Annotated in this window: 48 protein-coding genes, 1 tRNA gene and 1 other RNA gene (2 of these 50 only partly in view); 16 read left to right on the top strand and 34 right to left on the bottom strand. The window is 73.9% G+C overall.

Going from position 1 to position 57498, the window contains the following annotated elements:
- Together ABD340_RS12765 and ABD340_RS12760 are read right to left on the bottom strand one after the other, a co-directional pair.
- On the bottom strand, positions 1–703 hold the 5' end (the start) of the coding sequence (locus ABD340_RS12765) for an AfsR/SARP family transcriptional regulator (protein ID WP_344589066.1). 2600 nt of this gene lie to the left of the window's left edge; only the first 703 of its 3303 coding nucleotides appear in the window; it begins with the start codon at positions 701–703; the stop codon falls past the left edge of the window.
- 123 nt (positions 704–826) lie between these two features.
- Positions 827–2131: an NAD(P)/FAD-dependent oxidoreductase gene (locus ABD340_RS12760; RefSeq protein ID WP_425547362.1), complete on the bottom strand. Its 1305-nt coding sequence runs from the start codon at positions 2129–2131 to the stop codon at positions 827–829.
- Positions 2132–2854: 723 nt separating this feature from the next.
- On the opposite strand from ABD340_RS12760, the gene ABD340_RS12755 reads away from it, so the two are divergent.
- The 3 genes from ABD340_RS12755 to ABD340_RS12745 all read left to right on the top strand — a co-directional run bounded on the left by ABD340_RS12755 (position 2855) and on the right by ABD340_RS12745 (position 6877).
- The gene (locus ABD340_RS12755; protein ID WP_344589064.1) at positions 2855–3439 is read left to right on the top strand and encodes a YbhB/YbcL family Raf kinase inhibitor-like protein; all 585 of its coding nucleotides are present in this window, start codon (positions 2855–2857) and stop codon (positions 3437–3439) included.
- A 297-nt stretch (positions 3440–3736) separates the two neighbouring features.
- A complete protein-coding gene (locus ABD340_RS12750; protein WP_344589063.1) occupies positions 3737–5926 on the top strand; it encodes a hypothetical protein in 2190 nt (729 codons plus the stop codon).
- Positions 5927–6211: 285 nt separating this feature from the next.
- Positions 6212–6877: a carbonic anhydrase gene (locus ABD340_RS12745; RefSeq protein WP_344589062.1), complete on the top strand. Its 666-nt coding sequence runs from the start codon at positions 6212–6214 to the stop codon at positions 6875–6877.
- A 40-nt stretch (positions 6878–6917) separates the two neighbouring features.
- Here ABD340_RS12745 and ABD340_RS12740 read toward each other — a convergent pair whose 3' ends face one another.
- Positions 6918–7142 (bottom strand): hypothetical protein, encoded by a 225-nt coding sequence (locus ABD340_RS12740; protein WP_344589061.1) that lies wholly within the window; start codon positions 7140–7142, stop codon positions 6918–6920.
- A 199-nt stretch (positions 7143–7341) separates the two neighbouring features.
- Here ABD340_RS12740 and ABD340_RS12735 point away from each other — a divergent pair, with 199 nt between their 5' ends.
- Entirely contained in the window at positions 7342–7893 is a 552-nt protein-coding gene (locus tag ABD340_RS12735; RefSeq protein ID WP_344589060.1) for an N-acetylmuramoyl-L-alanine amidase, read from the top strand.
- On the opposite strand, the gene ABD340_RS12730 is transcribed toward ABD340_RS12735, so the two are convergent.
- The 5 genes from ABD340_RS12730 to ABD340_RS12710 form a co-directional block, all read right to left on the bottom strand.
- Positions 7851–8831, bottom strand: a complete 981-nt coding sequence (locus ABD340_RS12730) for an NAD-dependent epimerase/dehydratase family protein (protein ID WP_344589059.1) — start codon at positions 8829–8831, stop codon at positions 7851–7853. The genes ABD340_RS12735 and ABD340_RS12730 overlap by 43 nt on opposite strands.
- 116 nt (positions 8832–8947) lie before the next feature.
- Positions 8948–9329: RNase P RNA component class A (rnpB, locus tag ABD340_RS12725), an RNA gene on the bottom strand.
- A gap of 25 nt (positions 9330–9354) precedes the next feature.
- Positions 9355–10440 (bottom strand): bifunctional RNase H/acid phosphatase, encoded by a 1086-nt coding sequence (locus ABD340_RS12720; RefSeq protein ID WP_344589057.1) that lies wholly within the window; start codon positions 10438–10440, stop codon positions 9355–9357.
- Positions 10437–11180, bottom strand: a complete 744-nt coding sequence (locus tag ABD340_RS12715) for a zinc ribbon domain-containing protein (protein ID WP_344589056.1) — start codon at positions 11178–11180, stop codon at positions 10437–10439. Before ABD340_RS12715 ends, ABD340_RS12720 begins: the two co-directional genes overlap by 4 nt.
- Positions 11177–12112, bottom strand: a complete 936-nt coding sequence (locus ABD340_RS12710; protein ID WP_344589055.1) for a Nif3-like dinuclear metal center hexameric protein — start codon at positions 12110–12112, stop codon at positions 11177–11179. Before ABD340_RS12710 ends, ABD340_RS12715 begins: the two co-directional genes overlap by 4 nt.
- 203 nt (positions 12113–12315) lie before the next feature.
- On the opposite strand from ABD340_RS12710, the gene ABD340_RS12705 reads away from it, so the two are divergent.
- Both ABD340_RS12705 and ABD340_RS12700 read left to right on the top strand, forming a co-directional pair.
- Entirely contained in the window at positions 12316–12684 is a 369-nt protein-coding gene (locus ABD340_RS12705; RefSeq protein WP_344589054.1) for a DUF6191 domain-containing protein, read from the top strand.
- A 66-nt stretch (positions 12685–12750) separates the two neighbouring features.
- The gene (locus tag ABD340_RS12700; protein ID WP_344589052.1) at positions 12751–13149 is read left to right on the top strand and encodes a hypothetical protein; all 399 of its coding nucleotides are present in this window, start codon (positions 12751–12753) and stop codon (positions 13147–13149) included.
- Positions 13150–13170: 21 nt separating this feature from the next.
- Here the strand turns inward: ABD340_RS12700 and ABD340_RS12695 are convergent, their stop codons facing one another.
- From ABD340_RS12695 to ABD340_RS12655, 9 genes are all read right to left on the bottom strand, one after another.
- Positions 13171–14097 carry a hypothetical protein gene (locus ABD340_RS12695; protein WP_344589051.1) on the bottom strand — a complete coding sequence of 309 codons (927 nt, stop codon included), beginning with the start codon at positions 14095–14097 and terminating at the stop codon, positions 13171–13173.
- Entirely contained in the window at positions 14094–16019 is a 1926-nt protein-coding gene (locus ABD340_RS12690) for a class I SAM-dependent methyltransferase (RefSeq protein WP_344589049.1), read from the bottom strand. Before ABD340_RS12690 ends, ABD340_RS12695 begins: the two co-directional genes overlap by 4 nt.
- Positions 16016–17269, bottom strand: coding sequence for a glycosyltransferase (locus ABD340_RS12685; protein ID WP_344589047.1), 1254 nt, complete (start codon positions 17267–17269; stop codon positions 16016–16018). Before ABD340_RS12685 ends, ABD340_RS12690 begins: the two co-directional genes overlap by 4 nt.
- Complete coding sequence (locus ABD340_RS12680; protein WP_344589045.1) at positions 17266–18114, bottom strand: alpha/beta fold hydrolase; 849 nt, start codon at positions 18112–18114, stop codon at positions 17266–17268. The genes ABD340_RS12685 and ABD340_RS12680 overlap by 4 nt, the downstream gene beginning before the upstream one ends.
- On the bottom strand, positions 18102–18809 hold the full coding sequence (locus ABD340_RS12675; RefSeq protein WP_344589043.1) for an alpha/beta fold hydrolase: 708 nt from the start codon (positions 18807–18809) through the stop codon (positions 18102–18104). The genes ABD340_RS12680 and ABD340_RS12675 overlap by 13 nt, the downstream gene beginning before the upstream one ends.
- Positions 18810–18813: 4 nt before the next feature.
- Positions 18814–19125, bottom strand: a complete 312-nt coding sequence (locus tag ABD340_RS12670; protein WP_344589041.1) for an acyl carrier protein — start codon at positions 19123–19125, stop codon at positions 18814–18816.
- The gene (locus ABD340_RS12665; protein WP_344589039.1) at positions 19122–23675 is read right to left on the bottom strand and encodes a beta-ketoacyl synthase N-terminal-like domain-containing protein; all 4554 of its coding nucleotides are present in this window, start codon (positions 23673–23675) and stop codon (positions 19122–19124) included. The genes ABD340_RS12670 and ABD340_RS12665 overlap by 4 nt, the downstream gene beginning before the upstream one ends.
- Before the next feature lie 34 nt (positions 23676–23709).
- Positions 23710–31041, bottom strand: coding sequence for an SDR family NAD(P)-dependent oxidoreductase (locus tag ABD340_RS12660; protein ID WP_344589037.1), 7332 nt, complete (start codon positions 31039–31041; stop codon positions 23710–23712).
- Positions 31042–31281: 240 nt separating this feature from the next.
- On the bottom strand, positions 31282–32337 hold the full coding sequence (locus ABD340_RS12655) for an alpha/beta hydrolase (RefSeq protein ID WP_344589035.1): 1056 nt from the start codon (positions 32335–32337) through the stop codon (positions 31282–31284).
- A 271-nt stretch (positions 32338–32608) separates the two neighbouring features.
- Here ABD340_RS12655 and ABD340_RS12650 point away from each other — a divergent pair, with 271 nt between their 5' ends.
- The gene (locus tag ABD340_RS12650; protein WP_344589033.1) at positions 32609–34387 is read left to right on the top strand and encodes a RelA/SpoT family protein; all 1779 of its coding nucleotides are present in this window, start codon (positions 32609–32611) and stop codon (positions 34385–34387) included.
- Positions 34388–34422: 35 nt separating this feature from the next.
- Positions 34423–34878, top strand: coding sequence for a universal stress protein (locus tag ABD340_RS12645; RefSeq protein WP_344589031.1), 456 nt, complete (start codon positions 34423–34425; stop codon positions 34876–34878).
- Between the two features lie 3 nt (positions 34879–34881).
- On the opposite strand, the gene ABD340_RS12640 is transcribed toward ABD340_RS12645, so the two are convergent.
- Complete coding sequence (locus ABD340_RS12640) at positions 34882–35514, bottom strand: hypothetical protein (RefSeq protein ID WP_344589029.1); 633 nt, start codon at positions 35512–35514, stop codon at positions 34882–34884.
- A gap of 64 nt (positions 35515–35578) precedes the next feature.
- Positions 35579–35842 (bottom strand): hypothetical protein, encoded by a 264-nt coding sequence (locus ABD340_RS12635; RefSeq protein ID WP_344589028.1) that lies wholly within the window; start codon positions 35840–35842, stop codon positions 35579–35581.
- Positions 35843–36032: 190 nt separating this feature from the next.
- Between ABD340_RS12635 and ABD340_RS12630 the strand changes: the two genes are divergently transcribed.
- Both ABD340_RS12630 and ABD340_RS12625 read left to right on the top strand, forming a co-directional pair.
- Positions 36033–36404, top strand: a complete 372-nt coding sequence (locus tag ABD340_RS12630; RefSeq protein WP_344589027.1) for a DUF2203 domain-containing protein — start codon at positions 36033–36035, stop codon at positions 36402–36404.
- Positions 36405–36644: 240 nt separating this feature from the next.
- Complete coding sequence (locus ABD340_RS12625; RefSeq protein WP_425547339.1) at positions 36645–38264, top strand: ABC-F family ATP-binding cassette domain-containing protein; 1620 nt, start codon at positions 36645–36647, stop codon at positions 38262–38264.
- Positions 38265–38340: 76 nt separating this feature from the next.
- Here ABD340_RS12625 and glnII read toward each other — a convergent pair whose 3' ends face one another.
- Together glnII and ABD340_RS12615 are read right to left on the bottom strand one after the other, a co-directional pair.
- Complete coding sequence (gene glnII, locus ABD340_RS12620; RefSeq protein ID WP_344589026.1) at positions 38341–39354, bottom strand: glutamine synthetase; 1014 nt, start codon at positions 39352–39354, stop codon at positions 38341–38343.
- Between the two features lie 127 nt (positions 39355–39481).
- The gene (locus ABD340_RS12615) at positions 39482–41209 is read right to left on the bottom strand and encodes an ABC transporter ATP-binding protein (protein ID WP_344589025.1); all 1728 of its coding nucleotides are present in this window, start codon (positions 41207–41209) and stop codon (positions 39482–39484) included.
- Between the two features lie 130 nt (positions 41210–41339).
- On the opposite strand from ABD340_RS12615, the gene ABD340_RS12610 reads away from it, so the two are divergent.
- A complete protein-coding gene (locus ABD340_RS12610; RefSeq protein WP_344589024.1) occupies positions 41340–41942 on the top strand; it encodes a hypothetical protein in 603 nt (200 codons plus the stop codon).
- Between the two features lie 83 nt (positions 41943–42025).
- Here ABD340_RS12610 and ABD340_RS12605 read toward each other — a convergent pair.
- The 3 genes from ABD340_RS12605 to ABD340_RS12595 form a co-directional block, all read right to left on the bottom strand.
- Positions 42026–42097 (bottom strand) — tRNA-Val (locus tag ABD340_RS12605).
- Between the two features lie 231 nt (positions 42098–42328).
- Positions 42329–43240 carry a proteasome assembly chaperone family protein gene (locus tag ABD340_RS12600; protein WP_344589023.1) on the bottom strand — a complete coding sequence of 304 codons (912 nt, stop codon included), beginning with the start codon at positions 43238–43240 and terminating at the stop codon, positions 42329–42331.
- A 76-nt stretch (positions 43241–43316) separates the two neighbouring features.
- Positions 43317–43490, bottom strand: a complete 174-nt coding sequence (locus ABD340_RS12595) for a hypothetical protein (RefSeq protein ID WP_344589022.1) — start codon at positions 43488–43490, stop codon at positions 43317–43319.
- An 84-nt stretch (positions 43491–43574) separates the two neighbouring features.
- Here ABD340_RS12595 and ABD340_RS12590 point away from each other — a divergent pair, with 84 nt between their 5' ends.
- On the top strand, positions 43575–44747 hold the full coding sequence (locus ABD340_RS12590) for a saccharopine dehydrogenase family protein (RefSeq protein ID WP_344589021.1): 1173 nt from the start codon (positions 43575–43577) through the stop codon (positions 44745–44747).
- 21 nt (positions 44748–44768) lie between these two features.
- Here the strand turns inward: ABD340_RS12590 and ABD340_RS12585 are convergent, their stop codons facing one another.
- From ABD340_RS12585 to ABD340_RS12560, 6 genes are all read right to left on the bottom strand, one after another.
- Positions 44769–45827, bottom strand: coding sequence for a potassium channel family protein (locus ABD340_RS12585; RefSeq protein WP_344589019.1), 1059 nt, complete (start codon positions 45825–45827; stop codon positions 44769–44771).
- Between the two features lie 121 nt (positions 45828–45948).
- Positions 45949–46299, bottom strand: a complete 351-nt coding sequence (locus ABD340_RS12580; RefSeq protein WP_344589017.1) for a hypothetical protein — start codon at positions 46297–46299, stop codon at positions 45949–45951.
- Positions 46300–46408: 109 nt separating this feature from the next.
- Positions 46409–46867 carry a peroxiredoxin gene (locus ABD340_RS12575; RefSeq protein ID WP_344589016.1) on the bottom strand — a complete coding sequence of 153 codons (459 nt, stop codon included), beginning with the start codon at positions 46865–46867 and terminating at the stop codon, positions 46409–46411.
- Between the two features lie 106 nt (positions 46868–46973).
- Positions 46974–47402, bottom strand: coding sequence for a DUF3052 domain-containing protein (locus tag ABD340_RS12570; RefSeq protein WP_344589014.1), 429 nt, complete (start codon positions 47400–47402; stop codon positions 46974–46976).
- Positions 47403–47607: 205 nt separating this feature from the next.
- Positions 47608–48015 carry a YjbQ family protein gene (locus tag ABD340_RS12565; protein WP_344589013.1) on the bottom strand — a complete coding sequence of 136 codons (408 nt, stop codon included), beginning with the start codon at positions 48013–48015 and terminating at the stop codon, positions 47608–47610.
- A gap of 150 nt (positions 48016–48165) precedes the next feature.
- Positions 48166–48375 (bottom strand): DUF1918 domain-containing protein, encoded by a 210-nt coding sequence (locus ABD340_RS12560; protein ID WP_344589012.1) that lies wholly within the window; start codon positions 48373–48375, stop codon positions 48166–48168.
- A 333-nt stretch (positions 48376–48708) separates the two neighbouring features.
- Here ABD340_RS12560 and aceE point away from each other — a divergent pair, with 333 nt between their 5' ends.
- Positions 48709–51492 carry a pyruvate dehydrogenase (acetyl-transferring), homodimeric type gene (gene aceE / locus ABD340_RS12555; RefSeq protein ID WP_344589010.1) on the top strand — a complete coding sequence of 928 codons (2784 nt, stop codon included), beginning with the start codon at positions 48709–48711 and terminating at the stop codon, positions 51490–51492.
- Positions 51493–51618: 126 nt separating this feature from the next.
- Positions 51619–52332 carry a hypothetical protein gene (locus ABD340_RS12550; protein ID WP_344589009.1) on the top strand — a complete coding sequence of 238 codons (714 nt, stop codon included), beginning with the start codon at positions 51619–51621 and terminating at the stop codon, positions 52330–52332.
- Positions 52333–52340: 8 nt separating this feature from the next.
- On the opposite strand, the gene ABD340_RS12545 is transcribed toward ABD340_RS12550, so the two are convergent.
- The 3 genes from ABD340_RS12545 to ABD340_RS12535 all read right to left on the bottom strand — a co-directional run bounded on the left by ABD340_RS12545 (position 52341) and on the right by ABD340_RS12535 (position 54502).
- Positions 52341–52724 (bottom strand): VOC family protein, encoded by a 384-nt coding sequence (locus tag ABD340_RS12545; RefSeq protein ID WP_344589008.1) that lies wholly within the window; start codon positions 52722–52724, stop codon positions 52341–52343.
- A 95-nt stretch (positions 52725–52819) separates the two neighbouring features.
- Positions 52820–53524: a helix-turn-helix transcriptional regulator gene (locus ABD340_RS12540; protein WP_344589007.1), complete on the bottom strand. Its 705-nt coding sequence runs from the start codon at positions 53522–53524 to the stop codon at positions 52820–52822.
- A gap of 21 nt (positions 53525–53545) precedes the next feature.
- Positions 53546–54502 (bottom strand): alpha/beta fold hydrolase, encoded by a 957-nt coding sequence (locus ABD340_RS12535; protein ID WP_344589006.1) that lies wholly within the window; start codon positions 54500–54502, stop codon positions 53546–53548.
- Between the two features lie 157 nt (positions 54503–54659).
- Here ABD340_RS12535 and ABD340_RS12530 point away from each other — a divergent pair, with 157 nt between their 5' ends.
- Positions 54660–55433 (top strand): 3-hydroxybutyrate dehydrogenase, encoded by a 774-nt coding sequence (locus ABD340_RS12530; RefSeq protein WP_344589004.1) that lies wholly within the window; start codon positions 54660–54662, stop codon positions 55431–55433.
- An 11-nt stretch (positions 55434–55444) separates the two neighbouring features.
- Entirely contained in the window at positions 55445–57328 is a 1884-nt protein-coding gene (locus ABD340_RS12525) for a helix-turn-helix domain-containing protein (RefSeq protein WP_344589003.1), read from the top strand.
- 3 nt (positions 57329–57331) lie between these two features.
- Here the strand turns inward: ABD340_RS12525 and ABD340_RS12520 are convergent, their stop codons facing one another.
- Positions 57332–57498, bottom strand: partial view of a DUF397 domain-containing protein gene (locus ABD340_RS12520; RefSeq protein WP_344589002.1) — the 3' portion only. It continues 46 nt past the right edge of the window; only the last 167 of its 213 coding nucleotides appear in the window; the start codon falls outside the window, past its right edge; the stop codon is at positions 57332–57334.

Genomic DNA, 57498 nt, shown 5'->3' with positions numbered 1-57498 from the left:
CGGCCATGTGGAGGGTCTCCAGGTCGGGGGACGGGTCGACGCCCAGTTCCTCGGCCAGCGCCTGCTTGACCGACCCGTACTCCGACAGCGCCTCGGCCTGGCGGCCCGTGCCGTACAGGGCGCGGATCAGGCGGCCCCGCAGCGGCTCGCGGAGCGGTTCGGCGGCGGCCAGCGCGCGCAGCTCGGGGATCAGCTCCTCGTGCCGGCCGAGCTCCAGGTCGGCGTCGATCCGCTCGTCCAGCGCGGCGCGGCGCAGCGCCTCGAGGCGGGCGGCGGGGCCGTCGGCGAACGGCAGCCCGGACACGTCGGCAAGGGCGGGGCCGCGCCACAGGCCGAGGGCGGCGCCCAGCTCCGCCGAGCGGGCCCGCGGGTCGGCGGCGCGGCGGGCGGCGAGCACCCGGGCCTCGAAGTCGTGGGCGTCGACGCACCCGCGCGGCAGTGCCAGCCGGTAGCTCCCGCGCCGCGATTCGACGCGGTCGCGGCCGATCACCGCGCGCAGCCGGGAGACCAGGGCCTGCAGCGCGTTCAGCGCGGCCGCGGGGGCCCGGTCCTCCCAGAGGTCGTCGATGATGCGCTCGGCGGGCACCGGACGGCCCGCGTCCAGGGCGAGGAGGGTCAGCAGCGCGCGCAGCCGCGCGCCCCCGACCGCGGCCGGACGGCCGTCCTCGACCACCTCCAGCGGCCCCAGGATCCCGATCCGCACCCGTCGATTCTCCCCCAAACCGCTGAGCCCCCGCTCCCCGCGGGCGACGACGCCCCGACGATCCCATGGACCGTCGGGGCGTCGCATATGGAATTTTCTCTGGGCTCCCCCAGGATGACGGGCTCAGGCCGCGTTCTCCTTGGCCGTCTCCTTCGGCTTGGCGTCGCCCAGGGCGGCCAGCTCGAACTCGGCGCGCGGCTGTTCGATGCTGCCCAGCGAGACGGTCTCGCGCTTGAAGAACAGCGCGAGCGTCCAGTCGGCCAGCACCCGGACCTTCCGGTTGAAGGTCGGCACCCGGGACACGTGGTAGGTGCGGTGCATGATCCAGGCCGGGAAGCCCTTGACCTTGAACCCGTAGGTGTTGGCCACGCCCTTGTGCAGGCCGAGGCCCGCGACCGAGCCGACGCTGTTGTGCACGTACGGCTTGAGGGACTTGCCCCGCAGCGAGCGGATCAGGTTGTCGGCGAGGACCTTGGCCTGGCGGACGGCGTGCTGCGCGTTCGGGGCGCAGAACATGCCCTCCTGGGTGAGGTCGGGCACGGCGGCGTTGTCACCGGCGGTGAACGCCCGTACGACGCCCTCGATGGTGAGGTACTCGGTGGCCTTGACCTGGCCCCGCTCGTTCAGCGGCAGGTCGGAGTTGCGCACGACCGGGGACGCCTTGACGCCGGCCGTCCACACCAGCGTGCCCGCGGCGAAGCCGCTGCCGTCGGAGCACTCGATGTTCCCGCCGACCGCGGACTTCAGGAGCGTCTTGAGCTTGACGTCGATACCGCGGCCGCGCAGCTGCTCGGCGGTCCACTTGCCCATGTCGGGGCCGACCTCGGGCAGGATGCGATCGGCGGCCTCGATGAGGACGAACCGCAGGTCCTGCGGGGTGACCTTGCGCATGTACTTGACCGCGCCGCGGGCCATGTCCTCCAGCTCGGCCAGCGCCTCCACGCCGGCGAAGCCGCCGCCGACGAACACGAAGGTGAGCGCCTTGCGGCGGATCTCCTCGTCGTCGGTGGACTCGGCGATCTCCAGCTGGGCCAGCACGTGGTTGCGCAGGTGGATGGCCTCGCCGATGGTCTTGAATCCGATGCCGTGCTCGGCCAGGCCGGGGATGGGCAGGGTGCGGGACACCGATCCGGCGGCCATGACCAGGTAGTCGTAGGAGATCCGCTCGGGCGGGCCGGCCAGCGGCTGCAGGATGGCCCAGCGCTCGTCGTGGTTGAGTTCGGTCACCCGCGCGTTGCGCACGGTGCAGCGCGGCAGCACCCGGCGCAGCGGGGCGACGACGTGCCGGGGGGAGACGTTCCCGGCGGCGGCCTCGGGGAGGAACGGCTGGTACGTCATGTACGAGTTCGGATCGACGATCGTGATCCTGACCTCGTCCCGCTTCAGCTCGCGGCGGAGCTTCTTCTGCAGGCGCAGTGCCGTGTACATGCCCACGTAACCACCGCCCACGATGAGGACGTGGGGGGCGCCAGAGGTGCCCTTGGCGGTCCTGGCCATTGCGGCCTCCTACTCACGGTCGGCTTGTGAAGACATTCACAAGCTACCTCATGGACCCCGCCGAACACCAATCGATCATGGCGAAAAATTGTAAAAATTTTCGATTTGGGCAAACCAGACCGGCTCTTGCGCGTGAATTACGCCACTCCTTCGCAAAGATTCGGACAGTAAGCACGATACGTGACATGACTAACGTCACAGGATTGATCGGAACCTCTCCGCCGATTCGGAAAAACGATCGGGACGGTCGGGAACCGGGAGCACCCCACGACCGTCCCAGCCCAGTACCGGCCGCTCCCCGCGCCGGCCGCGTCGGAACCTGTTCGGCGGCTCGGCCGGAACGAAACGGAACGAGTCGGAGCGATTTGGAGCGATTTGGAGCGATTCGGAGCGCCCCGGAGCCGGGCTCCGGACGGCGCCCGCGCGGACCTTCGCAGGTCCTCGCGGACACCGGCGGACCGCGGGGACGGGGCGGGCCGGGAGCCGAGAGGGAAGCCTGGCCGGGAAAGGCCCGTCCCACCGTTGACGAACCTCTAAGGTGGGGCCGGACGAGGAAGGGGGCGCCATCCGGGACGGAGTGCGCGCCGCGAAGACCGCCCAGATGAACCGAATCCGGCGGCACGCGGCCGACGATCCCGCCCGGGGAGCGTAGCGATGATGACCAAAGACCGGCGTCGGATCCCGGCCGCGGCGGGCGCTCTCGCGCTCGCCGGCGTGCTCGGCCTCAGTGGCTGCGGGTTCATCGGGCAACCGAAGACCGCCAGTGCCGAACTGTCGGAGTGGTTCACCGTGACCAGCCCCGTCTTCCGCGATGGGCGCGACTTCCCCACGCGGTACGCCTGCACGACGTACCCTGGCGGAGCGGCCACGACCCCGCCGCTGCGATGGTCGGGAACCCCCGCGGGGACCCGCTCGTTCGCGATCGTCATGGACGACCCGGACGCCGAGACCGGCGCCTACGTCCACTGGGTGATGGGCGGGATCGAGGGGACCACGCAGCAACTGGTCGAGGGCGCCCAGTTGAACAAGACCGTCAATGGACTGAACACGAGCGAGAAGGTGGGCTACGCGCCGCCCTGCCCTCCCAAGGGCGAGCGGCACCGGTACCGCTTCACCATCTACGCACTGAACACCGAGGTCCCGTTCCGCAGCGGAGCGCCGCTGAAGGAGTCGCTGGGCGCCATCGCCGACCACACGGTCGGGCGCGGCCGGATCACCGGGAACTTCGGAGGCAAGTAGTCGCGTTGACCCTGCGGTCACGGAACGGAATCGTCACCGGGACGCAAGGTCAGGGCGGACCCCTCGGGGGGCCGGAGGCGAAAGGGGCGTACTGGTGGGCCGGGTCGGGCGCGAGCGCCGGGTTGGCCAATCGGTGCGCGGCGTGTGAGGGTAGATGTGCGCGAAGGGTGTGACAACGGGCATAGCGGTCGACCAGACTCGGTTTAGGTCCGCCGGGGTCCGGCCGCTGGCGATAATCGGGACGAGCCCGGGGGCCGCGCTGGCGACTCTCGCCGGACCAAGGCATTGGGTGGTGGCATGACAACTTACATCGTGGTCTTCGGCCTCATTGTGGTCGTGGTGCTGGTGGTCGTCCTGGTGGCCTTGGGCCTGCGGGCCAGCCGTGCCGGACGCGACGACGACGATGACTGGATGGACGACGAGCAGCAGCCGCCGTCCCGTGGCCGCCGGTCCGCCGACCGGGTGCCCGACGACGGCTACGGGCCGGGATACGACGCCGGGTACGAGGGCGGCTACGAAGGCGGCGGCTACGAGGCCGACCCCTACGAGGCCGACGGGTACGCCCCCGGTCCCGGCCCCGCTCCCGGGCCTGGCCCAGGCCCCGCTCCCGGTCCCGGCCCCGCTCCCGTGCAGCCCGAGCCCGAGTACGACCGCCGCGTCGCCGGCGGCCCCCTCGCCGCTCCCACCCCCGCCCCGGCGCCGCCCGCTCCCAGCGGCCCGGCCAGCGACGAGATGGAAGACGACGACTACTGGGCCACCATCACCTTCGACAAGCCCAAGTTCCCCTGGCAGCACGACAAGCACGGGGACGAGGCCGTCGACCCCTCGGCCGACCCGCTGAACGCGCGCGCCGACGACCCCATGCTCGGGGAGCCGATGCACGGCGAGCCCGTCCACGAGCACCCGATGCACGCGCAGGGCGACCCGATCGGGGCGCACCGCAACGACCCGCCCATGCCGGGCGCGCCCGAACCCATGCTGACCCAGCCGGTCTCCCTGTCCGACCCGCAGGGTTCGCTCGGCGGCGCCCACGGCGGCCTGAACGGCCCCGGCGTGCTGGGCGGCCCCGGCGGTGGTGACTTCGGCCAGACCGGCCCGCAGCCGACGCCCTCGCAGCAGCCGCCTTTCCAGCAGTCCCAGCCGTACGGGGGCGACCCCGGCCTGGGCGGTCCCTACGGCGGCGACCCCGGCTCCACGGCCGGTGACCCGATGCTCGACCCGCTCGGCCAACCGCTCGGCCAGGCGCCCGGCCAGTCCATGGGCACCGGCCCGCAGGCGCCCTTCGGCGGCTCCGACTACCGGGGAGCGGACTACGGGGCGCCCGAGCAGCCGCCGTCGCCTCAAGCGCCCGCGCCGTCGTACGGTGCCGGTTCCGGGCTCGACCAGCCGTCCTACGGGGCCCCCGAGCCGTCCTACGGCGGTGGCGATCTGCCGCAGTACCGGTCTCCGTCGCCCTCCGAGACGAACGACCCGCTGGGTGGCCGTCCGGCCGCCGCCGCGGGCCCGCCGCCCGGATCCCGCGACGCCTTCGACCGGCCGCTGCCGCCGTCCCCGGGCGACCCGCGCATGTCCGACCCGCTCGGGCTGCCGCTGGGCCGCACCGACGAGCAGCCCGGCCGCGGCTACGGCGATCCCGGGCTCGGCTCGCACGCTGAAACGCCCCGTCCGGCCGAACCGCCCCGTCCGGCCGAACCGCCCCGTCCGGCCGAGCCGGCCGCGGCGCCCGGCGGCGCTTTCGGCGGCGGCGGTGCCCCGGGCGACACCGACGGCAGCAAGCTGCCGACGGTGGACGAGCTGCTGCAGCGCATCCAGAACGACCGGCAGCGCACGTCCGGCCCCGCCGCAGGGCCGCCCGACACGGGCGGCTCGTACGGCGGCTCCCCGCTGAACGATCCGCTGAGCGACCCGCTGGGCAGCACCACCCCGCCCTCGTCCTCGTACGGCTCGGGCGGCTCGACGGGCCCGTGGCCGTCCCCAGGCGCGGGTTCGGGCGACCAGGCCGGATCGACGCAGAGCCTGTCCGGGCTGCCGTCGGGGTCCGGCTCGGGCTACGGGGGCTCCGGCCAGGGCGAGGGGTACCCGACCTCGCCCGCGTACGGGGACTCGTCGCGCTACGACGACCCGCTGGGCGCGGGCCGCGACTCCTACGGCTCGTTCGGCGGTGACCAGGGGCCGGGGCCGGGCTCGGGGCCCGCCGGCAACGAGACCGGCCGCTACGGCGACTTCAGCGGCAGCAGCTACAGCAGCGGGTCCGAGTCCGACCCGGGCCAGCAGGCCGGCTACGGCGACCCCAACGCCACGCAGGCCTACGACCCCAACGCCACCCAGGCGTACGGCGGGGGCTACTTCGGATCCCAGGGCGGCTACCCCGGTTCGCCGGGTGGGCAGTCCGACACGGGCGGCGGATCGTACGGATCCTCATACCCGGGCTCCGACCAGAACCGCCAGCAGGACGACTGGGAGAACCATCGCGACTACCGGCGCTGACCGGCCGGGCGGCGACAGCGGACGAGGCGGGGCCCACCGATATCGGTGGGCCCCGCCTCGTCCGCGTTCCGAGCACGCCGTGATCGCGCGATTCCGAGTGGTATCGGGCACATGTGCGCCCGAAACGAGGGGGCGGCATCGACGCGGCCCCCTGGATCTTGGTATTAAAGACGCGTGACTGGTGATATGTCACCGCCGCGTAGATCATCCGCGACTGCCCGGTGGTGGGCCCCATGGGCGAATCGACGGCGGCGGTCTGAAATCTCCGAACTGGACGCCCCGGAGGTGTCGCCGAGCGCGGTCCTGCTCGACGGGGTCCGCGAGTACCACGGCCGCACCGCCCGGCTGGTCCGCCCGATCATGGCGGAGCTGGCGTTCGAGCAGAAGCCGGAGCATCTGTTCATCACCTGCGTGGACTCGCGGGTGGTGCCCAACATCATCACCGCCAGCGGCCCGGGCGACCTGTTCATCAACCGCAACGTCGGCAACATGATCCCGCGGTTCGGGTCCCGCACCCGCGACGACTCGGTCGCCGCGACCGTCGAGTACGCCACCGAGGTGCTCGGCATCCGGACGATCACCGTCTGCGGCCACTCCAACTGCGGCGCCATGGCGGCGCTGCTGGCGGGGGGCGGCGAGGTCGATCATCTGCGGAGCCTGTCGCGCTGGCTGCGGCACGGCAATCACAGCCTGGCCCGTTTCCTGGCCACCGAGCCCACCGGCGACAAGCCTCCCCTGACCCGGCTCTGCCAGATCAACGTGATGCAGCAACTCGACAACCTGCTCACCTATCCCTGGCTCCGCGACCGGGTGGAGGCCGGCGCGGTCGAGCTGGTCGGCCTCTACCTGGATCTCGAGACCGCCAAGGTCCATGTCCTCGACCCCGCCGCGGAGGCCTTCGTCCCGGTTCCGGACGGGGCCCCCGACGGCGACGCCCGCGCCTTCACCTGACCGCCGCCATGGGCCGTCCCCGCCGGCGGCCCATGACCGGTCAGTGCCCGACGAGATGATCGTCGTTCCCGTGGTCGTAGTCGTCGTAGAGGTCGAGCACGCTCCCGCGCGCGTACATTCCGGTCACTCGGCGCGCCCTGCGCGCACTCCCCGTGGACGCCGGAAGGAACAGTGCGTCGCCCCGGCTGGCCTTCGCGAACTCCACCAGATAAACCAGCGACGCCAGCAACCCGATGAGTGCGACCGCGGTCACCGCGATGAACATCGGTGCTCCTCTCCGCGGGGCCGGTCCCGGCACCCCGCGTCACCCGCCGATCTCCCCAAGTCGATCGGCTCTACTTGGAAGGTAGGCGCCGCGGCGAGGATCGTTTGTGTCGCATGACACCGAGTACAGAGAATTTCTCCATTCCGCCCCAACAGGCGGTTCCAGGGACACAACCGAGATCATCTAGACGGAGGTGCCGATGGACGAGCGGCCGGTCAGCTGGTGGCGGGAGCTGCCTGGACGGAACCGCGAAGAGGTCACCACCGTGGTCCTGCACGCGACCGAGACGCCCGATCTGGAGACGGCCCGGGAGCTGGCGGAGAACGGCGACCGGGTTTGCGGGCATCTTTACATCGACCGGGACGGCGGCGTCCACCAATTCGTCCCGGCCGACCGTGTGGCCGCGCACGTACGCGGCCACAACTCCCGATCCATCGGCATAGAGCTGGTCAATCGCGGCCGCTATCCCGACCATTTCCATTCGCGCTTCCAGGTGCCGGACGAGGAGTTCCCCGCGGCACAGGTCGAGGCTTTGAAGATGGTCCTGCAGGGTCTTCGGCAGGAGTTTCCCGCACTACGCGAACTGGTACGGCACAGCGATCTCGACCAGGCCTTGGTCACCGCCGCCGACGACGCGGGCCGGACGGTCCGCCGGCGGATCGATCCCGGGCCCCGCTTCCCCTGGCGGGAGGTGAAGGCGTTCTGGGATCAGAGCACCGACGCCTCCACCTCGGGGTCCAGCCCCACCTGAGGACGGTCGGGACGCTGCGGCGGCACTCCCCCGATGCCCCGCAGCCAGGCCCAGGTGTCCGCCACGGTCTCACCGACCGGACGGCATGCCAGACCGGCCGCGAGCGCCTTCGAGACGTCCGCGCGGTGCATCATGTCGTGGTCCTCGCCCGGCGGCAGCCAGATCGGCAGATCCTGCCAGGGCTCGATTCCGGCCGCGAGGATCGGGCCGGGCTCGACCCAGCGGAGTTCGGCGTCCGAAGCGGTGACCCGGACGCACGCCTCCAGCAATTCCCGCATGGTCGCGAACCCGGGCCGGGAAATGACGTTGTACGGACCGCCGAGCCCTTTCTCGGCCGCGTCCAGACTCCAGGAGGCCAGGTCCCGGGCATCGATGTACTGCAATCCCAGATCGCGCGGGCCGGGCGCCAGCACAGGGCCGCCGCGCGCGATTCGCCGGAGCCACCAGGGAAGGCGTCCGATGTTCTCGTGCGGTCCGAGGACCAATCCCGCCCTGAGCAGGAGCGCCCGGTCACCGAAATGCCGTTCGGCGGCGAGCTCTCCGCCGCGCTTGGTGCGCGCGTAGTCCGCGGCGTCCTCGGCGTCGGGCGATCCTTCGACCACGCGTGCGCTCTCGTCGGCGCCCGCCTCGGTCGGGGCGGCGTACACCGAACGGCTGGACACGTAGACATAGCGGCCCGACCGCTCCCGAAGGGCCTCCGCCGCGTCCCGCACGGCCGACGGGGCCCACGACCAGGTGTCGACGACGATGTCCCACTCGCCCCGTTCGATCGCGGCGAGCCCGCCCGGAACACCGCGATCGCCGCGTAGCGCGGTCACGCCCCGGGGCACGGGGTGCGTCCCGCGGTTGAGGACGCTGACCTCCCAGCCGCGCGCCAGCCCCGCTTCCAGGTAGGCGCGCCCGACGAACTCCGTCCCACCCAAGATCAGCAGCCTCATGGCGGCCACTCTGCCCGCCGGGCCGCGCCACCGGAACCCTTCCCGTCACGCCTCCAGCGAACAGAGCCGCGCGGCCGGACCCGTAACCGGATCGCGTGCGGCGGGCGGGTGGAAGGCGGACGAGTCGGCCTGTAGGCCGGGTTTTGTCCCCGCCTTGCGGCGGGGGACGGCCATCCATCTCGGGCCGCCGTTGCCGACGGCCTCCAGCGGTCTACCCGCAGGCTCGGGCGGGCCGCCCTCGGGCACCTGCGCGGGGTGCCCGGAGGCACCCCTTCTTGACCTTGCTCCGGGTGGGGTTTACCTGGCCGCCCACGTCACCGTGGGCGCCGGTGAGCTCTTACCTCACCGTTTCACCCTTACCACCGAGCGGTGGCGGTCTGTTTTCTGTGGCACTTTCCCGCGGGTCGCCCCGGGTCGGCGTTACCGACCACCCTGCCCTGTGGAGCCCGGACCTTCCTCGGCGAGGCATCGCCTCGACGCGGCCGTCCGGCCGGCTCGTCCGCCGTACCGCCCAGGATAGCGGTCAGAGCAGATGGTGGGTGTCGTTGAACGAGCGCAGGGAGGCCGGGCCGTCGTCGTACCAGTCGATCGACGACAGCGACGCCACGTCCAGCCGCATCCGGAAGAGGGAGGCCATCGGGGCGCCGAGCGCCTCCTTCACCAGGAGCTTGATCGGGGTGACGTGCGAGACGACCACGACGGTCTGGTGCCGGTGGCGGACCTTGACCTTGTCGAGGGCGGTGCGGACGCGGCGGGAGACGCTGGTGAAGCTCTCGCCGCCGGGCGGGGCGGCACCGGGGTCGGCCAGCCATGCCTTCAGCTCGGCGGGCCAGCGCTGGTCGGCCTCGGCGAAGGTGAGGCCCTCCCAGTCGCCGAAGTCGGTCTCCCGGAAGCCGTCCTCGACCCGGACGGCGGCGCCGGTGGCGGCGGCGACCTCGGCCGCGGTGGCGCGGCAGCGGTCGAGCGGGGAGGTGACGACCGCGTCGACGCCGCGGCCCTTGAGGGCGTGCGCGGCGGCCCGGGCCTGGGCCAGGCCGCCCTCGGTCAGCGGGACGTCACCGGTCCCGGCGAAGCGCTTCTCGACCGACAGCCGGGTCTCGCCGTGGCGGAGCAGGAGCGTGGTCGTGGGCGTGCCGGTGGCCTCGGACCAGACCGGGGCCGGGTCGTCCTCCTCCTCGCGGCTCCACTCCTCGCCGCGGGCGGCGGCGTCCATGGCCTCGTTGGCGAGCCGGTCGGCGTGCGCGTTGCGGGCCCGCGGCACCCAGGTGTAGGCGACCGAGCCCAGCGACGACGCCAGCTCGCGCGCCTCCAGGGCCAGCGGCACCATGTCCGGGTGCTTGATCTTCCAGCGGCCGGACATCTGCTCGACGACCAGCTTGGAGTCCATCCGCACCTCGACCCGGGCGGACGGGTCGAGGCCGGCGGCGGCGCGCAGCCCGGCGATCAGGCCGCGGTACTCGGCCACGTTGTTGGTGGCGCGCCCGATGGCCTCGGCGACCTCGGCCAGCACCTCGCCGGTGAGCGCGTCGCGGACCAGCGCCCCGTACCCGGCGGGCCCGGGGTTGCCGCGCGAGCCGCCGTCGGCCTCGACGACGAGCTTGCGGCTCACAGGCCCGACTCGGGGGTGCGGACGAGGACGCGGCGGCACTCCTCGCAGCGGATCACCTCGTCCTCGGCGGCCGCCCGGATGCGGTTCAGGTCGACGGTGTTGAGGGCCAGATGGCAGCCCTGGCAGGCGCCCCGGTAGAGCTTGGCGGCGCCGACGCCGCCGAACTGGCCGCGCAGCTTCTCGTAGAGGGCCTGCAGGTCCGCGGGGACGTCCTTGGCGACCGCGGCGCGGGCCGCGGTGGTGGTGCCGGACTCCTCGTCGATCTCCTTGCGCGCGGTGTCGCGGCGCTGGGCGAGGGTGTCGTGCTCGGTCTGCGCCGCGGCGCGCTCCTCGCGCAGCCCGGAGACCTTGGACTCGGCCTCCTCGCGGCGCTCCATGATCTCCAGCACGACCTCCTCCAGGTCGGACTGGCGGCGCTGGAGCGAGGCGATCTCGGTCTGCAGCCCGCTCAGGTCCTTGGCGGAGGCCACCTGGCCGGAGTCCAGCCGCTTCTGGTCGCGTTCCGCCCGGGCCCGGACCTGCTCGACGTCCTGCTCGGCCTTCCGCTGCTCCCGGTCCAGATCGCCGACCTCGGTCTCGGCCGCGACGATCGCGTCGCGCAGCTCGGTCAGCCGGCCCTCGAGCCGGTCGACCTCGGCCAGCTCGGGCAGGGTGCGGCGGCGGTGCGCCAGCCGGTCCAGCGTGCTGTCGAGCTCCTGGAGGTCGATCAGGCGAAGCTGGGCTTGCGGTGCGGCTTTCACTTTGCTCCTTCGCTTGCTTCGGGCGCGGGCCCGGGGGTCTGGGGACCGGCCGCCGGAGAGGCGTCGTGCAGGCGCCACGCGTCGGTGACGAGCGCGGAGACCCGGGTCTCCAGCTTGGGCGCCGCCTCCCGCGGGACGCCGCCGGCGAGCCGGTGCTCGGCGTCGGCGAGCCAGGGCCATTCGGTGGCCCAGTGCGCGGCGTCGACGAGCGCGGGGCCGTCGTGCTCGGCGAACTCCGAGGCGGGATGGTGGCGCAGGTCGGCGGTGAGGTAGACGTCCACCCCGGCGGCGCGCGCGGTGTCGAGCAGCGAGTCGCCCGCGCCGCCGCAGACCGCGACGGTGTGGACGATGCGCTCGGGATCGCCGGCCGCCCGGACGCCCCAGGCGGTGGCGGGCAGCCCGGACGCGGCGCGTGCGGTGAAGTCGCGCAGCGTCATCGGCGCGGGCAGCGCGCCGATCCGGCCGAGGCCGCGGCGCGGGTCGGCGGCGGCCGGCGCCATTGGCTCGGGCAGCTCTCCGCTCCGGCCGAGCCCGTGGCGTGGAGCGGTGGGGGCCAGCGGGCGCAGCTCTCCGCTCAGGCCGACCGCGCGGGCCAGCGCGTCGGAGACGCCGGGATCGGCCACGTCGGCGTTGGTGTGGGCGGTGTAGAGCGCCACCCCGTTGCTGATCATCCGGTGGACGAGCCGGCCCTTGGGCGTGGTGGCGGCGACGCTGGTGACCCCGCGCAGCAGCAGCGGATGGTGGGTGACCACGAGGTCGGCGCCCCATTCGAGGGCCTCGTCCAGGACGGCGGCGACGGGGTCGACCGCGAACAGCACGCGGCCGACCTCCTGGTCGGGGTCGCCGCAGACCAGCCCGACGGCGTCCCACGGCTCGGCCCAGGACGGCGGATAGAGCTCCTCGAGGACCGCGATGACATGGGATAGGCGCACGTCCCGCAGGCTACCGGCTCGGACCGCTCCAGCCGAGTCGCCCACGTGGGTCGGAACGGCGCGCCGCGCGGTTTTCGGGACGCCGCCGCGACCGGAAACCAGGCGGGGGCGCGTTCCGGGGGCACCGGCTATCGTGTGAGGTCTCCGCGGACCCGTGGGCGATCGGCGGGATAAATTCGGAGTTCCATCGCGTTGGAGTTCGTGTGAAGTCACCCTTCCGTCGCCGCAAGCGCGTCAAGGGCCGTGCCATGGGCACCGCCAAGCCGTCGACCGAGCCGGAGGTCGTCGAATGGCCCCAGGAGGGCACCGGCAAGACGTCCCTGATGGGCGCGATCCGCGGGGACGGCGAGACCGGTGCCGGGTTCGGCGGGGGCATGTTCGAGGATCTGGCCTCGGCGTTCGAGGGCTCCAAGAAGGTCAAGATGGAGGAGCAGGAGGCGCAGAAGACGCGCCGCCAGGACGACCACGAGCAGGCCGGCGACACCGCCGCGCGGGACGACCTGCAGTCGGGCAAGATCCGCATCCGGCGGTCTCCGGCGCCGGGACCGCCCGAGCCCGGGCAGTCCTCGTAGCGCCGGTAAGGAACGTATGACCTCGCCGCATCGAACAGGAGTTCGAGTCCGGGTTATCGTGAGGATGTGAGCACGTACGTACCGCCCGGCTGGCCGTCCCAGGTCCACCCGCCGGGCGCCGAGCGTTTCGAGGACACCGCGGTGGCCTGGCTGCTCGAACTCGTGCCGCCCGAATACCGCCGGTACGGGGTGCTGCGGCGCTACCCGGTGACGCTGGCCAGGATGGCCCGGCAGCATGTGAACGCGTCCCTGGAGGCGGCCAGGGAGGGGTTCCGCACGGCCCGGGTCGATCTGGGCGAGGTCGTCCCGCCGCACGGGATCGAGGCCGTGCTCGACACCTACCGCCGGGAGGGCGGGCGCCTGGTGACCCAGCTCCAGGGCATCGAGCTGGTGGAGACGGCGCTGCACGGCCTGGCCCAGCCCGACGACCCCGCGTACCGGCGCCCGTTCAAGCCCAAGCTCTGATCGCCTTCATCTCATCGCCTTTCAACGGCCCGCCGGGACGGCGGTCAGGAAGCGGGGCGGGCGGCGGGCCAGACCCGCGAGGCTCGCCTTCACGCTCTTCCGTACGCGGTGGACGGCGGTCACGGGGACCAGCGCGACGGCGCAGCGGCCGACGACCAGCCCGCCCAGCGCCCCGGCCTCGCGGGCGGAGTCGAGGGCGAGGTCGAGGGCCCGCTGTCCCCGTACGTGCCCCCGGTCCAGGAGGGTCCCGAAGGAGTTCAGGTCACGAGCCCGGAGTGCGGCCGCGGCCGTGTCCACCAGGAGCCGATGGCACCTCGCCGCCGGGACGGACCCGCGGACGCCGGCCTCGATGATGAGGAAACGCAGACCCGCCGCGACCAGGTCGCAGGGGACGTGCTCCACCGGCCCGATGCCGTTGACGATCAGCGCCTTGCCTCGTTGGGCGTGCAGGGCCGTCATGTAGGCGGGACGGTCTCCGTCGGCCTCGCGCAGTGCGGGAAGCCCGTGGAGGTCCTGCAGGGCCTGGGACACCGCGCAGAACGTCTCCGCCCCGTTGGGAAGCCCGGTCTCGACCGGCAGCTCGCGGTTCACCACCATCTGGGCCGCGTACACGCCGTGGGCGTGCAGGGCTGCGAGGGCCGGGACGGCCCACCCGGGAGGCACGCCTTCTGTGTGGCGGTCGGCGTGGTGGTTCATCGAGTAGAGGTCGAGAGGGCCCGCCCCCAGCGCGACGATCGCGCCCCAGGGGATGGCCACCGTCAGGGCGCGCCCCGCGTTGGCCCGCCCGGTGTGGGCAGGGCCGCTGTTGAGGAGGGTCAGGGTTCCGGGGACGTGCCGCACGCGGCCGGGGCCGTGCCCGAAGATCCGCTCGAACACGTACGCGGTGATCCGTGCGTCCGGTGCGGCGGCCGGTTCGGCGGCGGCCCGCGAATCGATCGTGCTGATCACCCTTCGTCCTTTCGTGCCAGGAGGCGGTAGGCGTTGCTCGTCCGGGGAACCAGCGGCAGCAGCGTGCGGTCCAGCAGCAGGGCCGTGGCCAGAAGCGGTCCGGCGCAGGCGACGCCGGCCGCGCGCAGCGCGCGTCCGGCGGGACGGGCGAGCCGGTGGCGGCCTACGGGCGGCGCCCAGGGGCGGGCGGGGGACGGCGCGCACGCGGTCAGCGTCGTGAGCACCGAGAAGGCCAGGTCGTGGCGCTGGCGGGCGCGCCGCCGTTCACGTGCCACGATCCGCATCCCGCGCGCCGCCAGGGCCTGTTCGAGATTGCCGATCGGGATCATGTGCAGGTGCTGCGGCTGGAGCCAGGAGCCCCAGAAGCGGCCGAGCAGCCGCGCGACGCGGGACTCGGGGTCGGGCAGCTCGATCAGCAGATGGCCGCCGGACCCGAGGATCTTGACGGCCGCGTCGAGCTCGCGGAACGGGTCGGGCGTGTGCTCCAGGTAGTGGTGCATGCTGACGATGTCGTACCGGCCGGCCAGTTCGTCCACCAGTTCGGGGAGACGGCCCCGGTAGGCGCGCCGCAGCCAGCCCCTGCGCACGCCCGCCTCGACGCCCGCTCCCAGATCGAGGCCGTCGAAGACGGTCTCGGGGAGGATCGTCTTGGCGGCACGGCAGAAGTGGCCGTGGCCGGCTCCGACGTCCAGCCATGTGCGTGGGCCCAGGTTCACGGCGGCCAGCTCCGCGCGCGCTCGGTACGAGTCGCCCTGGGTGGCGAAAAGCAGCTCGCTGGCCTCAGCGCCCAAGCCGTCGTACGCGTCGCGGTAGTAGAACTCAAGGCCCGCCTTGTTGAGCCGCGGGTTCTGGAAGATGTGGCCACATTCGGAACAGCGGTCGAGGGTGAAGCGGCCTGGCTTGCCCTGGACCACGTCCCGGCTGGTCAGATGCTTGTCCAGGGACTTCCCGCCGCACCAGGGGCAGTCATCCCTGGGCACGTCGAAGAAGCGCGACGTGCCGCCGATGAGTTCGACCCTGTAGTACTCCCGGGCTTGTGCGGTCTGCCGCGCCCTTTCCTGCTGCCCTCCGGTCTTGGGAGCGCGTAGGGTCTGCCACCAGTTCCAAGGGGTCTGCACGAGACGCAGCAATACCGACCGATGCAGATCGCGCGGCGTGAGCGGCGTCTTGACGAAAACGACGTACGGCGTGGCGCAATAGGCCGCCACCGCGAACGCGCCCCAGGTGACGTTGCCTGCCAAGGCGAGCCACACCAGGACGTAGCCCAGCATCGACCCGCCCAGGGTCGGCAGGATCGGCACCCCGAGACCGCCCAACCATGCCCTGCGCGCAGCGGAGCCGGATGCGCGCGGGGTGGTGCGGCACGAAACGACCGCCAGGTCCGCGGCGAAGCCCTTGCCTTGGCGACGCGGTTGCGCATACTGCCGCAGCCGGGCCGTGACGGCTCCGTAGTCAGCCGACCCCAAGGGACCGGGTTGAACCTCTGCCCGTCCCAGCACATCGCCTGCCACGACCGTGGCGAACCCTGCGCCGCACCCCGTGGCGAGGGAGTCGTCCCGGTGTTTCTTGAGGTCGAGGTTGCGAGCCAGGTCCAGTGCCCTTTCCACGGGCAGATCCGCAGGAATCAAGTCGAGGATTTGCAGATCGTGAGCGCGCGCATGGGCGAGTGCGGCCCGCCTCACTTGGCCGCTCAGCACGGCCTTCTCCGCGGTGAGCAGTTCGTACGGGCCATACGGCCCCTCCGGCTCGCGGCTGCCGGTGCCCCAGCGCAAGGGCTCGTCCCGCCCGGCCGGGGAGACGCGCGGCAGGGAGGCGACCCGGCCACGCAGGCGCAACGCGTTCAGCAGAACGCCGGCGCCGACGAGGAGCGGCAGCCACGGCCCCGGCTCCCCCGGAACGACGGCGGCCGCGCCCACGGTCACGCCAGCTTCTCCAGGCGGTCGGCGGCGTGTGCCGCGCCCCCCGCGGCCGCGAACGACTCGCCCACGCGGACGGCGGCCTCCCGGTACGCGGCGTTCCCCAGCACCGAGCCCAGCGCGGACCGCAGCTCGCCCGCACCGACCCGGCCGTACCGGACGGTGATCCCCGCGCCCGCGCCCACCACCTGCCGGGCGACGACCGGCTGGTCCGCCCGGATCGGCGCGACGACCAGCGGCAGCCCGTGCGCCAGCGCCTCGCACACGGTGTTGTGGCCGCCGTGCGAGACCACCGCCGACATCCGCTTCAGCAGCGCCATCTGCGGGACGTGCTCGCGGACCAGCACGTTCGGCGGCGGGTCGGGCAGCGCCGCCGGGGGCGCGGCGAACACCGCGCGCACGCCCATGTCCCGCACCGCGTCGGCGGCGGCCCGGAAGAACCGCTCGCCCGCCGGGCCGTCGATCGTGCCGAGCGAGACCAGCACCGCCGGGCGGCCGCCGCCCTCGTCCAGCCAGTGCCACGGGAAGTCGCCCGCCGCCGGCCGGCGCAGCGCGGGCCCGACGAACGCGAAGTGCCCGGGGAAGAACGAGATGTCGCCGATCAGCGCGCCGGTGCTGAACACCAGCACCAGATGGTCGGAGAACCGCAGGTCGAGCAGGTCGTCGATGCCGTGGTCGAGCTGGAACCCGCCGATGAGCTCGCGGATCCACTCCTCGACCAGCGGCATGCCCGCCAGCGGCCGGGCCAGCTCGGCGGAGGTGGTCGCGCAGGTGGCCCAGGGCAGCCCGCGCAGCCGGGCCGCGACCGGGGCGGCCAGCACCTGCTGGTCGGAGATCACCACGTCCGGGTGGAACCGGCCGATCGCGGCCTCAACGCCGGGCATCATCGCGTGCCCGAGCGGGACGATGAACTCCTCCCACAGGAACCGCAGCGCCGCCGGCCCGCGCAGGCGCACCCACTCGTGCCGGGCCTGCTCCAGCCGGGCGGCGAACGCCTCGTCCTCCGCCGTGAAGATCTGCGAACCGCGGCGCAGCAGCCGTTCGAGGACCGACCGCTGGCCCACCCAGGCGACCTTGTGCCCGCGCCGGGCCAGTTCCGCGCCCACCGCCACCGTGGGGTTCACGTGCCCGGTCAGCGGCGGCACTGCGAACAGGAAGCGGCGCCGCGCGCCGTCCTCCGCCGCCTCGGGCGCCGGACGGGCGACCTTGCCGTCGGCGTTCAGCAGCGACGGCACCTTCATCCTGCGCCCGCTCACCGCGCACCGCCCATGCTCAGCAGCGAACGCCGGGGGGCGGGGATCCTCGTGCCCGCGTGGTCGGACAGCCAGGGCAACATGACCTCCAGAAGCTCGGCGGTGCCTTCGGTCAGCACGCTGTGCGCGTGGCCCGCCAGGATGTGCAACGTGCAGTCGGGTGCGGCGCGCAGCAGCAGCCGCCCGGCCTCCCCCACATCGGAGTGCTCGCCGTACACCGCGAGCACCGGGCACGCCAGCGCCGCGAGCGCGCCGGGCGGGACGGGGTCGACGGCCGCCAGGTCGTCCAGCAGGCTGGTGCCGTTGACGAGCGCGTCCGCCGTGGCGGCCTGCCGGCCGTGCCGCCGCCAGCCGATCGACAGGAGCTGGTCGGCCAGCCGGTCGTACTCCAGGACCAGCGCCGACTTGCCGAGGGTGTTGAGCATGTGCTCGGTCCACTCCGCGGGACGCTCGGCGGGCCCGTACGCCTCGACCAGCACCAGCCCGGCGACCCGGCCGGGCCGTGCCAGCGCCGCGTTCAGCGCGATGACGCCGCCGAAGCTGTTGGCCACCAGGTGGACCGGGCCCCGGTGCCCCAGCGCGTCGAGCACGGCGAACAGGTCGTCGGCCTGGTCGGCGACCCCGTACCCGGTAGGGGTGCGCCCGGAGAGCCCGTGCCCGCGCAGGTCGTACAGGACGGCCCTGACCCCGGCGGCGGCGACGGGCCCGGCGAGCGTGTAATAGAAGCTCGACAGGTTGTCCACGACCAGGCCGTGGACGAACACCACGACGGGCGCGTCCCCCGCGCCGTCGCACGGGTCGAGCGTCTGGACGTGGAAGCGGGTGCCGCGTGCGCTCACATCAGGCATGCGCGGTGCACCTCCCTGTCCAGGAAGTCTTCGAGCAGGGGCGCCAGGAGGTGCCGCGCGGTGATGTGGACGTCGTGCCCGCCGGGCAGGACGTGGCAGCGGGCCGCCGGCAGCGCCCGGCCGACCAGGTCCAGGGCCGCGCGGAACGGCGACTCCGCGCCGGCGACCGCCAGCACCGGCAGGCCCTCCAGCCCGGCCAGCACGTCGGCGGTGACGGGCGGCTCGGCGGCGACCTCGTCCAGGACCCGGGTGTGCTCGACCAGCGCGCGCACCCGGCTCCGCCGCCCCGACTCGCGCATCCCCGGCACGGAGGCCAGGGCCCCCGCGAACGGCGGATCGATCAGCGCCAGCCGGGTCACGCGTCCCGGGTGGTCGAGCGCGAACCGGACCGCGACCGCGGCGCCGTAGCTGTGCCCCGCCAGCGCGAACGGCGGCAGGCCGGCGGTCAGCGCCGCCAGGTCGGCGGCCATGTCGGCGGTGCCGTAGCCGGACGGGGTGCGCTCGCTCAGCCCGTGCCCGCGCCAGTCCGGAAGCCGTACCGGACGGGTGCGGGCCAGCGCCGGGGCGACGGTGAAGAACCAGGACGCGGCGCTGCCGGTGAACAGCCCGTGCAGCATCACCAGCGGCACGCCGTCCGCCGGGCCCAGGTCGACGACGTTGAAGCGCGCGCCGCGCGCGTGCACGAAGGCGGCCAACTGCTCAGGCTCCGTGGTCCGCGTGCACGGCCTGGGATTCGTCACGCCGCGACTCGATGTGGCCGACCAGGTCCCCGACCGTCAGCGCCATGATCTGGTCCAGGTCCAGGCCGGCCACGAGGGCGGCGAGGTCGGCCCGGTCGCCGTACCTGCGCCGCAGCCGCTCGGCCAGCGCGACGAATTCGATGCTCTCCAGCGCCAGGTCGTCGTTCAACCTGGTCTCCGGCCCCACCTCGACCTCCAGCAGGAAGTCGTCGCCGACCACGTCGACCAGCATCTGGACGACCTCGGCGAGGACGCCGTCCGCGCGTGTCATGCCCACTGCTCCCCCGTTCCATCGTTCCCGGTCCCGCTGCCGTTGTCCCGCGCGGCCGTCCAGGCCACGGCGTGCCCGTCCAGCAGGCACGACTCCACCGCGCCCGCCCCGGCGACGAGTGCCGCGGCGGCCTCGATCGCGCGGTGCGCCGCCGCGCCGCCCCCGTCCGTTGCCCCGTCCGGATCCCCGACCGGCACGACGGCGATACCGGCGGGCTCGGGCGCGGCCCGGACGAGCGCCGCGCCCAGGTCTGCGGTACTCGCCACCGCCACGGCCAGTTCCGTCTCGAACGGCCCCGTCACGAACGGCCGCCCGCGCCCGGCGCCGTCGGCCGGGGCGAGGTCCTCGTGGACGGTCAGCTCGGCCGGGAACAGCGGGCCGTGGCCCCGTTCCCACAGCCAGTGCCGGACGGCGTCCTTGATCGCGATCCGGCCGAGCAGCCACGGGCCGCGCTCGCGCGGCCGCAGCCGGTGGTAGGTCTCCCGCTCGGCGGCGCCGAGGTACTGCCGCATCAGCAGGTCCCGCGCCGACGACCCTTCCCAGTGCCGGCGGGCCAGGCACCAGCCGCCCGGCTGCGGATCGCCGACCCCCGACACCTCCGGGGTGAACTTCATCCGCCACACCGCCTCGTCGGTGGTGAAGCGGCGCGTGGTCCAGCCCTCGATCCGCCCCCATGCGGCGCCCCCGGCCGACCGCACCATCTCCACGTCGTACTTGACCGTCGCGTCCGACATCGAGCGGTTCCAGACCGTGACGTCCAGGCGCTCCCCCGCACGCGGCGGCGGGCCGTAGAAGGAGACCCGGCCGATCCCGATGGGGAAGACCGTCTGGTCCTTCTCCCCGTACACCTGGATCCAGTGCCCGCACAGCTGGCCCGCGCTGTCCAGCAGCGCGCCGGGCGTGGCCGACGCCACCAGCACGCCGCGCAGCCCGTCGCCGGCCATCGCGGAGATCTCCGAGACGCCCTGGAAGAGCGGCCCGTGGAACATCCACCGCTCGTCGTAGAGCTGCGCGGCCGTCACGGGCGGCGGGCCCTCCCCGTCCAGCGGCCTGCGGTCGTCCAGGACGCGCAGCGGGACGGCCGGGTAGCGGCCGGCCAGCAGCACGGTCCCGTCGGCGTGCCCCTGGATCGACACCCGCACCCGGCGCGGCCCGGCCGCGCCGCCACGGACGAGCTGGGCGCGGATGTCGGCCGTGGTCGGCGGGCAGGCCACCACCCAGCGCAGCGCCCGCACGTCCTCGAACCCGATGACCACCAGCTCGGGCAGCAGCTCCCGCGCGGTCTCGGCCATCACCTCCAGGAGCGTGGTCAGCGGGACGACCGGGAACCGGTCCGACATCTCCCGCCACCCGGCGGGCTGCTGGACCACGCAGTGGTCGGTGAGGTACGGCATGGCCTCCAGCGAGAACGTGCGCGAGGTGGTCAGCTCCGTCACCTCGGGCGCGCCGGGGCCGTCCCGCCACGCCCGGCCCGGGAACGGCGGCCGTCCCGCCCCGATGCCGCCCTCGCCGGAACCGCCGAGGCCCGGGTCGATCTCGATGTCGTGGCCAGGCTCGTCGTCGTCGGCGGCGCCGCCCGGGCCGAGCGCGTCCACGACGCTCTGCGCGCTGGCCGCGGCCTCCCGCAGCAGCGCGTCGAGCTCGGCCATCACCGGGTCGCGGGCGGGCAGCTCCGGCCAGCCGGCGTCGTCGCCGGGCCGCGGCGCCGCCAGTCCCGGACCGTACAGCGGCGCGACCGCCCCCTCGAGCCGGACGAGCGGCGTGCCCAGCTCGAGCCGGATGCCCGTCGGCCCCCGGTGGCCGCCCGCGTCGTCGGCGCCCGGGAACGTCGCCGGCCCGGGACCGGACGCCCCGTAGCCCTCGGCCCAGAGCGCGGCCACGACCCGGCGCAGCTGCGCCATCCCGTCCCGCTTGGGCACGTTCACCGCCATCGCCAGGTGGTCGCGCGCGCCCAGCCGGTCGCCCACGAACCCCGTCAGGCTGCCCGGCCCGACCTGCACGAACGCCCGGACGCCCCAGCCGTACAGCTCCTCGACCAGCTCGCTGAACCGCACCGGCTCCAGCAGGTGCCGCAGGATCAGCTCGCGCACCTCGGCCGGCCCGGCGGGGAACGGCGCGACCGTGGTGGCCGACCACACCGGGTACCGCGGTTCCCGGATCGGCAGCGCCTGGAACGAGCGCCGCGCCGAGTCCAGGTGCACCTCCGCCAGCGGCGAGTGGAACCCGGACCGGAAGGGCAGCTCCTGCCCCAGGACGCCCTCGGCGGCGAGCCGCCCGAGGACCTCCCGGACGGCGGCCGGGGGCCCGCAGATCACCGACTGGTGCGGGCAGTTGTCGTGGCTGACGACCACGTCGCGGATGCCGCCGAGGATCTCCTGGGCGCGGTGCGCGCCGCAGCCGAGCGCCGCGTACACCGCATCCGGCGTCCGGATCGGCGGTTCCCGGTCGAGCGCGGCGAGGAAGGAGTCGACCGCGTCCGGCGGGTACATCCCCGAGACGATCATGGCGGTCCACTCGCCGAGGCTGTGCCCGGCGGCCACGTCCGGTTCGATGCCCAGCCGGGCCAGCGCGGCGGCCAGCAGCCGGCCGGCGGCGATCACGTCGGCGGCGTGGCCGAGCAGGTCGGCGCGGCCGGTCAGCCGCGGCGCCGCCATCCCGAAGTGCGCGGCGATGTCGTCGATCCGGGGCTCGAAGGCCGGCTCGAAACCGGGGAACAGGAACGCGGTGCGGCCGCCCTCGCCGCCGAGCATGGGACGCGGCGCGAACCAGATGTCGCTGCGGCCGCGCCACGGCGTCCCCCGGGCCACGACGGCGCGGGCGAGGTCGAGCTTGCGGGGGCCGGGCTCCACGATCGCGACCCGGCAGCCCGGCCGCCCACCGCCGCGGCCGCCCCCGGCGGCGGGTTCGCCGCACGCCATGACCTCCTCGTCCGGGCGCGACAGCAGGTCGGCGAGCTCGTCCGGGGACGCCGCGGAGAGCCGCAGCACCGGCTCTCCCTCCGGCCCCGTCTCCGGCCCCGCGCCCGCCGCGGAGATCCGCCGCGATGCGCGTCCGGTGCCCACCGCGGCGGCGGACACCGGCGCGGACACCGGCCCGGATATCGGCATGGACGCCGCGACCTCCTCCAGGACCACGTGGGCGTTCACGCCGCCGAACCCGAACGCGTTCACCACGGCGCGGCGCGGCACACCGCCGCCCGGGGGCTCCCACTCGGCCCGCTCCCGCACCGGGCGCAGCCGGGTCCCGGCGAGCGCGGCGTGCGGCTCCTCGATGTTGAGGGTGGGCGGCAGCACGCCGTCCCGCAGCGCGCACACCGCCTTGATCAGCCCGGCCATCCCGGCCGCGGGCATCGCGTGCCCGATCATCGACTTGACCGTGCCCAGCCACAGCGGCGGCCCGCCGCCGGCCGCGCCGCCCGGCGCGGTCCCGAACACGCGGCGCAGCGTGGCCAGCTCGGCCTCGTCCCCGGCCGGGGTCGCGGTGCCGTGCGCCTCGACCAGGCCGGCCGCGCCCGGCGCCGACGGGTCCAGGCCGGCGTCCCGCCAGGCCCGCTCCACCGCGAGCACCTGGCCGTCCACCAGCGGGCTCATGATCCCGCCGGCCCGGCCGTCGCTGGAGGACCCGACGCCGCGGATCACCGCGTGCACCCGGTCGCCGGCGCGTTCGGCGTCGGCCAGCCGCTTCAGCAGCACCATCCCGGTGCCCTCGGCCAGCAGCGTGCCGTCCGCCGCCCGGTCGAACGGGCGGATCCGCTCGGTGCGGCTCAGCGCCCGCAGCCGGCTGAACACGCTCCACACGGTGACGTGGTGCGCGTGGTGCACCGCCCCCGCCAGCATCGCGTCGCACTGCCCGGAGCGCAGCGCCCGGACCGCGTGCTCGACCGCAAGCAGCGACGAGGCGCACGCCGCGTCCAGCGTGTACGCGGGGCCGCGCAGGTCGAACCGGTTGGCGACGCGGGACGCGGCGAAGCTGGGCACCAGCCCACCGGAGTCCTCGGCCCGGCCCAGCCTGGCCCGGAACGCCGCGCCGATCTCGGCCAGCCGCACCCCGTCCAGCTCCGGCAGCAGCTCGGCCAGCAACCCGGTCAGCTGGTGCGAAACGCTGACCAGCTGGTCGAAGCGGGCCACACCCGGGGTGAGGTAGCCGCCGCGGCCGATCACCACGCCGATCCGCTCCCGGTCCGGCAGCCGGTCCTCGCCGCCCGCGTCCGCGATCGCCTCGGCGGCGGTGCGCAGCGCCAGCAGCTGGTCGGGCTCCATCCCGGCCACCGCCGCGGGCATGATCCCGAACCGGGCCGGGTCGAAGGTGGCCAGGTCGTCGACGAACCCGCCCCGGCGGCAGTAGAACCGGTCGCTCTCGGGCGGGCGGTCGTACGCGCCCGGGTCGTAGTAGATGTCGGGGTCCCAGCGGTTCGGCGGGACGTCGCCGATCGCGTCCACGCCGTTCTGGACGTTGCGCCAGAACGCGGCCGCCGTCCCCGCCCCCGGGAAGATCGCCCCGAGGCCGACGACCGCGATCGGCTCGCCACCCGTCCCGTTGCCGTCGCTCATGGCCCCCACCTGGCCGCCGCCGTGCCCTCGCCGTTCACGCCCGCACCCCCGTGAAGACCACCTGGACCTCGGTGCCGTGCGCGATCTCGCGCAGCAGCGCCGCCACGGCCGCGTCCGGATCGATCAGCGGGACGCCCCGGCGGGCGTACTCGCGGGCCAGCTCCGGCGTGACCATCCCGCCGCCCGCCCAGGGCCCCCAGTCGGCCGTCAGCACCCGGCCGGCGAGCCTGGTGCGCCACGCGCGGGCGAGGGTGTCGCACGCGTCGTTGGCGGCGGCGTAGTCGGCCTGGCCGCGGTTGCCGCGGACGCCCGAGGCGCTCCCGAGGACCACGAAGAACCCGACGTCCGGGCGGACGGAGGCGGCCAGCGCGCAGGCCCCGTCGACCTTGGTCCGGTAGACCCGGGTGAAGGAGGCCGGGTCCTTGTCGCGGACCAGCCGGTCCTCCAGGACGCCCGCGCCGTGCACCACTCCGTCGAGGCGGCCGTGCCGCGCGTAGACGTCCTCCACCAAGGCCCGGACGGCTTGGGTGTCGCGTACGTCCAGGGCGTGGTAGCGGACGGAGGCGGCGTGGCCGCGCAGCCCGTCCAGCGTGCCGGCGACCTCCCGGGCGGCGAGGATCCGCCGCAGCTCCGCCTCGATCTCGGCGGGCGTGCGTCCGCCGCCGCGCGCCACCAGGGCGCGGCGCAGGGCCGGCTCGTCGTACGCGTCGGCGACGAGCGGGTCGGGCCGCTCGGCGCCGGGCAGCGGCGTGCGGCCCACCAGCTCGATGTGGCAGCCCGTCGTCCGGGCCAGCTCACGGGCCACCCGGGCGGTGATGCCGCGCGCGCCTCCGGTGAGGAGCACGACGCCGTCCGCGTCGAGGCCGAGGCCGGCCGCGTCGCCGCCCGGTGGCCGGGCGGGGAGCCGGAGCTCGGCCGGGACGAGGGTCAAGGTCCGCCGGGTCTCGCCGTCATGGCCGACGTCCACCGGCGCGTCCGGGTCGGCCATCTCGGCGAGGATCCGCAGCGCCACGGCGCGCGGGCTGTCCTTGGCGTCGACGTCGACGGCGCGCACCAGCACCTCCGGGTACTCCAGCGCCAGCGTCCTGGCCAGGCCGCGCAACCCGGCCCCGGGCGTCGGGTCGCCGGCGTCGCCGCCGCCGTAGCGGCGGCCGAACGTCCCGGCCGTCCCGGTGGCCAGCACGAGCCGGCGCAGGCCGCCGACCAGCGCCGCCCGGATCGGACCGTAGGCGCCCGGCAGCACCGGCCCGCCGCCGGGCCGCAGCGCGGCCAGATGGATCAGTCCGTCGCACGGGCCGTCCGGCTCCATCGGCGTCCGCACCCGCGCGCCGAGGCCCTCCAGCAGCGCGGCCAGCTCCAGCGCGATCCCGGTGCCGTCGTCGACGATCACGAAGTCCCGGCCCGCGAACCGCCCCGGGTCCCCGGCGGGGTCCGGCGCTTCGGGGAGCGGTGTCATGCGCACGACGTGCCGCAGCGGCGCCGTGCCGAGCGTCCCCGCCGCGTCGTCCTGTACCGCGTCGATGGGTTCGGTCGGCGGTCCGTCGGCGGCCTCAGCGGGCGCCGCCGCCGGCCCGCCGAGACGCTCCCCGATCCAGCTGACCAGCTCGGCGATGGTCTTGATGCGGGCCAGCCGCTCGGCGACGGTCTCGTCCAGCCGGGTCCCGGCCGGGGCCAGCCCGACCCGCTCGGCCAGCTCTCCGATGATCTCGGTGCGCTTGATGGAGTCGATCGACAGATCGGCCTCCAGGTCCAGTTCCACGGCCAGCATCCCCTCCGGGTATCCGGTGCGCGCCCCGATCACGTCCAGGACGGCCGACCGGATCTCCGCCGGGCCCGGCGCGGACGGCACGGCGGGGGCGGGCTCCAGGTCGGGCGCGGTCTCCGTGGGCGCGGCCTCGGCCGGCGCGGACGCGGTCACGAGCTCGCCCGGCAGCGCCCTGCGCGGCCCCGGCACCGGCAGCGGCGCACGGGAGCGGACTTGCCGCGGGAGCCGCGGGGCGGTCCCCGACGGCGGCGGATCGGCGGCCAGGTAGTTCAGCACCACCTCGCGCTGGGCCGCGATGATCTCCCGTCCCGAGCGCAGGAACTCCAGCACCGCCGCCTCGCCCTCCGCGCCGGCCGCGGTGCCCGCCGGCCGCTCCGCGACCCGCCGCTCACGGCCCTGCCCGGTGCCCTGCTCGCTGCCCTGCCCAGTGCCCTGCCGGGTGTCCATCGTCTCCCCCTGCGGCTCGTCCGCGGACGGGAGCGCGATCCGCTCGGCCGGGCGCAGCCCGTCCTTCAGATGGCCGCCGTCGGCGGTGCGTACGAGATGTCCGTTCACGATCCAGCCGGGCGCCGGGAGCCCCTCCGCGCCGCCGGCCGGCAGGGGCCGCGCGTCCCGCCCGGCGAACAGCGGCAGCGGGTCGACCGGAACGCCCGCCACGGCCAGTTCCGCCAGCGCCAGCAGCAGGCCGGTCACGCCGTCCTCGCCGGGCTCGTCCACCGCGACCGCGGTGTGCAGCCGGTCCCCGAGGATCATCCCGGTCAGCTGGGTGAGCACCCGTCCCGGACCGGACTCCACGAAGATCCGGGCGCCCGCCGCGTACATCGCCTCGATCTGCTCCACGAACCGGACCGGCGCGGCGACCTGCCCGGCGAGGGTGGCGCGCAGCTTGGCCGGGTCGGTGTCGTAGGGCACCGCGCCCGAGTTGGACCACACCGGGTACGCGGGCGACCGCAGGTCCCGGGCGTGCAGCGCGGCGCGCAGGCCCGCCGACGCCCCCGCGACCAGCGGGCTGTGGAAGGCGCACGCGACCGGCAGCCGCTTGGCCGCGATCCCGTGCTCGGCCAGCAGTCCCAGCGCCTTCTCCACGCCCGCCGACGATCCGGAGATCACCACCTGGCGGGGCGCGTTGTGGTTGGCGACGACGACCTCGCCGACGCCGTCCAGGGCGGCGCGGACGTCCTCCAGCCGGGCGGCGACGGCCGCCATCGCGCCCGCGTCGTCGTCCCCGCCGCCCGCCCCGGCGGCGTTCAGGACCGCCTCGGCGCGCGCGACGCTCAACTCGATCAGGTCGGCCTCGCCGAAGACCCCGGCGGCGCAGAGCGCGACCAGTTCGCCGTAGCTGTGCCCGCCGGCCAGGTCCGGGCGCACGCCCAGCGCGGTGAGGAGCCGGTGCACCGCCAGCCCGGCGATGCCCAGCGCGGGCTGCGCGACCCGCGTGTCGGTGATCGCCAGGCTCTGCCGCTCCGCCTCCTCAGGACCGAACGCGGCGGGCGGGAACATGGCGGCGGCGTGCCGGCCGTCGCCCAGCCGCAGCAGCCGTTGCAGCCGCGGGAAGGTCACGAACAGGTCCGCCAGCATGTTCGGCCGCTGGCTGCCCTGCCCCGGGTAGAGGAAGGCGACCCGGCCGCCGTGGGCCGTCGCCTCGTCGGCCACGCGCACGCCCGGCGCCGCGCGGAACTCCCGGGCGAGGGCGATCTTCGCGGCCAGGTCGTCCGGGCCGGTGGCCACCAGCGCGACCTGGACGGGCCCCTGGCTCTCGGCGAACGTGCGGGCCAGATCGCGCAGCCGCGGCGGCGCGCCGCCGGCCCAGGACGTGAGCAGCGCGCCGAGCCGGTCCAGCTCCAGGAGCGCCGCGGCCCGGTCGGCCCCGCGGACCAGGAAGAGCTCGGCGGGCCACTCGGCGACCCCGGAGACCGGCTCCGGCGCCCCGTCGTACCCGGCCAGCACCGCGTGGAAGTTCGCGCCGCCGAACCCGAACGCGCTCAGCCCGGCGTACCGCTCGCCCGGCGCCGCCGCCCAGGGCCTGGCCTCCCGGCCGAACGCGAAGGGGCTGGACGCCGCGTCCCACGCCTGGTTGGGCCGCTCCAGGTGCAGGGTGCCGGGCAGCACGCCGGTGTGCAGCGCGTACGCCGTCTTGACCAGCCCGGCCAGCCCGGCCGCGCACTTGGTGTGCCCGATCTGCGACTTCACCGAGCCGAGCGCGGTGCCGCCCGGCCGTGCCCCCGCTTCGGTGAACGCGTCGGTGAGCGTGGCCAGCTCCACCCGGTCCCCGAGCTCGGTGCCGGTGCCGTGCGCCTCCACCAGGCCCACCTGGGACGGGGACACCCCCGCCCGCCGGTACGCGCGATCCAGCGCCCGCCGCTGCCCGTCCGCACGCGGTGCCGTGATCCCGGCGGAGCGGCCGTCGCTGGCCGCCGCCACCGACTTGACCACCGCGTAGATCCGGTCGCCGTCGCGCTCGGCGTCGGCCAGCCGCTTCAGCGCCACGCACGCCACGCCCTCGCCCAGCGCGATGCCGTCGGCGCCGCCGTCGAACGGCGCGCACCGCCCGCGCGGCGAAAGCGCGCGCACGGCGGAGAAGAGCAGGTAGTCGTAGATGCCGTTGTGCAGGTCGGCGGCGCCGCACAGCACCATGTCGCTGCCGCCGGACACCAGCTCCTTGCACGCGGCGTCGAGCGCGGCCAGCGACGCGGCGCAGGCGGCGTCGACTGTGTAGTTGGCGCCGCCGAGGTCCAGCCGGTTGGCGATCCGCCCGGCGATCACGTTGGTGAGCACGCCCGGGCAGGAGTCCTCGGTGAGGCGCGGGAGCTGCTCGTCCAGACCGGCCGGGACCCTTCCGTAGTAGAGCGGCAGCAGTGCCCTGGCCCCGTAGGCGTTGCCCAGGTCGGTACCGGCCTCCGCGCCGAAGAACACCGAGGTGCGGGAACGGTCGAACGGCCGGTCCGCGTACCCCGCGTCCCGCAGCGCCCGCGCGGCGACCTCCAGGCCGAGCAGCTGCATCGGATCGACGCTGGCCAGGGACGCCGGCGGGATGCCGTACGCCAGCGCGTCGAACGGGACGTCCGGGATGAACCCGCCCCACTTGGACGGGGTCTTGGCGCCCGCGCCGCCGTCCTCCCCCACCGCCGCCGGATCGAAGTAGATCTCCGGGTCCCAGCGCTCGGCGGGCACCTCGGAGACCGCGTCCACGCCGCGGACGACGTTCGCCCAGAACGACGCGGCGTCGGCGGCCCCGGGGAACACGCAGCCGATGCCGACGATCGCGATGTCCATCGGCCGCCCGGCCGCGCCGCCCGCGGCGTCCGCCCGCCCCGGTCCGGCGAGGCCGAGCCTGGCGGCCCGGCTGGCCAGGAAGAACGTCGCGCCCGTGCTGACCTGCTCGTGCAGGCCGGTGATGCTGGTCGACGACCAGCGCAGCGCCGCCACCTGGCCGAGCATGTACATGCCCTCGGCGCGCTGCTCGTCGGCGTCCACCGGGGTGAGGTCGCCCGCGCCGGTCCCTTCGCCGCTCCCCGGCGGGTCGTCCTGGACGGGCCCGCGCCGCAGCCCCTTGCTGGCGATCCGCAGCCGGCCCAGGTTGAGCTCCTCCAGCCGCCGCCACATCTCCTGCGGCGGCGTGCCGGCCTCCGCCAGGCGGCGCCGCTCCTCCTCGAACGTCCCGGCGTACCGGGTGCGGGCGCACCGTGTCGCGTGCCCCGGCGAGGTCTCCAGCAGGATGGTCCCGTCGCACTCGATCGCGGCCTGCTGGAACTCCGGAACGATCGCGCCGGCCGCGACCGCCTCCGAGGTGAACAGGTACGCGGTGCCCATGAGGACGCGGATCCGCACGCCGCGCTCGGCGAGCGGCCCGGCCAGCGCCGCGACCATCGCCGCCGACCGCTCGTCGTGGATCCCGCCCGCGAACATCACCGACATCGCGCCGGCCGCGCCCTCGTGCGCGTCGCAGAACTCCAGCAGCCGCCCGACCTGCGCCTCCCACAGCGGGAAGCCGGCCAGCGGCCCGACATGCCCGCCGCACTCGGCGCCCTCGAACACGAACCTGCGGGCGCCCTCGGCGAGGAACCGCTCCAGCAGTCCAGGCGACGGGACGTGCAGATACGTCCTGATCCCGGCCGCCTCCAGCGACTCGGCCTGGGCGGGACGGCCACCGGCGATCAGCGCGTACGGCGGCCGTGCGGCCCGGATCGCACCGAGCTGGGCGGCGCGCAGGTCGGGCGGCGCGAAACCGAGCACGCCCACCCCCCAGGGCCGGTCGCCGAGCCGGTCGGCGGTCTCCAGCAGCAGGTCGCGGGCCTCGGCGCCGTTCATCAGCGCGAGCGCCAGGAACGGCAGCCCGCCGTCCCGCGCGACCGCCGCCGCGAACGCCGGCCGGTCGCTGACCCGCGTCATCGGGCCCTGCGCCACCGGGTACGCGCGGCCGCCCCCGGCGGCCGAGGCCGTCCCGGACGCCTCGCCGGACGCCGGGCCGGAGGTCTCGGCGCGGGCCAGCGGCTCGGTGCGCACGGCGGCGCGGATGCTGTCGGCGATCTGCGCCCGGACGGCCTGCACCACGCCGCCCGCCGTCCGGTACCGGTCGGCGAGCGGGCGGGCGAACGCGCCGTCCTGCCCGACCGGCAGCAGCCGGGTCCGCAGTCCGGTCGCGCCGAGCCTGGTGTTGACCGCGGCGGGCCCGAGCCCGTCCAGCGCGATCTCGGGCAGGTCGGGACGGGTGTACACGCGATGCCCCGCGACGATCCGGGTCTGCGAGCCGTCCATGGCCGACAGCGCGGCGGCGACGTCGCCGGGCAGGTCCATCTCCCGGACCAGTGCCAGCTGGGCGTCCAGCACCACGCCCGCGGCCCCGCCCGCGACCGCCGCCGCGGCGGTGTGCGGGCCGATCCCGCCGGACGCCCACACCGGCACGCCCAGCCGGGAGTCCCCGAGCAGCCGCTGGAGCAGCACGAACGTGGACAGCTCACCGACCCGGCCGCCGCCCTCGCGGCCCCGCGCGATCAGCCCGTGGCCGGAGCCGCCGAGGTCGCGGAGCGCGGCCAGCAGGCGGACGGCCGCGGTCGCCTCCTCGGCGTTCACGATCTCGATCAGCAGCCGCCGCCCGCCCTCCGCGAACCGCCGGGCGTCGATCAGACCGCCGGCGGCGCCGTCGTCGGCCGGCTCGCCCGCGGGCCGCCCCGGCACCGGCGGGACGGGCCGGGCGGCCGGGCGCAGCCGCACCGTCCAGGCGCCCTCATCGTCGGCATCGTCCTCGTAGCCGGCGGCGGCGTCCGGCGCGGGCTCCGGGCGCTCGCCCGGCGGGCGCGGGGCGGCGGCGTCGGGCCGCGAAACCTCGACGGGCCGCAGCGCATGGAAGTCGATCACGACCGTGCCGACCGCGTCCGGCAGATCCTCCGGCCGCACCGCGCAGCCCGCCTGGACACGGACCCCGAACGGGCCCCGCCACCAGCGGCCGACATCGGCCAGCGCGGCGAGGGCGGCCGCCCGGTCGGTCCCCAGGTCCAGCACCCCGACGCCGCCGGCCCGGGCCACCGCCACCGTGAGATGGGGCGCGGGCCGCCCGAACGGCGAAATGCCGATGATCTCACCCGCGTCGACCTCAGCCGTCATGCACGTGCCCCCCGACCGTCCCGTGCGCCCGGCCACACCCTCCGGCCGCGCGGCTCGAAACCCTGGCTGCCTCAACGGCGAGCAACACTACGGTCGGTCACGCCACGACCACGCAGCCGACACACGGGCGGCACGGCCGATTACAGAAAGTGGAAAGGATTCCTAGAGACTCTCTTGACACAAGGAAAAACCGGGTGACCGACGATCACCCGGCCTCTCAACGGAAGGTGCCCCGCGCGGTCACAGCCCGGCGGCGGCCGCCCGGCGGTGCGGGCGGATGCCGTGCCGGACGATGCCCTCGTCCAGCCAGCGGTCAAGCCGCGCCCACGTGGTCGTGCGGGCCGCCAGCCCGGTCAGCGCCCCCAGATGGCCGCCCGGCACGGCCTCGAAACGGACCTCGGGCGCGCCGTGCAGCAGCCTGGTGAACGGGTGGACCGCGCTCACCGGGGCGAGCTTGTCGGAACGGCCCGCGACGGCCAGCACCGGCACCCGCACGGCGCCCAGCGGGATCCGCCGCCCGCCGACCGCGATTTCGCCGCGCGCGGCCGTCTCCCGGTCCCCCAGAAGCGCCGAATAGACCTCCCGGACGGGCCGTCCCGGAGCGGCACCGGCCAAGGCGTGAAAATGATCGAACGCTTCGTCCTGCGCGAGATATTCGGTGCTGTCGATATTGGCCAATGTCCGGTATTCGCGTTTCAGCCGGGCGGCGGGAGCGACCAGTCGCCCGATGACGGACCGCGCCGTGGCCACCTCCGGCCCGTCCATGCGGGACGGCGTGCCGACCATCGCGACCGAGGCGACCGGCAGGCCCGGATCGACGGCCGCGGCCAGCAGCGCGAAGAGCCCGCCCAGGCACCAGCCGACCAGCTGGACGGGCTGCCCCGAGGCGTCCCGGCTGACCGTCCGGACCGCCTCCGGCAGCACCTCCCCGATCCACCCCTCGACACACTCCTCGATCCACTCCGGCGCACCGTCCCGCGCCGTCGCCGCCGGGCCGTCCGGACCGTGATCGAGCAGGTAGCTGCGCCGTCCGGCGCTCACCACATGCTCGGCGAGGCTGCAACCGCGGCGCAGGTCGTAGCAGCGCGCCGGGGCGGCCGGCGGCGGCACGAACAGCACCGGCGGCCCGGCCGGCACCACCCCCTCCGGGCCGCGGTAGCGGTAGACCGACGACCGCAGAGGGCCGGCGCCGACGGCCTCCGCGGGCATCGGCCGCAGATCGGCGACATGCCCGTACAGCACCTTGCCGGCGACGTTGGAAACGGCGGCGCGAAGGTTCCGGGAAGACACGAACATCGTGATATTCCAGCTCTATTCGGCGGGCCTGTGAAAAGCGGCACGGGAGCCGCCGCGGCGGGCCGGCGGCTCGCCCGGCTTCCCGTCCGCATTCTCGCACCGCGCACCGGGGGGAGAATCACGGCGCCGTGAAGGGCGTGTTAATTCGCCTTGACATCCGGCTCTGGAACACCTGGAATGGAAACCCGAAAATCGACCGGCCGGCCGCCGGGCGGGATGCGCGATGACGACCCTCAATCCGACAGGTTCGATCACCCCACCGGGAAGCCCCGTGGCACCCGGTGCCGGTGCCCCGCGCGCCCGAGCCGCCGGCGCCCGAGCCCCGCGCGCCCGGGTCATGCTGCGCCCGGCGATGCCGGGCCCCCGGCGCGGCCGCCCGCGAGCCCGGCACGACCGCGCGCTGCCCGCCGATGCCGTCCAGCCCGCCGTGGCGCCGCTGCTGGCCGTCCACCGCGCCGCCGCACCGGGCGCCGACCAGCGCGGGCTGCTGCGCGGGTACGAGGTCGCCGAGCGCCTCCACCAGGGCCAGCTCCGCAAGTCCGGGGCGCCCTACATCACCCACCCTCTCGCGGTCACGATGATCCTGGCCGGCCTGGGCATGGACACCACCACGCTGGTGGCGGCGCTGCTGCACGACACCGTGGAGGACACCCCCTACACCCTCGGCGAGTTGCGCGCCGACTTCGGCGAGGAGGTCGCGGTGCTGGTGGACGGGGTGACCAAGCTGGACGGCGAGCGCTGGGGCGAGCGGGCCGAGGCCGAGACCTTCCGCAAGATCGTGCTGGCGGCCGCCGCGGACCTGCGGGTGCTGGTGATCAAGCTGGCGGACCGCCTGCACAACCTGCGCACGCTGGGCTTCCAGCCCGAGCACAAGCGGGCCAGGTACGCCAAGGCCTCGCAGGAGTTGCTGGTGCCGTTCGCCGAACGGCTGGGCATCCACATGCTCAAGCGGGAGATGGACGATCTCGCCTTCGCCGCCCGCGACCCGGCCGCCCACCTTTCCGCCGCGGCCGCCGTGCGGACCGCGCTGCGCGACGCCGAGCCCGCGTTCGGCCCGGCGCTGGCCCGGCTCCGCATCGCCCTGGCCGAGCAGCGGATCACCGGACGGGTCTCCATCCGGCCCCGCCACCTGTACGCGGTGCACCAGGAGCGCGAGGGCGACCTGGACGGGCTGCGGCCCTGCGACGCGGCCCGGCTGCTGATCCTCGTCGACGGCGACGAGCGCGACTGCTACATCGCGCTCGGCGCCGTGCACGCCGCGCTGCACCCGATCCCCGGCCGGGTCAAGGACTTCATCGCGCTGCCGAAGTTCAACCTGTACCAGTCGCTGCACACCCGGGTGATCAGCCCGGACGGCGACCTGCTCGATGTGATCATCCGCAGCCGGGCGATGCACCCGGTGGCCGAGTACGGCATCGTCGCGCACATCCGGGAGGCCGGCACCGCCGCGGCCGGGGCGGTCGCCGGACGGCGCGACCTGGTCTGGCTGAGCCGGCTGCTGGCCTGGCAGTCCGACGCGCCCTCCGCGGCGTTCCTCGACAGCCTGCGCGCCGATCTGGCGCCCGGCGACGTCGCGGTGTTCACCCCGTCCGGCGAGGTGGTCGCGCTGCCCGGCGGCGCGACCGCGCTCGACCTGGCCTACGCCCTCGGCCCCGAGACCGGCGACCTGTGCATCGGCGCGCTGGTCAACGGCCGGCTCGCGGCGCTGTCGACGGAGCTGCGCAGCGGCAACGTGGTGGAGATCCTGACCGAGCCCGGCGGCGGCCCGTCCGAGGACTGGCTGGGCTTCGCGGTGACCGCACCGGCCCGCGTGCGCATCCGCCGTTCGCTGGACCGCTGCCGCGCCGAGGAGGCGGCCGCCGCCGGGCGCCGCGAGCTGCTGCGGGCGCTGGCCGCGCGCCGGGTCGACCTGCTGGCCGCCGAGGCGCACGGCGACTCGCTGCGGATCGCGCGGGCCCTGGGCCACGAGGAGGTCGACGGGATGTACGCGGCCCTGGCCACCGGCTCCCTGGCCCTGGACGACCTCCTCGCCCGCTTCACCGGCGCCTGACCCCGGCCTACTCTGAAGACGATGAGCTGGTGCCGATGAGCGAGGAACGGCCGTTCGAGTTCGGGAGCGAAGGCCCGAGGGTGATCGTCGCCGGCGTCGACGGCTCGGACACGTCGATGCGCGCGGGCGCCTACGCCTGGGGCCTGGCGCGCCGCAACGACTCCCGGCTGATCCTGGTGCACGTGTCCCCGGTCGCGGCGCTCTCCACGCTCACCCCCGGCGGCGCGGCCGCGATGCGCGAGGCCGCCGACGAGATCGCCCAGGAGCTGCGGGAGGAGCTGGAACGCGCCGCCCGGCAGGGCCCCGCCGTCCGGCACGAACTGATCCTGGAACGCGGCGACGCCGCCACCGTACTGGCCCGGGTCGCCGACGAGGCCAGGGCCGACATGGTGGTCGTGGGCGCGTCCGCGCAGGCCGGGCACCGGCTGGTCGGCTCGGTGGCGGTACGGCTGGTGCGCGCCGGCCGCTGGCCGGTCACCGTCGTCCCCTGACGGTCAGCGCCGTTTGCGGCGCCGTTCGGGAGGCGGCTCCGGCCAGACCACGCACGCGTGGGCGACCGCCGCGAGCAGCCCGACCACGGCGATCCCCCCGGCCAGGTCGAGCGCCGCGGTGGCCCACGCCGCGGCGGGCGGGATGCGCAGCGTCAGGGGCAGCAGCGTCAGCAGCGCCACGGCCATCGCGCCGAGGCAGGCGAAGGCCCGCAGCGGGCGCTCGGCCACCGCGAGCAGCACGTGCAGCAGGGCGGTCGCCTGGAGAGAGGCGATCATCGTCGAGACCGCGTACGCGAGCGCGGCCGCCTGGGTGCTCGCGCCCCGGCCGGCGAAGACCGGTGCGTCGATCCCGAGCGGCCCGCGGACCAGCGCCACGCCCCCGAACATCAGCGCGCCCACGATCACGGCCGTCCCGGCACCGCACAGCCAGAGCCGCCGGGCGTGCACCCGCGGCCGCGCCGAGAAGGCCTCGTGCAGGCGCACGAACTCCTCGTACCGGGCCATCGACGCCACGGTGTGGCTGCGCAGCGTCGAACGGCAGCGGAAGGTCCGCTGCAGCGGCAGCCGGTGCGATCCGCGCCGCCGGCCGCGTCCCGGAGGGCCGTGAAAGAACGGCTCGAAGGGCGTGTCCCCCATGACCGGGTGCTACCCGGTCATGTAAGGGAGACCCACGACGCTTCAGAGGTTTGTGGAGTTTTTGTCACCCTGGGGCGGGCCCGGAACCCGCGCCCTCCGGCGCGTACGCCGCGGTGACGGCATGCAGCGCCCAGCGCATCCTGAGCAGATACGCCTCGGGATGATCGCCCGCCTCCTGTGCCACACAGGCCAGGCAGTCTCCCGGACCGCCCGCCAGCACCGTGTCCACGACGGTCCTGATCTGGTGTGGGGTGGGCCGTCCCGACTCCTGGAGCGGCGAGGCGAACAGCGCCCTCGCCCGGTCGGGCACGGTAAGAGTGGCCTGCATGGCGCCTCCCTCCGGGCGGAAGCACCTCCCGTCACGGCCACTGCCCGCTCCCGCCCTGCCGTTCATCATTGTCCCCTGGAACGGTCCCGCTATATCCGGAAAAACCCTGACAAGACGGATCCCGTCCGACCGCGTTTCCGCCATAGGTGGGTAACGTTGGCGTGCGGCACCATCGAACCCGGGGAGCGACATGGACACTACGGAGCGGGAGTTCACCGTGGCCGAGGCGCGCGCCCTGATCCCCCAGGTACGGGCCCGCGCGGCCGAGATCGTCCGGATGCGCGCCGACCTCGCCGAACTCACCCTGGACCTGCGCGTGCGGGGCAGCTCCGAACGCGGCGGCATCCCCGAGGTCAAGGCCTCCGAGGCCCGCCTGGACGAGGAGATCGCCTGGTTCACCGGCCAGGGCATCGAGGTCAAGAGCCTGGCCCCGTTCCTCGTCGACTTCCCGGCCACCCTGGACGGCCGCTCGGTCCGCCTCTGCTGGCTGGAGGGCGACACGGAACTGGCCTGGTACCACCGCACCGACCTGGGCTTCGCCGGCCGCCGCCCGCTGGCCTGACCACCGACCCGCCGAGCGCGAACGGAGCGGGGCTCGATCACGCGCTGCCGGCTGATACCTTGGCCCCCATGCATCTCTACTTCCTCTGAGGACGGCGGTTACGGCCGCCCGGCCCCGATCGGGCTCGATCGGTGGGCCGAGGGCGCGGCCGAACGTTCTGTCGCCGTCTCGACTTTCACGGTGTGCTCCACCACGCGCTCCTTCGGTGCGCGCGGCGTGCGGCGTGCCCTCGGAGGAAGTGTGTCCACCATCACCCCACCGGCTCGTGCGCGAGCCCATCTCAAGGCCATCGATGTGCACGCCGCCCGCGGCGGCCGCCCGGTTCTGACCGGCGTGAATCTGACCGTCTCCCCAGGCGAACGCCTGGGCGTGGTCGGGGAGAACGGCCGCGGGAAGACCACCCTGCTGCTAGTGCTCGCCGGAACGCTGGCTCCCGACTCCGGCGCGGTGCACCGGACCGGAACGTTCGGTGTCGCCGACCAGGAGCTGCCCGCTCACGACGACCGCACGGTCGGGGACCTCATCGACGTCGAACTCGCGCAGGCCCGCGCGGTGCTGCGCAGGTTCGAGTCGGCCACCCTCGCTCTCGCCGAGGAACGTCCCGGCGCCGAGCAGGACTACGCCGACGCGCTCGCGGCCGCCGAGTCCATCGACGCGTGGGGCGCCGACCATCGCGTCGACATCTCACTCGCCGCCCTCAGCGCGGTGAACGACCGCGCCGCGCCGTTGTCCCGCCTGTCCGTCGGGCAGCGCTACCGGATCCGGCTCGCCTGCCTGCTGGGAGCCGGCCATGACCTGCTGCTGCTGGACGAGCCCACCAACCATCTCGACGCCGACGGACTCGGCCACCTGACCGCCCGGCTCCGCGAGCATCCGGGCGGGGTCGTGCTGGTCAGCCACGACCGCGCGCTGCTGGCCGACGTCTCGACCTCGATCCTCGACCTCGACCCGACCCGCGACGGGCTGCCTCGAACCTACGGCGGCGGATACGCCGGCTACCGGGAGGCCCGCCGCGCGGAGCGGGAACGCTGGGAGACCGACTACAACGAGCAGCAAAGCGAGCGGCAACGGCTGGCCCAGAACCTTTCGGCGGCGCAGAACCGCCTGTCCACCGGATGGCGGCCGGACAAGGGAACCGGCAAGCACACGCGCGCGACAAGGGCACCCGCGCTGGTACGGGCGGTGCACCGGCGCCGGGAGGAACTCGAGGCGCACGCCGTCGACGTGCCCGCACCGCCGTTGCGATTCCAGTTGCCCCAGCTCAGGGCGATACCGGGCGCCACGCTCCTGCGGGCCGACGAGGTGACCGTGCGCGGCAGGTTGGACAGGCCTCGTTCGGTACTGGTGCGCTCCGGCGACCGTCTCGTCGTGACCGGCCCCAACGGTGCGGGCAAGTCGAGCCTGCTCTCGCTACTGGCGGGAACGCTGTCTCCGGACACCGGGACCGTCCAGCACAAGCAGGGCGTCCGGGTGGGGGTGCTCTGGCAGGAGTCACCGCCGGCATCGCACCGGCGCGCCTTCGAGGTCTACGACGCCGCCGTGGACCGCCTCATCAGCGCGGGAGAGCTGAACGAGGCCGACAGGCCGAGCCTTTCAGGACTCGGCCTGCTCCCCTCCGACGCCGCCCGCCGGCCGGTGACGGAGCTGTCGATCGGGCAGCAGCGGCGCCTCGACCTGGCCATACTGCTGGCCGGGCGGCCACACGTCGTGCTGCTCGACGAGCCCACCAACCATCTGTCCATCGCCCTTGTCGACGAGCTGACCACGGCTCTGGACGCGACCCCGGCCGCGGTGGTGATCGCCACCCACGACAGGCAGCTCCTGAACGACACCGCCGCGTGGCCGCGGCTACGGCTCTGATCCTCGGAACGACCAGAGGGGATCCCGGAAGCGCCCCGCCCCGGGATCCCCTCAGCTCATGCGGCCGGATCCGTGCTCAGACCTGGCCGGCCTGCTCCAGCGCCTCGCAGCAGGTGCCGGTGATCAGCCGGGTCACCACGTACGGGTCGATGTTGGCGTTGGGCCGGCGGTCCTCGATGTAGCCCTTCTTCTCCACCTCGACCTGCCACGGGATGCGCACCGAGGCGCCGCGGTCGGAGACGCCGTAGCTGTACTCGCTCCACGGGGCGGTCTCGTGCATACCGGTCAGGCGGCGCTCGACGCCCGCGCCGTAGCCGTCGACGTGCTCCTGGACCTTCGTGCCGAGGGCCTCGCAGGCGGTGATGATGGCGTCGTAGCCCTCGCGCATGGCCTTGGTGGAGAAGTTGGTGTGCGCGCCGGCGCCGTTCCAGTCGCCCTCGACCGGCTTGGGGTCGAGGGTGGCGGCCACGCCGAAGTCCTCGGCGACGCGGTAGAGCAGCCAGCGGGCCACCCACAGGTGGTCGCCGACCTCGATCGGGCCGGCCGGGCCGATCTGGAACTCCCACTGCCCGGGCATGACCTCGGCGTTGATGCCGGAGACCTTCAGGCCCGCGTCCAGGCAGGCGTCCAGGTGCCGCTCGACGACGTCACGGCCGTGCACCTCGTCGTCGCCGACACCGCAGTAGTACATGCCCTGCGGGGCGGGGAAGCCGCGCTCGGGGAAGCCCAGCGGACGGCCGTCCTTGAAGAAGGTGTACTCCTGCTCGATGCCGTACCAGGAGTCCTGGGCGGCGTACTTCTCGGCCACCGGGCGCAGCTGGGCGCGGGTGTTGGTGGGGTGCGGGGTGCCGTCGACCAGGTAGACCTCGCACAGCACCAGCTTGTGGTCGCCGCCGCGGATCGGGTCGGGACAGGAGAAGACCGGCTTGAGCACGCAGTCCGAGTTGTCGCCCGGTGCCTGGTTCGTGCTGGACCCGTCGAAGCCCCAGTCCGGCAGGTCGGCACCGTCGGGCAGGATCCTGGTCTTGGACCGGAGCCGCGCGGTGGGCTCGGTGCCGTCGATCCAGATGTACTCGGCCTTGTAGCTCAACGTCGGTCCTTTCGGTCATTTTTCGGCCCTGAACGAGGCTGCCCACCAGGCATTTCGGACCTGTTGCCCTTATGTGAACGGAATGTTAAACAGGATCTGACCTGCCGGAACAACCGTGAGAGCCTGGTCACACCCCGGCATTCCGGTCGGCGGCGAACTGGACGGCGGCAAGATCACGGTACAGCTCGTCGACCTCCAGCAACTCCTCGTGCGACCCCACCGCCCGCACCTCGCCCGCCTCCAGCACCACGATCCGGTCCGCCCCGGTCACCGTCGACAGCCGATGCGCGATCACCAGCACCGTGGTGGTCCGCGCGAGATCGTCGACCACCTCCTTGAGCGCCGCCTCGTTGGCCGCGTCCAGTTGCGAGGTGGCCTCGTCCAGCAGCAGCAGCCGGGGCCGGCGCAGCAGCGCCCGCGCGATCGCCACCCGCTGCCGCTGCCCGCCCGACAGCGTCGTGCCGCGGTGCCCCACCCGGGTGTCCAGCCCGTCCGGCAGCGCCTCCACCAGGCCGTCCAGCCGGGTCCGCGCCAGCACGGCCATGATCTCCTCGTCATCGGCCTCCGGCGCCGCGTACCGCAGGTTGTCGCGCAGCGACCCCGCCAGGATCGGCGCGTCCTGCTCCACGTACCCGATCGCGCCGCGCAGCTCGGCCAGCGGCCAGCGGCGCACGTCCACCCCGTCGACGGCCACGACGCCGTCCTCGGCCTCGTAGAACCGCTCCAGCAGCCCGAAGACGGTGCTCTTCCCGGCGCCGGACGGCCCCACGAACGCGGTCATCCCCCCGCTGGGCACCTCCAGCGAGACGCCCCGCAGCACCGGCGCGTCCCCGTACCCGAACCGGACATCGCGCAACGACACCGACGCGGCCGCACCGGCCACCACACCGCCCTCGGGTGATTCGAGCGGGAGCACCTCGACCTCCCGCATCCGCCGAACCGCCGCCAGTCCCGCCTGCCACGCCGTGGCCGCCTCCGCCACCTGCGCGATCGGGAACGTCAGGTAGAACAGGTAGAGCAGAAAGGCGATCAGCGACGACACCGGCATGTCCCCGGCGGCCACCCGGGCACCGCCCACGCCCAGCACCACCAGGAAGGCGATCTGCACCGACAGCCACGCCGACATGCCGGAGACCGCCTCCCAGCGGGCCCGCTCGACGCCGTGCTTCCACGCCCTGCCCGCCGCCTCGCCCGCCGCCGCGGTCTCCCGCGCCTCGGCGCCGCTCGCCTTGACCGTGCGGAAGGCCCCCAGCGCCCGTTCGAGCACGGACCCCATGTCGCCGACCGCCGCCTGGGCCCGCTCGTTCGCCCGCGCCAGCCGCGGCAGCACCAGCGCCATCGACGCGGCCACCACCACGAGCACCGCCACCGTCGCGCCCAGGAGCACCGGGTCCATGAACCCCATGAGCACGATCGCGCCCAGCAGGACCACGGCGCCGTTGACGCCGTCCACCAGGCCCTGCCCGGCCACCGCGCGCAGCAGCGTCGTGTCGGAGGTGACCCGGGACATGAGGTCGCCGGGCTTGAGCCGGTCGACCTCGCCCACCCGCAGCCGCAGCAGCCGGCCGATGAGCCGCTCCCGCGCGGCCCGCACCACGCTCTCCGCCGTGCGCTCCAGCAGGTAGGCCCCGGTCGTGGCGATGACCGCGCCCCCGAGCACGACGAGCGTGAGCACCCCGATCGGCCCCCACAACGACCCGCCCCGCCCCAGCGCGTCGACGACGGCCTTGGCCGCCAGCGGTTCCAGCAGCCCCGCGAGCCCGCCGACCAGCGCGAGCAGCCCTCCCCCGACCACCGCCCGCCGATGCGGCCGGACGACCCCGAACAGCACCCTCCACGCAGGCCTCTCGTCCATCCCCCAAACGTAGGAACGGCCGGGCCCGTCACACCTCCCTCACCGGTCCCGACCCGGCCTACTCCGCGTGGACGACCCCCTCCCCCCAAAGGCCGAGAGGCGCCCCCCGCAGACGGGCATTATCGGACGCATGAACGGCAACGACGAGATGCGCCGTCTCTTCCAGGAGGCCGGGCTCGGCTCACCGCCCGTCCCAGCGGAAATGGTCTCCCTGGTCGAGCAACGGGGCCCATGGGCGTTCGCCACGCGCGACATCAACCCGATGGGCATGTACATGTTCCAGGATTACGTGTTCGAAGTGCTCACCGGGCCGGTCGACGACTACATGGCCGTTTCACACGCCGGCCACGGCGCGAACTCCTACGCCATCAGCTATCACCTGGTCATGGGCCCGCTAGCCGTCTTCGCCCAGACCGGCTGGGGCGGTGTCTACATGGACAAGGAAAAGTCGACCGCCGACGTCAGAAACCTGCTGAACCACTGCGCCGAATTGCTGGACGCGCTTCAGAACTCGTCGCTGCCCGCACAACGCCACGACGGACGCCTGGTCGTCGCCGAGAGCACCTTGCGCCGATCCTTCTGCCGATGGCTGGACGCACCTCTGACGGACAAAGACGCCATCTGGCCCTGGCTCGACGAGACCCCCCGGTACAAACAGACGCCAGGCGGCCCTCACCCCGCACTCACCCAGGCCACCCACCTACTCCGCACCGGCCAGATCCCCCCGAACTGACCCGCCGCGGCGGGGGGCGGCCAGCACAAGCACCGCGGGCCACTGGGAAGGCGCGAATGCGCCGACCACAGCGACCCGGCTTGTGGGCGCGGACGGTTTCGAACCGCCGACTCCTCGCTTGTAAGGCGAGTGCTCTACCCCTGAGCTACGCGCCCGCGTGACCGGGCAAGCGTACCCGGTTCCGGGGGGCCGGTGCGAAATGGATATCCAGGGCCTGTGTCGAAGTGGCCTCAGGTACCGCGCGAGTGCGTTGCCTGGCCGGTGGGGCGATGCCGGAGGCGAGCTCCACCGGCCAGATCGCGAAGCGATGTCGCGCTCGCACCAAGCACGGTCAGGGTGCGAGCCGCCAGGCGAGCGCCCTGGGCCGAGGTTGCGACAAACACAGCCTAGGGCTGGGACGAGTCGGGGCCGTCCTGCTCGGCGAGGAAGCGTTCGAACTGGGCGGCCAGTTCCTCGGCGGTGGGCATGTCCTGGGACTCGGCCAGCAGGCTCTCCCGCTCGGCGGCGCCGGCGAAGGCGTCGTACTGCTGTTCCAGGGCGCGGACGACCTTCTCCACCTCGTCGTTCCCGGCGACCTGCTCGGCGATCTCGGCGTCGGTCTTGGTGGCGGCCTTGCGCAGGCCCTCGGTGGGCAGCACCAGGCCGGTGGCGGTCACGACGGCCTCCAGGGCGGCCAGGCCCGCGGCCGGGTATGCGGACTGGGCCAGGTAGTGCGGGACGTGCACGGCGAAGCCGAGGGCGTCGTGGCCGGCCTCGCCCAGCCGCAGCTCCAGCAGACCGGCGGCGCTTCCCGGGACCTGGACCTTGTCGAACCAGGAGTTCTTGGTGATCAGCTCGGGACGGGTCGCGTGCGAGGTCATGCCGACCGGGCGGGTGTGCGGCACGCCCATCGGGATGCCGTGGAACCCGACGACCAGGCTGACACCCAGCCGCTCGACCAGCACCCGGACGGCGGCGGTGAAGCCCTCCCAGAGGCGGTCGGGCTCCGGGCCGGTCAGGAAGAGGAAGGGGCTCCCGACCTCGTCCCGCAGCAGGTGGACGACCAGTTCCGGTGCCTCGTAGGAGGCCCAGTGGTCGCGGTCGTAGGTCATCAGCGGGCGGCGGGCGCGGTAGTCGATCAGGGAGTCCACGTCGAACCGGGCCACCACGCGGTGCTCCAGGGAGTCCAGGAGGTGCTCGCGGATCAGCTGGCCGGTGGACCCCGCGTCCACGAAGCCGTCGAGGCTGTGCAGCAGCACCGGCCCCGCCAGCTCGGGCAGGTCGGCGTCAAGCTCGTACAGATCCTCAGGGTTTAGCACCGTCTCCCCCACATGTTCATGTCGACAGTCTCCAGATTAAAGCCTGTGATCTGTCGCCAGATTCCTCTAGGGGCCATCAGGGCACGGCGGCGAGCCACACGGCCGCGGAGATCAGCAGTAGGCTGCCCGCGACCATGATCACTCCAGTGCGGCTCCAGCGCGCCTCCGGCCGGGGCCCGGACGGCAGGGACCGCGCCCAGCCGAGCAGCACCACGGCGACGATGTCCATCGACACAGCGACCGCCGTCACGTCGCCTCCCCCCTGACCTCGCCATCGTATCCGCCGAGGTCTCGGCGGGTACGGGTCGGGCGAGGACCACGAGGAAGGGTTGCCATGAACCGCCCCCACGACATTGTTCTGTTCGGTGCGACCGGCTTCACCGGTGGGCTGACCGCCGAGTACCTGGCCGCGCACGCCGGGTCCGGCACCCGCTGGGCGCTGGCCGGGCGCAACCCCGCCAAGCTGGAGGCGGTGCGGGAACGGCTCGCCGCGATCGACGCGCGCCTCAAGGAGCTGCCGCTGCTGCACGCCGACAGCACCGATCAGGCGTCGCTGGAGGCCGTCGCGCGCGCCACCCGGGTCGTGATCACCACGGTCGGCCCGTACCTGGTGCACGGCGAGCCGCTGGTGGCCGCGTGCGCGCGGGCGGGCACCGACTACGTCGACCTCACCGGCGAGCCCGGCTTCGTCGACCGGATGTACCTGCGCCACCACGAGCAGGCCCGGCGCACCGGTGCCCGGATCGTGCACGCCTGCGGCTTCGATTCGATCCCCCACGACCTGGGCGTGCTCTACACCGTCCAGCGGCTGCCTGAGGGCGTGCCGCTGCGGGTCGAGGGGTTCGTGCGGGCCGACGCCCGGTTCTCCGGCGGCACCCTGCATTCGGCCGTCGAGATCTTCTCGGACGTGCCCGGCATGGTCAAGGCCGAGCGGGAGCGGCTCGGGGTCGAGCCCCGGCCGGAGGGCCGCCGCGTCCGGCTCTCCCGGCGGCCGGTCCCGCGCACCCGGATCGGCGGCGGCTGGACGCTGCCGATGGCGACGCTGGACTCGCGGATCGTGGCGCGCTCGGCCGCCGCGCTCGACCGGTACGGCCCCGACTTCAGCTACGGCCAGTTCCTCGCGGTCAGGCACCTGGCGGCCGCCGCGGGCGTCGCGGGCGGGGTGGGCGCCGTCACGGCGCTGGCGCAGCTGCCGCCCACCCGGTCGCTGCTGCGGCGGCTGCTCCCCGCGCCGGGCGAGGGCCCCTCCGCGGAACAGCGTGCGCGCAGCTGGTTCAGCCTGAAGTTCGTCGGCGAGGGCGGCGGCGAGCGGGTCGTGACGGAGGTCGCGGGCGGCGACCCCGGCTACGGCGAGACGGCCAAGATGCTGGCCGAGTCGGCGCTGTGCCTGGCCCACGACGACCTCCCGGCGACGTCCGGGCAGGTCACCACCGCCGTGGCCATGGGGGACGCGCTCATCCGGCGGCTCGAACGGGCCGGCCTGGCCTTCCGCGTCCTGGAGTCCTGACCGGGCGCCGGAGGGTGCCGATCAACCGACCGCCGCCGGCAGCTCGTGCCAGGCGATCTTCGGCCGCTCCGGCGCCACGACCGCCAGCGACTGCCCGCCCCGGACGATCTCCCCCGGCGCCGCGGCCAGCCGGAACCGGGCGTTGGGCCGGTGCGACTCGCCCACCGCGAGCAGCGTGCTCCCGTGCCGCAGCAGGAAGATCGCCAGCTCGAGCCGGGGCCACTCGCCCGCGTCCTCGGGCACGTCCACCCGGAACAGCGTCGAGTCGGAGTCCAGCGTGCTGGCCAGGTTGTGGTAGATCGAGGCGATCCCGGGATTGCGGATCGCGACCGCCACCACCGCCGGATCGTCCAGGTCCACCGGCTCGATCCCGCCGCCGATCAGCTCCAGCGCCTCGGTGATCTCCGCGCGCCGGCCGCCGTCGTGCACCCCGGCCAGCAGATGCGTCCCCGCGGCGGCGTGGCGCCGCAGGTAGGCGTGCACGCCGAGCATCACCCGGACGGTCTCGTCGTCGTTGCGGCCCGCGACCAGGACGGTGCGGGCGTCCTGCACCCCGGCCCGCTCGTAGCCGGTGTCGTCGAAGAGCACCACGTCGTACAGGTCGGGGTCGGGGTTCTCGCCGGGCAGCTGGTCCGGCCAGAAGACGGTGACCACGGGCGTCTTGGCGAACTCCGGATCGGCGCGCAACTGGCCGATGACGGCGCGCAGCCCGTCCCGCTCGTAACCGATGACCACGATGTGCCGGCGGTGGTGCAGCCGGGCCTGGCCGTTGGCCTTCATCGTCCTTCCCTTCGCCATCCAGAGCGTCAGCTCCGCGAACAGCATCAGCCCCGCGGTGAGCCCGGCGACGATGACGATCGCCCCGCCGATCCGGCCGCCGGTCGTCTCCGGGTACAGGTCGCCGTAGCCGGTCGTGGTGCCGCTGACGAAGAAGTACCAGAGGTAGTGCAGCGGGTCGCGGATCTCGGCGCCGGGCTTCTCGAACACGGCGACGAGCAGCCAGCCGAGCACGGCGGCGGCGAGCAGCACCAGGGCAGGGCCGCGCCAGGCGCGCTCGGCGATCCGATGGACCACACGCATGAAGACGAACGGCATCGGCGGATCCCCCGTCGCTGGCTCACGATGTGCGAGGCAGCGTGGCACCCGGCAATTGCGACGTCAACCCCTAGATCGACCAAATCGCCCCGGCTGCGGGATCGCTTCAGGTGCCCGGGTCGCGCTTGAAGAAGCGGGTCAGCGCCGCGGCCACCTCCTCGGAGAGACCGGTGTCGGCCGGATGGGCGCCGGACGGGACCAGATCGCCGGCATGCGCCCCCTCGTCCCGCACGGCCTCCCGGGTGTGGCCGCAGTCGCGGCACTCGATCTCGCCGAGCCTGCAGCCCAGCGCCACCGAGCCGCACGCCACGCATCGGTCGAGCCGGGCCACGGCGTCGGCGACGGCCAGGCAGTCGGGGCAGATCAGCACCTGCCGGTCGGCCCGGACCCCGCGCTTCCAGGGGCTCGAGCCGCGCACGGGGTCGGTCTGCCGCGCCCCGCATTGGAAGCAGGGCATCACACCTCCAGGGGTGCGGGGGCGGGCCCGCCGCCGTCCGTGCCCGCCGGAGTCCTGGAACCGGACGCCGGCGGGCACGGACGGGCCGGGCGGACCGGCCCGGAATCACTCAGAGTCCGGCGAGCGCCTTGCGGTACTCGTCGAGGTCCCGCGCGTCGGGAATGGCGTTGACGACCCTCCAGCGGACGACGCCCTCGGTGTCGATGATGAAGGTGCCGCGCAGTGCGAGCCCCTTCTCCCCGTCGAAGACCCCGTACGCCTGCGCCGTGCCGCCGTGCGGCCAGAAGTCGGCCAGCAGCGGGAACCGGTAATTCTCCTGGTCGGACCAGGCGCGCAGCGCGAACATCGAGTCGACCGAGACCGCCAGCACCTGGACGTCGTCATCGCCCAGGCTCGGCAGCTCGTCGCGGATCGCGCAGAGCTCGCCCGTGCAGACGCCACTGAACGCCAGCGGATAGAACACCAGGACCACGTTCTTGCGGCCCCGGAAATCCGACAGCTTCACCGGAGTGCCGTGCTGGTCCTTCAGCTCGAAGTCCGGTGCGACGTCGCCTACCTCAACCGCCATGCCTCTCCCGCGGATCGTGGCCCCCGCTCTCCAGCGGGGGTGAACGGTCGTCCTTCGGGGGCCAGTCTGCCATCTGCCCCTGCACGGGCGGCCTGCGGTGGAGGCGCTACTTGCGGACCTTGGGAGCGACCAGGCGGGTGCCCGACCATTCCTGGGCCGCACTGACGCTGCTGGTCTGCGCCAGACCCGCGGTCTGCGCGGCCTCGCCGATGTCGCTCGGCTCCACGTGACCGTCCCGTCCTGCTTTGGGGGTCAGCAGCCAGATGTGGCCGCCACCGGTCAGGGGCGCCATCGCGTCCGCCAGGCCGTCGAAGAGGTCGCCGTCCTCCTCGCGCCACCACAGCAGCACGACGTCGACCACGTCCTCGTAGTCCTCGTCGACCAGCTCGTTCCCCGTGACGGCTTCGACGGAGCTGCGCAGCTCCTCGTCGACGTCGTCGTCCCAGCCGATCTCCTGCACCACCTGGCCCGCCTTAAGGCCGAGCCGTTCGGCCAGGCTGCGCTCAGACTGCGCCTGACCCGCGGTCGCGCTCACGAAAGTCCTCCCATGGTCGTTAGTCCGTTAGGTGCGTTGGCGGGCCGCCCTTGTGGCGCCCCATCCGCACTGGTTCGGGTTTTGCGGGACAGTCCACACAAGTAGGCGGCCCCAGCGCAAGTGTCTTCCCGGCTTTTGGTGGCCTCATGGGACCGATTACGGCCGTGGCGGTCAATGGACACCAGCCGAGCGTAACAATGCGGACTCATCCCGCAAGAAACGTCAGTCTGACCTGACGGTCGGGGTTGTCGACGTTGAGGTCGACCAGAGCCACCGATTGCCACGTCCCCAGCGCCAGCCGGCCGCCCAGGACCGGCAGCGTCGCGTACGGCGGGACCAGGGCCGGCATCACGTGCGACCGGCCGTGTCCGCGGGAGCCGTGCGCGTGCCGCCAGCGTTCGTCCGCGGGCAGCAGGTCGCCCAGCGCCGCCAGCAGATCGTCGTCGCTGCCGGCACCCAGCTCGATGACCGCGATCCCCGCGGTGGCGTGCGGCACGAATACGTGCAGCAGGCCGTCCGCGCCCTGCGCGGCGGCGAAACGCTCGCACTCGCCGGTGATGTCGTGCACGACCTCCCGATTCCCGGTGGCCACCTGGACCACGGTGCTCTTCATACCCCAGGTCTACCCCATCCGGGCCCGGGCCGTGCGTATGCGGGCGCCACCCGGCGCGCGCCGCGCCGACCCCGGGCGCGGCACGGCGCGTACTGGGCGCGTCTGCCGGCACGTCTACCGGGCACGTTCAGGCACGGTCACCTGGCGTGCTCACCGGGCGCGTTCGGTGACTCGGGCCTTGGCGGGCTCCACGACCGCGTCCGGGCCGGGGAACACCAGGCCGGTGTGGTCGTCGTCGAAACGGACCAGGTAGGGCGGCCCGCCCGACGAACCGCGCACCTCGATGATCTCCCCTGACCTGTCGGGCTGGCCGACGGCGTTACCGTGCACGTGCAGTCGATCTCCGACCGATGCGTTCATCACTCCCCCATGCGCGCGGGGCCGCGGGCCGATGTCCGCGACCGTCCGGGCGTGGTGCTCTGTAGTTGCGGGTTCGTACGGTTCCAGCTTCGTACGTCTTCCCTGCCTCGCCAAGGGGGGTCCCAAACCCGCTCCGACCAGCGCGCTCATGGTCGACGCACCCGCGTTGACCGGGGACAATGGTTACTGGCTGGTAGAGATGCGTTAGCCGAAATAAACGGCGACGATGGGGATCACGAACCACCACGGCCGACAGTCGTACAGCGAGGCCGCCGCCGACTCACCGGGCGGCGCCGGTCTCACCAGGAGAACGGTAAGCGCAGAGGGGACCCCGTGGCTTCCGGACGTCAACGCTATTCGATCATCAGTGACGGCCTGCCGAGCCAGCTGCCGGACATCAACCCGGACGAGACCCGGGAGTGGCTGGAATCGCTCGACACGGTGATCAAGACCGAGGGCCGCAGCCGGGCACGCTACGTGATGCTCCGGCTCCTGGAGCGTGCCCGCGAACAGCAGGTCGGGGTGCCCGGCCTGCGCAGCACCGACTTCATCAACACCATCCCGCCCGAGCACGAGCCCTGGTTCCCCGGCGACGAGCACATCGAGCGCCGGATCCGCGCCTACATCCGGTGGAACGCGGCGATCATGGTGTCCCGGGCCAACCGTCCCGAACTGGGCGTCGGCGGGCACATCGCCACCTACGCCTCGGCCGCCTCGCTCTACGAGGTCGGCTTCAACCACTTCTTCCGCGGCAAGGACCACGGCGAGTCCGGCGACCAGGTGTTCATCCAGGGGCACGCGGCCCCCGGCATCTACGCCCGCGCCTACCTGGAGGGCCGCCTCCCCCAGGAGAAGCTGGACGGCTTCCGGCAGGAGATGTCGCATCCCGGCGGCGGCCTGTCGTCCTACCCGCACCCGCGGCTGATGCCGGACTTCTGGGAGTTCCCCACGGTGTCCATGGGCCTGACCGCGATCGACTCGATCTACCAGGCCCGGTTCAACCGCTACCTCTACAGCCGCAAGATCAAGGACACCTCGCGGTCGCACGTCTGGGCGTTCCTGGGCGACGGCGAGATGGGCGAGCCGGAGTCGCTGGGCGCCATCGGGCTGGCCGCCCGCGAGGAACTGGACAACCTCACCTTCGTCGTCAACTGCAACCTGCAGCAGCTGGACGGCCCGGTACGCGGCAACGGCAAGATCATCCAGGAGCTGGAGTCGTTCTTCCGCGGCGCCGGCTGGAACGTGATCAAGGTGGTGTGGGGCCGCGACTGGGACCCGCTGCTCGCCCAGGACGCCGACGGCGTCCTGGTCAACAAGATGAACACCACGCCCGACGGCCAGTTCCAGACCTACACCGTCGAATCCGGCGCCTACATCCGCGACCACTTCTTCGGCGACGACCCGCGGCTGCGCAAGATGGTCGAGCACCTGCCCGACGACGACCTGCGCAAGCTGTCCCGCGGCGGGCACGACTACCGCAAGGTGTACGCGGCGTTCAAGGCCGCCCGCGAGCACGTCGGCCAGCCGACCGTGATCCTCGCGCACACCATCAAGGGCTGGACGCTGGGCCCCGACTTCGAGGCCCGCAACGCCACGCACCAGATGAAGAAGCTCACCAAGGCCGAGCTGAAGGAGTTCCGCGACCGGCTCTACCTCGACATCCCCGACTCGGCGCTGGAGCAGCCCCTGCCGCCGTACTACCACCCGGGCGAGGACTCCGACGAGATCGAGTACATGCGGGAGCGGCGCGCCGCGCTGGGCGGCTTCCTGCCCAAGCGGGTCGTCCGGGCCAAACCGCTCAAGCTGCCCGGCGACCCGGTGTACGCCGAGCTGAAGAAGGGCTCCGGCAAGCAGAACATCGCCACCACCATGGCGTTCGTCCGGCTGCTCAAGGACCTGATCAAGGACCAGAACATCGGCGCGCGGTTCGTCCCGATCGCCCCGGACGAGTACCGCACCTTCGGCATGGACTCGCTGTTCCCCACGTCCAAGATCTACGCCCCGCACGGGCAGACCTACGAGGGCGTCGACCGCAAGCTGCTGCTCGCCTACAAGGAGTCCGAGCAGGGGCAGATGCTGCACGAGGGCATCAGCGAGGCGGGCTCGATGGCCTCCGCCATCGCCGCCGGCACCGCCTACGCCACGCACGGCGAGCACATGATCCCGGTCTACATCTTCTACTCGATGTTCGGGTTCCAGCGGACCGGCGACCAGATGTGGGCCCTGGGCGACCAGATGGGCCGCGGCTTCCTGCTCGGCGCCACGGCGGGCCGCACCACCCTCACCGGCGAGGGCCTCCAGCACGCCGACGGGCACTCGCCGCTGCTGGCGGCCACCAACCCGGCCTGCGTGCACTACGACCCGACCTGGGCGTTCGAGCTGGCCCACATCGTCCAGGACGCGCTGCGCCGGATGTACGGCTCGTCCGAGGAGCACCCGCAGGGCGAGAACATCTTCTACTACCTGACCGTCTACAACGAGCCGTACCAGCAGCCGGCCGAGCCCGAGGGCCTGGACGTCCAGGGCCTCCTCAAGGGCCTCTACCGGCTGCGAGAGGCCCCCGAGACCGAGAACGGCCAGTCGCCCAAGGCCCAGATCCTGGCCTCCGGCGTGGCGGGCCGCTGGGCCCTGGAGGCGCAGCGGCTGCTGGCCGAGGAGTGGAACGTCGCCGCCGACGTGTGGTCGGCCACCTCGTGGAACGAGCTGGCCCGCGAGGCCCAGTCCTGCGACGACTGGAACATGCTGCACCCCGACGCCGAGCAGCGCGTCCCGTACCTCACCCGCACCCTGGAGAACGTGCCCGGCCCGATCGTGTCGGTGTCGGACTACATGCGGGCCGTACCGGACCAGATCGCGCCGTGGGTGCCCGGGGACTACTCCTCGCTCGGCACCGACGGGTTCGGGTTCTCCGACACCCGCGCCGCCGCCCGGCGGTCCTTCCACGTGGACGCGGCGTCGATCGTGCTGGCCGTGCTCACCCGGCTCGCCCGGGACGGCGAGGTCAAGCCGGAGACGCTGCAGCAGGCGATCGAGCGCTACCAGCTGAACGCCGACGTCAGCACCGTGTTCGCGGGCGGTGTCGGCTCCCCCGAGAGCAACACGGGAGGCGACGCCTGACGCACCACCGGGTGGCCGTGATCACGGAGGTGTAGGCCGTGATGACGCCGCAGCGGCCCGGTACGTGGGGGCTTCCGGGGCTCCCCAACGGTCCCGGAAGCCCCCGCCTTTTGCTTTCATGGCCCGATGACCACGCGGGACGAGGGGCGCATGCGGTTGCGGGCGCTCGCACGCGCCGTTCCCGGACCGCGCGGCCCGTCCCGGGTGCTGGAACCGCGCCGCCCCCCGCACGGGCTGTGGATCTGCCCGCCGTCGTCCGGCAATCTCGGGCTCATCGTGGGCTCGCGGGCCGGGCTGCTGCATCTGGGCGCCTGGTTCCGGATGGCCGCGATCAGCCCGCGCAGCCTCGTCCACCTGCCCGTCGGGGGGCCGCGGCCGGAGGCGGTCCCGTGGTACGGCCCGCCCGAGCGTTCGGCCGACCTGGTGATCATGCGTTCGGATCTGGGGCTGCGGCCGTCCGCCTGGCCGGGGGTCAGACGGCGCCTTCCCGGCGGACGCCCGGTCACCCTCCGCCCGCCGCCGCCTCGCGATCCGCACGGCGAACCGCGCGGCGGTCTCGGCCTTGCCGAGCCCGGGCGGGCCCTGCTGGTCAGCGGCCCGGCGGCGCTGCTGCTGCACGTCGGAGACGTGCTCAACGCCGCCGGGGAGTGGATCGCCTCCGACCGGGACGTCCGCCGCCAGGGCTGGTCGCTGCTCGCCTCGCTGACCGGCCTGCTACGCGACGGCGGCCCCGCCCCGCAGCATCCAGAACTGGACGTGGTGGGTGCCGACCCCCTCTTCCACAAGAGCCTCCACCGCAAGCGCGCCCGCTCCAGTACAGACAACCGGACAACGCCCTGAAAGGTCGGTCAGGTGGCGGGGACGGCCGGGGGTGTGAACACGCCGAACTGGTTGCCGGCCGGGTCGTTCAGGTAGGCGAACACGAGGCCGCTGCCGGCTGTCGTGGGCGCGAGCGTGACCTTGCCGCCGAGCTTCTCCGCCGCGGCGCACGCGGCCGCCACGTCCTCGACCACCACCAGGAACATCGCGTGGTTCTCGGCGCCGCCGCCGGTGTGGGCGATGCCGCCGCTGGGGGCCTCGGCTCCGGCGAACTTGATCAGGTCGTAGCCGTCGGAGTCCGGGTCCAGGGTGAACTTCCACCCGAAGAGCCCGCCGTAGAACCGCTGCGCGCCCTCGGAGTCGTCGGTGCCGATCTGGAACCAGCTGACGGTGTCGTACGCGGGTGCCTGCATGATCTCCTCCGTGTCATAGATCGTGTCACTGCGACCACGGTCCGGCAGGCGCGCGACAGCCCTCTGTCGGTGTTTCCGAACAGATTTTCGGATCCTCAGACGAGTTCCAGCGGGCGGACGACGTAGTGCGGCGGGGCGTCGTCGAAGTCCTCGAAGCACCGCTCGGGCGCGGTCTCGTCGAGCAGCGACGCCCGGCGGACCCGGTCGATCCGGAACACCCGCGAGTCGGCGCGCAGCCGGCACCAGCCGATGAGGTACCAGCCCTTGGCGGCGCCGGTGAAGGCCACCGGCTCGATGTCCCGCTCGGTCTCGGCGCCGTCCCGGTCGACGTAGGTCAGCCGCACCACCCGCCGCGCCGACATCGCCTCCTCCAGGACGGCGGGCACGGACGCCGGCTCGCCGGTCGCCGGGTCGGCCAGGAACCGGATCCGGCCGGCCAGTTCGCGCGCGGTGGCGCCGTCGGCGGCCGACATCGCGGTGACGATCTTGTGCAGCGCGGTGCGGGCGGACCGGGAGAACGGCGAGCCGCCGGCCCGGCCCAGCATGATGGCGATCGCGACGGCCTCGGCGGGAGTGAAGTTGAGCGGCGGCAGGGTGCGGCTCTTGTCGAGGGTGTAGCCGCCCTTGCGGCCCACGTCGGCGAAGATCGGCACCCCGGCCTGCTGCAGGGCGCCGATGTCGCGCTCGATCGTCCGCGGGCTCACCTCGAAGCGGGCGGCCAGATCGCGGGCGCTGACCCGGCCCGGGGCGCGGGCCCGCAGCTCCTCCACCAGGGCGTACAGCCGGTCGGTACGGTTCACCCGGCAGACCGTACGCGCCGCCTATGACAATCCGCTCAGGAAGGCGATGAGGGCCTCGTTGACCTCGGCGGGACGCTCCTGCTGCGTCCAGTGGCCGCATCCGGCCAGCCAGACCGTGCCGCGGAGGTCCGGGACGAAGTCGGCGAGCCGGTCGGCCGCCGTCCGGGCGCCCCCGGCCGCCACCGGGTCGCGGTCGCCGCCGATGAAGAGCGCGGGCGGGGTGACCGGGGCCCGGTGCCAGGCGGCGGTCAGCTCCCAGTTCCGGTCGAGGTTGCGGTACCAGTTGACGGGGCCCGTGAAGCCGGCGTTCTCGTACTCGCGCACGTACACCGCGATGTCCTCGTCGGTGAGCCAGTCCGGGAGCCGCTCCGGCTCGGGGCACACGTCGACGAACCCGCCGCCCTCGGGGACGATCGGCAGCGTCCCGCCGGCCTCGCCGGACGCCGAGTACAGCACGCGCCGGAACGTCGCGGCCCGGTCGCGGTCGAAGTCGGCCTCGGGCACATCGGGCCGCTGGAAGTGCACCATGTAGAAGCCCTCGCCGAACATCTCCCGCATCGCCCGCACGGGCGGCCTGGAGCCGCGCGGCCGGTGCGGCACCGACAGGCCGACCACGCCGCGCACCCGTTCGGGACGGAACTGCGCGGCGCCCCAGGCGACCGGAGCGCCCCAGTCGTGCCCCACGATCACGGCCCGCTCCTCGCCCAACGCGTCGATCAGCCCGACCGCGTCGCCGACCAGGTGGTGGATCGTGTACTGGCCGGCGTCGGCGGGTCCGCCCGTCCGGGCGTAGCCGCGCTGGTCGGGGGCGACGGCGTGGTAGCCGGCCGCGGCGAGCGCGACGAGCTGGTGCCGCCACGAGTACCAGCATTCGGGGAAGCCGTGCAGCAGGAGGACGAGCGGCCCGGATCCGGCCTCGGCGACGTGCATCCGCAGGCCGCTGGTGGACTCGACGAAACGGTGGGCGATCTCGGCCATGACGGCACCTCCACGATGATCGGCGGGCCCCCCGAGGCTAAGGCCTGTCTCGACATGGCCTCAGGTGCCTCAGGTGTGGCGCCCCACATGGGACGGGGCCTGATTGTGTCGGTCCGCTCCATAGGAGGGAGGGGCTCACGCTCCGTAAATTCGGCGCATGACACCCCAGACGGAGGCCCGTCCGGGCCTCGCCGGGCGCACCGCCCTGGTCACCGGCGCGGCGGGCGGTATCGGCCTGGCCTGCGCGCGCCGGCTCGCGTCCGCCGGGGCCCATGTGGTGGTGGCCGACATAAGGGCGGAGGCGGCCGAACAGGCCGCGGCGGCGATCGGCGGCACGGCCCGTGCCGCCGACCTGGCGGATCTGGACGCCGCCGACGCGCTGGCCCGCGACCACGCGCCCGACATCGTGGTCAACAACGCCGGGTTCCAGCATGTGGCGCCGCTGGAGGAGTTCCCGCCGGAGACGTTCTCACGGATCATGCGGACCATGGTGGAGGCGCCGTTCCGGCTGGTCAGGGCCAGCCTGCCGGGCATGTACGCGCGCGGCTGGGGCCGGGTCGTCAACATCTCCTCGGTGCACGGGCTGCGGGCCTCGCCGTACAAGGCGGCGTACGTGGCGGCCAAGCACGCGCTCGAAGGGCTCTCCAAGGTGATCGCGCTGGAGGGCGCCGCGCACGGGGTCACCTCGAACTGCGTCTGCCCCGCCTACGTCCGCACGCCGCTGGTGGAGGGGCAGATCGAGGACCAGGCGCGGTTGCACGGCATGTCGCCCGGCGCGGTGACGGCCGAGGTGCTGCTGGCCAGGGCGGCGGTGAAGCGGCTGGTCGAGCCCGAGGAGGTCGCGGAGCTGGTCGCCTACCTGTGCGCACCGGCCGCCGCGATGATCACGGGTGCCTCGCTGACCCTCGACGGGGGATGGACCGCGCATTGACAATGTCCCCTATGACCTGCACCGTCTTCCTCGAGCTGCTGGCCCGCGAGGCGTCCCCGGTCGAGTTCGAGGGGCCGCTGGTGGAGGCCCGCGCGGCGGGCGCCGGCGCCGAGACGCTCGCGGAGCTGGAGGCCGCCAAGCTCGCCGCCCTCCGGGTCCGCACGATCATGCGGCGGCACGCGCGGCGCGAGGCGGAGCTGGCGGCGCTGTTCGACACCGCCGGCGACCTGGCCGGGCTGCGCGACCACGACGCGGTGCTGGAGGCGATCGTGCGCCGCGCCCGGCGGCTGCTGAACGCCGACATCGCCTACATGACGCTGAACGACGACGAGCGCGGCGACACCTACATGCGGGTCACCGACGGGTCGGTCTCGGCGGCGTTCCGCCGGCTGCGGCTGCCGATGGGCGCCGGACTGGGCGGACTGGTGGCGCAGACCGCGATGCCGTACACCAGCGCGCACTACCTTGAGGATCCGCAGTTCCGGCACCGCGAGTTCATCGACACGGCGGTGGCCGAGGAGGCGCTGGTCGCGATCCTGGGCGTGCCGATGAAGCTGGGCAACCGGGTGATCGGTGTGCTGTACGCGGCGAACCGCAGCGAGCGGCCGTTCGATCCGGAGGAGGCGGTGCTGCTCGGCTCGCTGGCCGCGCACGCCGCCGTCGCGATCGACAACGCCCGGCTGCTGGAGGAGACCAGGACGGCGCTGGAGGAGCTGAGCGCGGCGAACGCGGTCGTCCAGGCGCGCAGCGCGGCGGTGGAACGGGCCGCGCAGGCGCACGACCGGATGACCGCGGTGGTGGTGCGGGGCGGCGGCGCCGAGGACGTGGCGGCCGTGGTCACCGAGATCCTCGGCGGGACGCTGCACGTCCTGGACGCCGACGGGGGCACCCTGGCCGCCTCCGGCGCCCCCGCCCCGCTGGACGGCGCGGAGCTGTCCGGCGTGATGGCGGCCGCGTACTCCATGCGCGCGCAGGGCCGCACGGTGCGGCGCGGTGATCTGTGGATCGCGTCGGTCTCCACCGGCGACGAGGTGCTCGGCACGCTGGTACTGCGCGCCCGCGAGGAGGTCTCCGACGCCGACCAGCGCATCCTGGAACGCGCGGCGCTGGTCACCGCGCTGCTGATGCTGCTGCGGCGCAGCGTGACCGAGGCGGAGGGGCGGGTCCGGGGCGAGCTGCTGGACGACCTGCTCGCCGGCCGGGTCACCGACGCCCTGAAGTCCCGCGCGCACCGGGTGAACGTGGATCTGGAGGAGCCGCACGTGGTGCTGTCGGCCCGGTGCGCGGCGCCGGAGCATCGCGGACGCGCCGCGTTCTGGGCCGCCTCGCACGCCGCGGTGGCGCACGGCCTGGCGGCGGCGCGCGGCGAGGAGATCGTGCTGCTGCTGCCGGGCGGGCGTCCGGGCGAGGCGGCCCGGCGGGTCGCCAAGGAGCTGGGCGCCTCGCTGGGCGCGTCGCCGGACGCGCCCGTAACGGTCGGCGCCGCCGGGCCGGTACGCGCGCCGGACGGGATCGCCGCCGCGCACGAGGAGGCGCGGCGCTGCGCTGAGGCGCTGCTGGCGCTGGGCCGGGCCGGGGACGGCGCGGGCACCGCCGAGCTGGGCTTCGTCGGCCTGCTGGTCGGCGCCGACCGCGACGTCGGCGGCTTCCTCACCGCGACACTCGGCCCGGTGCTCGACTACGACGCGCGCCGCGGCACGACGCTGGTCCGGACGCTGGAGGACTATTTCGGTACCGGCCGCAGCCTGTCGAAGACGGCCGAGCGGCTGCACATCCACGTCAACACCGTCACGCAGCGGCTGGACCGGGTGGCCCACCTCCTCGGCGACGACTGGCAGTCCCCCGAGCGCGCCCTGGAGATCCAGCTCGCGCTGCGCCTGCACCGCCTCCGCTAGGCGTCAAAGGTCGAGCTCGCCGCGTTTCACCTTTCGCAGGAACGCCGCGAACTCCTCGCCGCCGAACCGGCACGTCCCGCCGCCGGGGTCCTTGGAATCGCGGACGAGAACGCCCGTGCCGCGCCGCGGCGACGCCGCCAGCTCGACGCAGTCTTCCCATTTATCACTGT

Source organism: Actinomadura vinacea (assembly GCF_039532545.1).
Taxonomy (GTDB): domain Bacteria; phylum Actinomycetota; class Actinomycetes; order Streptosporangiales; family Streptosporangiaceae; genus Spirillospora; species Spirillospora vinacea.
This window is presented reverse-complemented; position numbering and strand designations above follow the sequence as displayed.

Excerpts from the sequence above, each read along its gene's own strand:
- ABD340_RS12760 (WP_425547362.1), bottom strand. The coding sequence starts at position 2,131 with ATGTACACGGCACTGCGCCTGCAGAAGAAGCTCCGCCGCGAGCTGAAG.
- ABD340_RS12755 (WP_344589064.1), top strand. The coding sequence starts at position 2,855 with ATGATGACCAAAGACCGGCGTCGGATCCCGGCCGCGGCGGGCGCTCTC.
- ABD340_RS12750 (WP_344589063.1), top strand. The coding sequence starts at position 3,737 with ATGACAACTTACATCGTGGTCTTCGGCCTCATTGTGGTCGTGGTGCTG.
- ABD340_RS12740 (WP_344589061.1), bottom strand. The coding sequence starts at position 7,142 with ATGTTCATCGCGGTGACCGCGGTCGCACTCATCGGGTTGCTGGCGTCG.
- ABD340_RS12735 (WP_344589060.1), top strand. The coding sequence starts at position 7,342 with ATGGACGAGCGGCCGGTCAGCTGGTGGCGGGAGCTGCCTGGACGGAAC.
- ABD340_RS12730 (WP_344589059.1), bottom strand. The coding sequence starts at position 8,831 with ATGAGGCTGCTGATCTTGGGTGGGACGGAGTTCGTCGGGCGCGCCTAC.
- ABD340_RS12680 (WP_344589045.1), bottom strand. The coding sequence starts at position 18,114 with ATGCCTGATGTGAGCGCACGCGGCACCCGCTTCCACGTCCAGACGCTC.
- ABD340_RS12670 (WP_344589041.1), bottom strand. The coding sequence starts at position 19,125 with ATGACACGCGCGGACGGCGTCCTCGCCGAGGTCGTCCAGATGCTGGTC.
- ABD340_RS12665 (WP_344589039.1), bottom strand. The coding sequence starts at position 23,675 with ATGAGCGACGGCAACGGGACGGGTGGCGAGCCGATCGCGGTCGTCGGC.
- ABD340_RS12660 (WP_344589037.1), bottom strand. The coding sequence starts at position 31,041 with ATGACGGCTGAGGTCGACGCGGGTGAGATCATCGGCATTTCGCCGTTC.
- ABD340_RS12655 (WP_344589035.1), bottom strand. The coding sequence starts at position 32,337 with ATGTTCGTGTCTTCCCGGAACCTTCGCGCCGCCGTTTCCAACGTCGCC.
- ABD340_RS12645 (WP_344589031.1), top strand. The coding sequence starts at position 34,423 with ATGAGCGAGGAACGGCCGTTCGAGTTCGGGAGCGAAGGCCCGAGGGTG.
- ABD340_RS12640 (WP_344589029.1), bottom strand. The coding sequence starts at position 35,514 with ATGGGGGACACGCCCTTCGAGCCGTTCTTTCACGGCCCTCCGGGACGC.
- ABD340_RS12635 (WP_344589028.1), bottom strand. The coding sequence starts at position 35,842 with ATGCAGGCCACTCTTACCGTGCCCGACCGGGCGAGGGCGCTGTTCGCC.
- ABD340_RS12630 (WP_344589027.1), top strand. The coding sequence starts at position 36,033 with ATGGACACTACGGAGCGGGAGTTCACCGTGGCCGAGGCGCGCGCCCTG.
- ABD340_RS12615 (WP_344589025.1), bottom strand. The coding sequence starts at position 41,209 with ATGGACGAGAGGCCTGCGTGGAGGGTGCTGTTCGGGGTCGTCCGGCCG.
- ABD340_RS12610 (WP_344589024.1), top strand. The coding sequence starts at position 41,340 with ATGAACGGCAACGACGAGATGCGCCGTCTCTTCCAGGAGGCCGGGCTC.
- ABD340_RS12590 (WP_344589021.1), top strand. The coding sequence starts at position 43,575 with ATGAACCGCCCCCACGACATTGTTCTGTTCGGTGCGACCGGCTTCACC.
- ABD340_RS12585 (WP_344589019.1), bottom strand. The coding sequence starts at position 45,827 with ATGCGTGTGGTCCATCGGATCGCCGAGCGCGCCTGGCGCGGCCCTGCC.
- ABD340_RS12580 (WP_344589017.1), bottom strand. The coding sequence starts at position 46,299 with ATGCCCTGCTTCCAATGCGGGGCGCGGCAGACCGACCCCGTGCGCGGC.
- ABD340_RS12575 (WP_344589016.1), bottom strand. The coding sequence starts at position 46,867 with ATGGCGGTTGAGGTAGGCGACGTCGCACCGGACTTCGAGCTGAAGGAC.
- ABD340_RS12565 (WP_344589013.1), bottom strand. The coding sequence starts at position 48,015 with ATGAAGAGCACCGTGGTCCAGGTGGCCACCGGGAATCGGGAGGTCGTG.
- ABD340_RS12560 (WP_344589012.1), bottom strand. The coding sequence starts at position 48,375 with ATGAACGCATCGGTCGGAGATCGACTGCACGTGCACGGTAACGCCGTC.
- ABD340_RS12550 (WP_344589009.1), top strand. The coding sequence starts at position 51,619 with ATGACCACGCGGGACGAGGGGCGCATGCGGTTGCGGGCGCTCGCACGC.
- ABD340_RS12545 (WP_344589008.1), bottom strand. The coding sequence starts at position 52,724 with ATGCAGGCACCCGCGTACGACACCGTCAGCTGGTTCCAGATCGGCACC.
- ABD340_RS12535 (WP_344589006.1), bottom strand. The coding sequence starts at position 54,502 with ATGGCCGAGATCGCCCACCGTTTCGTCGAGTCCACCAGCGGCCTGCGG.
- ABD340_RS12530 (WP_344589004.1), top strand. The coding sequence starts at position 54,660 with ATGACACCCCAGACGGAGGCCCGTCCGGGCCTCGCCGGGCGCACCGCC.
- ABD340_RS12525 (WP_344589003.1), top strand. The coding sequence starts at position 55,445 with ATGACCTGCACCGTCTTCCTCGAGCTGCTGGCCCGCGAGGCGTCCCCG.